Source organism: Pseudomonas sp. H1h (genome assembly GCF_000633255.1).
Taxonomy (GTDB): domain Bacteria; phylum Pseudomonadota; class Gammaproteobacteria; order Pseudomonadales; family Pseudomonadaceae; genus Aquipseudomonas.
This window is the reverse complement of the sequence record NZ_AYMJ01000003.1, coordinates 173,015-230,293: the sequence shown is the minus strand read 5'-3', so window position 1 is coordinate 230,293 and position 57,279 is coordinate 173,015. Positions and strand designations below refer to the sequence as shown.

Below are 57,279 nucleotides of genomic sequence, written 5' to 3'. Positions count from 1 at the left end.
AGCTGTTCCTTTTGTTTGTCGTCGAGCAACTTGCCGGCCATCTGGAAGAACTTCTGCTCTTCTTCCTTGAGATGGTGATGGACCTTGTCCGAGAGCTTCTTCGCGATTGCCAGCCACGCCGGGCTGGACATCTCGGTCTCGTCCAGTTCTTCCATCATTTCATCCATTTCATGGTGCTCGGCGATGGCATGGCGACTGAGGTCGACACCGTTGTCGAACTCCATCAGCGGGATGTAGAAGTGGCGCTCCTCGGCCGTTTCGTGGGCCTGCAGCTCAGCCTTGAGCTGCTGGTAGGCCTCAACCCGTTCGGGGGTGTCGCCGCTGGTTTGCACCAGAATCCTGGCGTAACTGCGCTGGCGGTCGTGGCTTTCGCGAAGGGCTTCGAAAATGTTCATGGAGGGTCCTCATCAACCGCGTTCGGAAATGACGCTGTAAAGGCTAGACCCCAGCGCATCAACGACGGTTCCAAAGGGTTGAGGAAGGACTTGGAACACGCCCTCCGGACAGGATAGGCTGCGAGTTCATCTCACAAGGAAGTTGCACATGACGTTGCGAATCGAGTTGTCGCAGAACCCCACCGAAGAACAACGCAAAGCCATTCTCGAGCCACTGATTGCCTATAACGACGCCAAGACCGGCGGCTCCACGTCGGAACCTTTCGCGCTGATGGTGCGGGATGAACACGACGCGATTCTCGGCGGTTTGTACGGCCGGGTGATTTTCCAGTGGATGTACATCGAGTTGCTTTCAGTGCCGGAACAGGGGCGCGGCCAGGGCATTGGCTCAAGACTGATGGCCATGGCCGAAGAACTGGCCAACGAGAAGCGTTGCCTGGGGATCTGGCTGGACACCTTTGATTTTCAGGCGCCGGAATTCTACAAGAAGCTGGGATTCAGCCAGTTTGGCGAGATCATCGATTACCCGCCGGGGCACAGCCGCCATTATTTCCAGAAGCGGTTGATCGGCTGATCCGCAGGACTCTTCGCGAGCAGGATCACACCTACAGGATGGTGGCAAACGCAAATCCAACGTAGGAGTGAGCCTGCTCGCGATGACGGCAGTTGCCTCAACGCCTGATCAGAGACAGGTCGCCAACGCCGCCAACCGCCGCTTGGCAACAAAGTCATCCTTCTGCACGTAGTAATTGAGCACGGTCCCGGAAGCATCGGTGGATACGTCAACAAACGATTCCGCCGAACGGGTATAAACCGTCGACCCGCCCTTCTTGCCCGGTTGCAGATACGCCCCGGCATCCACGCCGAACACCGCTTCGTCCTGCCAGCCGAATTGCACGCACTGGGCCACGACTTTCTCGGGTTTGTCCGAGGTCAGGACCTTGTAGGGGGCTTTGGTGCGAGAATCGTCCATTACCGATCCCGCGCAGCCGGCCAACACCGTCGCGGCCAGCGCTACCATCAGAATTCGCATTGCATTCGCTCATTCAGAAAAAAGCGGACTGTATCACCGCAACAGGCAAAATCGTTCTGCTTTACTGCATTAATAGCGCGACACGCACGGGCCGCTCCGGCACCCTAGGGTCATCAGCCTCACAAGGAACGCACATGGCGCCCACCGATCAGCGACATGAACAAGCCCTGAAACTGTTTCTCGACGCACGCCCCGAACTGCGCGAAACCCTCGATCATCTCAACCCGCTGCTGGCCCAGGCCAAAGGTGAAACGGCGGCGCAATACCGTGAAGAGCGCCTGCACGAGGCCTTCGAGGCCGAGGCTGAGAATCAAGGCCTGTTCGCCTGGGAATTGACCTTGCTGCTGACGGCGGCAACGCCCGAGGAGTATCAGGCCCAGCGCATGGAGGTGCATCGCGAAGTGGCGGAAATGGCGCACATGAGCTGGGCGGATTATTGCGACCTGTACGGGCTGGAACCCTAACAACCGCTCAAGGATATCGATGCTGCCCTCCACCTCCACTCACCGCGCCACTTCCGGGCATCTGCATCGGCAGAAATGGCGCGGGCGCATCGGTCTGGCACTGGTGGCCAGCCTGTCGGTACTGGCCGGGATGACCGACGCCATCGGCTTCATGGCCAGCGGCGATTTCGTCTCGTTCATGAGCGGCAACACCACACGGCTGGCAGTGGCGATCAGTGTCGGCGATCTGGGGCTGACATTGCGCCTGGTCATCCTTGTCGCCACGTTTGTGCTCGGCAATGCCCTGGGGATTGTGATCGGGCGGGTGGGCGGGCGGCGCACACTGCCGTTGTTGCTATGCATCGCCACCCTGCTCTGCGTGGCAGCCGCGTTGCCATCAGACACGCAACTGCCGGCGCTGCTGGCGGCGATCGTCGCGATGGGCATGCTCAACGCCGCGGTCGAGGAAGTGAACGGGTTGCCGGTCGGCCTGACCTACGTGACCGGGGCGCTATCGCGGTTTGGTCGAGGACTTGGGCGCTGGATGCTCGGCGAACGCCGGAACGGCTGGCGGGTGCAACTGGTGCCGTGGACCGGCATGTTCATCGGTGCGATCCTGGGCGCGGTGCTGGAGCATCATTTCGGGCTTCGGGCATTGTTCGCCAGCGGATTGCTGGCGGCGGTGCTTGGCGTGCTGTCGCTGAGCATTCCGCGGCGCTGGCAACTTGGCTACATGCCACGCTGAAATGCGCTCTTGCGGGAGCAGGCTTGCTCGCGAATGCGCCGTGTCATTCGAAACATCTTTGACTGAACCACCGCTTTCGCGAGCAAGCCCGCTCCCACAGGGGGCATGTGCATGACTTCATAAAGCTTTATCATGAGCGCAGTTTTGCTGATCGAGTCTGTCATGAAATTCGCCATTGCGCTGTTTTCCGCCGCCCATGCGCCCTCCTCTCGCCGCGCCCTGCTGTTCGCTCAGGCAGCACTGGCCGGTGGGCATGAGATTGTCCGGCTGTTTTTCTATCAGGACGGCGTCTACAACGCCTCCGACGCGGTGGTTACCCCGCAGGACGAACTGGACCTGCCCAAACAATGGCGTGCATTCATCACCCAGCAGCAACTGGACGGCGTGGTGTGCATCGCCGCCGCTTTGCGCCGTGGCGCATTGAACGGCGAAGAAGCCAAGCGCTACCAGCGTGAGGCGGTCTCGGTCAGCGCACCGTGGGAACTGTCCGGCCTCGGCCAGTTGCACGATGCGGTGCAGGACGCCGATCGACTGATCTGTTTCGGAGGCGCGTAACATGGCCAAATCCCTGTTGATCATCAGCCGCCAGTCGCCGTGGTCTGGCCCTGGCGCCCGCGAGGCGCTGGACATCGTGCTGGCCGGTGGCGCGTTCGACCTGCCGATCGGCCTGCTGTTTCTCGATGACGGCGTGCTGCAACTGGCCGCCGGGCAAAACGCCAAGGCCTTGCAGCAGAAAGACCTGAGCGCCAACCTGCAGGCGCTGCCGATGTTCGGCGTTGAAGAGTTGTTCTATTGCGCCGACAGCGCCAGCGTGCGTGGCCTGAGCGATCTGTCGCTGGACGAAGCGCAGCCACTTGGCGCCGAGCAAATCACCGCCCTTATTGACCGTTACGATCAGGTGATCACCCTCTGATGTCGACTTTGCATGTGTTGTCTCATTCCCCGTTCGGCGACGAGCGCCTGACCAGTTGCCTGCGCGTGATCGGCGCCAAGGATGCCTTGCTACTGTCCGGCGACGCGGTGTATGCCCTGCAACCCGGCACCGCGCCGTTCACTGCGCTGCAAAGCCGTCAGGTGAAACTCTGGGTGTTGGCCGAAGATGCGCAGGCGCGTGCCGTGCAGGTGCCGGACTGGGCCAAAGCCATCGATTACCCGGGCTTTGTCGAGCTGTCGATTCACCACGACAAGGTCAACAGCTGGCTATGAATTCTTTGACCGTCGGCGCCCGCGCCATCGAACTGGACAAGGACGGCTTTCTGGTCGACCTCAGCGACTGGTCCCGTGATGTCGCCGGCGCCCTCGCCGCCGCCGAAGGCATCGAACTGACCGCCGAACACTGGGAAGTCCTCGAACTGCTGCGCAACTTCTACGCGCAATTCCAGTTGTCGCCGGCCACGCGTCCACTGATCAAGTACACCGCACTGAAACTCGGCCCGGACAAAGGCAACAGCCTGCACCTGAACCGACTGTTCAAAGGCACCCCTGCCAAACTCGCCGCGAAACTGGCGGGCCTGCCCAAACCGACGAATTGCTTATGACCGACTTTCCAGCGCTGACCCTCGAAACGCCCGCCGAACACCCGTTCGCTCAATTCGTGCGGATCCTCGGCAAGGGCAAGCGCGGCGCCCGCGACCTGACCCGTGAGGAAGCCCGGGAAGCCATGGGCATGGTGCTCGACGACAAGGTCGAAGACACCCAGCTCGGGGCCTTCCTGATGTTGCTACGGCACAAGGAAGAAAGCGCCGAGGAGATGGCCGGTTTCACCGAAGCCTTGCGCGAGCGCTTGCAGGCGCCGGCGTTGAACGTCGATCTGGACTGGCCGACCTACGCCGGCAAGAAACGTCATCTGCCGTGGTATCTGCTGGCGGCCAAATGTCTGGCGCAAAACGGCGTGCGCATTTTCATGCATGGCGGCGGCGCACACACTGCCGGGCGCCTGTACACCGAACAACTGCTCGGCGAGCTGAACATCCCGCTGTGCCGCACCTGGCAGCAAGTCGGCAGTGCGCTGGACAATGGCGGCCTGGCGTTCATGCCGCTGATGGACTGGGCGCCGCCGTTGCAGAAGATGATCGACCTGCGCAACACCATGGGCCTGCGCTCGCCAATCCATTCGCTGGCACGGATTCTCAATCCGCTGCGCGCGCGGTGTGGCCTGCAAAGTATTTTCCACCCGGGCTATCAAGCGGTGCATCGCGATGCCAGCGGCCTGCTCGGTGACACAGCGATCGTGGTCAAGGGCGATGGCGGCGAAATCGAGATCAACCCGGATGCCGACAGCCACCTGTACGGCACCACTGGCGGCGAGAGCTGGGACGAGGAATGGCCGCAACTGTCGAGCCAGCGCCACGTCAAGCCAGGCACGCTGGACGTGGAACACCTCAAGGCCGTGTGGCGCGGCGAGGCGCTCGACAGCTATCCGCAAATGGCCCTGATCTCGACCATGGCCCTGGCCCTGCGCGGCCTTGGTCAAAGCCGCGAGCAAGCGTTCGAAACGGCCGAACAGTACTGGGCAGCACGCAACAAATCGATTTAACCGATCATTGACGCCCGATCTTTGCGCTTTTTGTTCGAACTCATCGGAATAGACTCGGCTCCAACGCTTATTGGGTTGTGGAGTCTTGATCATGGGTTTACTCGTCGATGGCCACTGGCAGGACAAGTGGTACGAAAGCAGCAAGGACGGCGCGTTCCAGCGCGAACAGGCACAACGCCGCCACTGGGTCACCGCTGACGGCCAGCCCGGGCCGAGCGGTGAAGGTGGTTTTGCCGCCGAAGCCGGTCGTTATCATCTCTATGTCTCCCTCGCCTGCCCCTGGGCGCACCGCACGCTGATTTTGCGCAAACTCAAAGGCCTGGAAAACCTGATCGACGTGTCCGTGGTCAGTTGGCTGATGCTGGAAAACGGCTGGACCTTCGACAAGGCCCACGGCTCGACCGGCGACAAGCTCGATCACTTCGATTTCATGCACCAGCGCTACACCGCCGACACACCGGACTACACCGGCCGCGTCACCGTTCCGGTGCTGTGGGACAAGAAACTCAAGCGCATCGTCAGCAATGAATCGGCGGAAATCATCCGCATGTTCAACAGCGCCTTCGATGACCTGACAGGCAACGAACTGGACTTCTATCCCGCGCCCTTGCGTGGCGAGATCGACGCGCTGAACGAGCGGATCTACCCGGCGGTAAACAACGGCGTGTATCGCGCAGGCTTCGCCACGTCACAGTCGGCCTATGAACAAGCCTTCGATGAGGTGTTTGCCGAGCTCGATCACCTGGAACGGGTGCTGGGCGCCAACCGTTATCTGACTGGCGAGTACCTGACCGAAGCCGACGTACGCTTGTTCACCACGATGATTCGCTTCGATGCGGTGTACCACGGGCACTTCAAGTGCAACCTGCGACGGATTGCCGATTATCCGAACCTGTCGAACTGGTTGCGTGAGCTGTATCAGATGCCGGGCATTGGCGAGACGGTGGATTTTCAGCACATCAAGCATCACTACTACGGCAGTCACAAGACCATTAACCCGACGGGGATTGTGCCGAAGGGGCCGGAGCAGGATTTCAGCGTGGCGCACGATCGGGCGCGGCTAAACGGGAAAGGAGTTTGGCGCAGGGGTTGATATTTGTGCGATTTTTGAGGGTCCCCTTCGCGAGCAAGCCCGCTCCAACACTGGATCTGTGTCATGCACAAATCCAGCGTGGGAGCGGGCTTGCTCGCGAATGAGGACTGCTCGGTTGTCAGACTTGCGCCTGAGCCCCTTCGAACCACGCCAGTTTCTCGCGCAGTTGCACCACTTCCCCTACGATCACCAATGTCGGCGCATGCACTTCATGCTCCGCCACCAGACGCGGCAGGTCGGCCAGCGTGCCAGTAAAGACCCGCTGATTGACCGTGGTGCCCTGCTGAATCAACGCCGCCGGGGTAGCCGCCGAGCGGCCGTGTTTGATCAACTGCTCGCAGATGATCGGCAAGCCCACCAGGCCCATGTAGAACACCAGCGTCTGTGCCGGCGCGACGAGGTCGGCCCACGGCAGATCGGTGGAACCGTCCTTCAGATGCCCGGTAACGAACCGCACCGACTGCGCGTAATCGCGATGGGTCAGCGGAATTCCGGCATACGCCGCGCATCCGCTGGCCGCCGTAATACCCGGCACCACCTGGAACGGAATCCCGTGGGCCGCCAGCTCTTCAATCTCTTCCCCGCCACGGCCGAAGATGAACGGATCACCGCCTTTCAACCGCACCACACGCTTGCCGGCCTTGGCCAGGTCGACCAATTGCTGGTTGATCTGATCCTGCGGCACCGCGTGATCGGCGCGACGCTTGCCGACGTAAATGCGTTCGGCATCGCGACGGCACAGCTCAAGAATCGCCGGCGCGACCAAGCGGTCGTACAGCACCACGTCGGCTTGCTGCATCAGGCGCAAGGCGCGGAAGGTCAGCAGGTCCGGATCACCCGGCCCGGCGCCCACCAGATACACCTCACCGGTGGTGATATCGGCTTCACCATCGATCTTGGCTTGCAGCAGTCGTTCGGCCTCGGCGCCCTGCCCGGCCAGTTGGCGGTCGGCAATCGGGCCTTGAAACACGTCTTCCCAGAAACCGCGACGTTGCTGCACATCCGGAAACAGGTTTTTCACCTGATGGCGGAAACGCGCAGCCAGTCCGGCCAAGTGGCCGTAGGTCGAAGGAATCCAGGTTTCGATCTTGGCGCGAATCAGCCGGGCCAGCACCGGCGCATCGCCGCCGCTGGACACCGCAATGATCAATGGCGAACGGTCGACGATCGCCGGGAAGATCACGCTGCACAACTGCGGCGCGTCGACCACGTTGACCGGCACGCAGCGCCGATGAGCATCGCTGGAAACTTGCGCATTCAGCGCTTCATCGTCGGTGGCGGCGATGATCAGCCCGCAACCGTCCAGGTCCGCTTCCACGTACCCGCGCAACAGGCACTCGCCACCGCTGGCAGTGACCAGTTCACGCAGTTGGCTTTCGATCTCAGGTGCGACCACCCGCAGCAGCGCACCGGCATCGGCCAGCAGGCGGGATTTGCGCAAGGCAATTTCCCCCCCACCGACGACCAACACACGACTGCCGCGCAGGTTGTGAAACAGCGGCAGATATTTCATTTAGCCGATGACCTCAAGGCCACCCATGTACGGTTTCAGCACGTCCGGCACACGGATCGAACCATCGGCCTGCTGGTAGTTCTCCAGCACGGCAACCAGGGTACGACCGACCGCCAGACCGGAACCGTTCAGGGTGTGCACCAGCTCAGGCTTGCCGGTTTCCGGGTTGCGGAAACGCGCCTGCATGCGGCGGGCCTGGAAGTCGCCGCAGTTGGAGCACGACGAGATTTCACGGTATTTGTCCTGGCTCGGGATCCACACTTCCAGGTCGTAGGTCTTCACGGCGCTGAAGCCCATGTCGCCGGTGCACAGTGCCAGAGTGCGGTAAGGCAGGCCCAGCAGTTGCAGGACTTTCTCGGCGTTAGCGGTCAGGCCTTCCAGCGCTTCCATCGACGTCGACGGCTCAACGATCTGGACCATCTCGACTTTGTCGAACTGGTGCTGACGGATCATGCCGCGAGTGTCGCGACCCGATGCGCCAGCTTCGCTGCGAAAGCACGGGGTGTGAGCGACGAACTTGATCGGCAGCAGTTTCGAGTCGACGATTTCACCGGCCACGATGTTGGTCAGCGACACTTCGGCAGTCGGGATCAGGTACAGATCCGCTTCGCCTTCGCGAGCGATCTTGAACAGGTCTTCTTCGAATTTCGGCAGCTGACCGGTGCCTTGCAGCGCCGGGGCCTGAACCAGATAAGGCGTGTAGGCCTCTTCGTAGCCGTGCTCGTTGACGTGCAGGTTGATCATGAACTGCGCCAGCGCGCGGTGCAGACGGGCGATCGGGCCGCGCAGCAGGGCGAAACGGGCGCCGGACAGTTTGGCGGCGGTTTCAAAATCCAGCCAGCCGAACTTCTCGCCCAGGGCGACGTGGTCTTTGACCTCGAAGTCGAACGCGGTCGGCGTGCCCCAGCGGCGCACTTCGACGTTGTCGTCTTCGTCTTTACCGACCGGAACGGATTCGTGCGGCAGGTTCGGGATGCCGAGCAGGATCGAGTCCAGTTCGGTCTGGATCGCATCCAGCTCGACTTTACCGGCGCTCAGTTCGCCCGCCATGCGCTCGACATCCGCCATCAGCGGCGCGATGTCTTCGCCGCGCTGCTTGGCCTGACCGATGGATTTGGAACGCGCGTTACGCTCAGCCTGCAGTGCTTCGGTGCGGGTCTGGACGGTCTTGCGCTGTTCTTCCAGCGCTTCGATGCGCGCGGTATCCAGGGCAAAGCCACGGGAAGCCAGGCGGTCCGCTACGTCCTGAAGGTTGCTACGTAACAGTTTGGAATCGAGCATGTCGGTTTCTCGTTATCAAAGTTTGGTCAAAGACAGGCCAGCCCACGTTGCGAGCAGCCCGCCGAATACGCTGAGTGCCGCATAGCCCAGGGCCAGCGGCACTTGCCCGCTTTCCAGCAGGCGCACCGTATCCAGTGAAAAGGATGAAAAAGTCGTCAGCCCCCCGAGGAAGCCGACCATCAACCCGGCACGCACCTCGATCGGTACTTCCGGGCGTATCAAAAACAGGCCGTACAACACGCCAATCAACAGACAGCCCACGATATTAACGGCCAGCGTCGCGGTATAGAAGTGCCGCGGCCAATTGGCGTTGACCCAATTGGCCGTTGCGAAACGCAACAAGGTGCCAGCGACTCCGCCGGCGGAGACCGCAACGATCAATGGAAGCACTATTTTCTCCGCTGTCTTGGGCTTAAACGGTCGAGTTGGGCGAGGTGGTTGAGCTTCTCGCCGATCTTCAATTCCAGGCCTCGGGGCACCGGTTGATAGAACGGGATCGGGTCGAGTTCTTCCGGGAAATAATCTTCGCCGGCGGCGTAAGCATCGGGTTCGTCGTGGGCGTAGCGATATTCATCGCCGTAACCCAATTGCTTCATCAGCTTGGTCGGCGCGTTGCGCAGGTGCAGCGGCACTTCCAGCGAGCCGTGTTCGGCGGCGGCGCGCAGGGCGGTTTTGAAACCCATGTACACCGCGTTGCTTTTTGGCGCGCAGGCCAGATAGGTAATGGCCTGCGCCACTGCCAACTCACCTTCCGGGCTGCCGAGGCGCTCCTGCACTTCCCACGCCGCCAGGCACAGGCTCAACGCGCGCGGGTCGGCATTGCCGATGTCTTCGCTGGCCATGCGCACCACACGTCGTGCCAGGTACAGCGGATCGCATCCGCCATCGATCATCCGCGCGAACCAGTACAGAGCGCCGTCGGGATTGGAGCCGCGTACCGATTTGTGCAGCGCGGAAATCTGGTCGTAGAACGCTTCACCGCCCTTGTCGAAACGCCGACGGGTGTCGCCGAGCAGGCTTTGCAGCAGCTCAGTGCCGATCTCGCTGTTGTCTTCGGCCAGGTCCGAGGCGTTTTCCAGCAAATTGAGCAGACGCCGACCATCGCCATCGGCGGCCGACAGCAACATCTGGAAGCCTTCATCGTTCAACGTCAGATTGCGCTTGCCCAAGCCACGCTCTTCGGTGAGCGCGCGGTGCACCAGCTTGCGCAGCGCCGTTTCGTCGAGGCTTTTCAGCACGTAAACGCGCGCCCGCGACAACAGGGCGTTATTGAGTTCGAACGAAGGGTTTTCGGTGGTGGCGCCGATGAAGATCAACGTACCGTCCTCAACGTACGGCAGGAACGCATCCTGCTGCGACTTGTTGAAGCGGTGCACTTCATCGACGAACAGGATCGTGCGCTTGCCGTACTGGCCGGCCTGCTGCTTGGCGATTTCAACCGCCTGACGGATCTCCTTGACCCCGGCAAGCACCGCCGAGACCGTTTCGAAGTGCGCATCCGAGACTTCCGCGAGCAACCGCGCCAGTGTGGTCTTGCCCACGCCCGGCGGGCCCCAGAAGATCATCGAATGCAGGGCACCCTGCTCCAGCGCCTCACGCAGAGGTTTACCGCGAGCGAGCACGTGCTCCTGACCGACATACTCATCCAGATTGGTCGCACGCAAACGCGCGGCCAGTGGCTGGGCAATCGGTGCACTGCGAAACAGATCCATCACGTAGCGTTGAAACCTCTATTTGATCTCAAGATCGATCATTTACCCCTGTGGGAGCGGGCTTGCTCGCGAAAGCGGTGTGCCATCCTACCTCGATGGCGGCTGATCCACCGCCTTCGGGAGCAAGCCCCCTCCCACAAAGGTTATGGGTTTATTCCTGGATCACGTCGGCACCTTTGGGGATGTCGAACTTGAACTTCGACGCCGGAACCGCTTCGTTGGCCTTGACCCCGGTGAACAGGATGTTGGTGCGCTGGCCGACGCTGTCGATCAGTTGCATGTCATTGACCAGGCCATTGCGGAACGACAGACGCAGGTTGTCGAACAGGGTGTCCTTGGTTTTCGGCTTGAGAGTGAAGTCGATCACGCCGCCCGCTTCTTTCGCGGTGATGTCGAAGCTCTGGCTGATCTTCGATACGTCACCGGACAGCAGCAGTGCCGGAGTCTGAGTCAGGCGCTCGTCGAGCTTCTTGATGGTCGCCTGTTCCAGATCAGGGTCCCACAGGGTGACCTTTTTGCCGTCGGAGACCATGGTCTGCTCGTTCGGCGCATTGGTGTGCCAGTAGAACAGACCTGGACGCTGCAGGGTCATCTCACCGGTGGTTTCCTGCAACTGGGTACCGCTGCCGTCGAGGGTCAGTTGGGAAAAGTTCGCGGTCAGGGTTTTCGATGTTTCCAGCAGTTGGGTCAGACGCGCCACGTCCTTGTCATCGGCGTAGGCCGTGAGCGTGGTCAGCGCCAGTACTGGCAACAGCATGCGGATAAGACGCATGGGAGTCCTCGTGAATACTCGTTGGGAGAGCGGCGGCACATCATTGTCCCGCCTCTTGCTTTTGCAATCAGTCGCGTACCGGGCCCGGGGCCAGAACTTCACGCGAACCGTTGGTGTTCATGGAGGTGACGACCCCGGCCATTTCCATGGCTTCGATCATCCGTGCGGCACGGTTGTAGCCGATCTTCAGCTTGCGCTGTACCGCGGAAATAGAAGCACGGCGGCTTTCCAGGACGAACTGCACGGCTTCGTCATACAGCGCGTCGGCTTCCGGATCATCGCCGTCGCCACCACCGCTGCTGCCTTCAAAACCGCTGCCCGCCTCTTCGACACCGTTGAGGATGTCGTCATTGTATTCAGGCGCACCACGCAGCTTCCATGCTTCCACCACACGGTGGACTTCATCGTCGGAGACGAATGCGCCGTGAACCCGGATCGGCAGGCTGGTGCCCGGCGGCATGTAGAGCATGTCGCCGTGGCCCAGCAGTTGCTCGGCGCCGCCCTGGTCGATAATGGTCCGCGAGTCGATCTTGCTCGATACCTGGAACGCCATACGGGTCGGAATGTTGGCCTTGATCAGACCGGTGATCACGTCCACCGAAGGTCGCTGGGTCGCGAGAATCAAATGGATACCGGCGGCACGCGCCTTCTGCGCGATACGGGCGATCAGCTCTTCGACTTTCTTGCCGACGATCATCATCATGTCGGCGAATTCGTCCACGACCACGACAATGGTCGGCAGCTTCTGCAGCAACGGCGCTTCGTCGTGAATGCTTTCGCGCTTGTACAGCGGATCGCTCAACGGCTCGCCGGCGTCCTGGGCTTCCTTGACCTTGGCGTTGAAGCCGGACAGGTTGCGCACGCCCATCTTCGCCATCAGCTTGTAACGGCGCTCCATCTCGGCAACGCTCCAGCGCAGGGCGTTGGCGGCGTCCTTCATGTCGGTGACTACCGGGCACAGCAGGTGCGGAATGCCTTCGTAGATCGACAGTTCGAGCATCTTCGGGTCGATCATGATCAGCTTGGCGTCTTCCGGGCCGGACTTGAACAGGATCGACAGGATCATCGCGTTCACACCCACCGACTTACCGGAGCCGGTAGTACCGGCCACCAGCAGGTGCGGCATCTTCGCCAGGTCGGTGATGACCGGCTTGCCGCCAATGTCGTGGCCCAGAGCGAGGGTGACGGGCGACTTGAAGTTGTCGTACTCGGGGGTCGACAGCACTTCGGAGAAACGCACGATCTGCCGGTCTTCGTTGGGAATCTCGATACCGACCGTGGTCTTGCCCGGAATCACCTCGACCACCCGCACACTGGTCACCGCCAGCGAACGCGCCAGGTCTTTCGCCAGGTTGGCGATGCGGCTGACTTTGACGCCGGCGGCAGGCTGGATTTCGTAACGGGTAATCACCGGCCCCGGGTGGATCGAGTCCACTGTAACCTCGACGCCGAATTCCTTGAGCTTGATCTCCAGCAAGTGGCCGACCGCTGCCAGGGATTCAGGCGAATAATTGAGTTGTTTCTTTTCCGCAGGATCGAGAATCGAGATCGGTGGCAAGGTGCCTTCCACGGCGCTGTCGACAAACAACGGCACCTGTTTCTCTTTCTGCACGCGCTTGCTCGGCTCGGGCGCCTTGACCGGTGCCGGAGCGATGACCGGCGGCACCTGCTTCTCGCGATCGGACATGTGTTTGCTCAGGGCCTGCTCGCGTTCGATCAGGCGCTCCTTGACCTTGGCCTGTTCACGCTTGTCGGTGACGGTCGGCGCGACCACATCATGGACGCGGTCATCGACTTCACGCAGTTGCGCGACCAGTTGCTTGCGCTCGGTACGGGCCGACCACCAGCGGTTGATCGCGCCCTGGAACAGTTCGAACAGGTCGAGGGTGATCTTGCCGGTGACGTCCATCACTTTGAACCAGGACAGGTCGGTGAACACCGTCAGGCCAAACAGGAACAGCGCGATGAACAACAGCGTGCTGCCCTGGATATTCAGGGCGTTGCGCGCCAGATCACCGAGACTCTCACCCAGCGCCCCGCCCGCACCCGCCGGCAGACCGGTGGCGGCGTGGAAATGGATGTGCGCCAGCGCAGCACCGGACAGCACCAGGAACACCAGACCGATCAGGCGCCAGGAAAACAGCCAGCCGCTCCACTGCCACGGTTCGTGGCGTTGACGGAAGATCTGATACGCCTTGATCGCCAGCAGCAGCGGAAAGATGTACGCGAAGTAACCCAGCACCATGAACAGGATGTCGGCGCTGTATGAGCCGGCCGGGCCGCCGAAGTTCTGCACGTCGTCGATCTTGCTGTTATGGCTCCAGCCCGGATCGTCCTTGCCGTAGGTCAGCAAGGCCATCATCAGGAACAGGCACAAGGCACCGATGGCGATCAGTGCACCTTCCTTGAGCCGGTAGTGCAATTGCTGACGCCAGAGCGGAACGACTGTTTTTGGTGCTGCGGTGGATTTCTTCAAAACGCTTCTTTTCCTGCGCCCGGGGCGCGTCCATCTATTGAATGACGATAAAAAACTGCCCAATCCAGGCAGGTAAAAAAGTGAACCGGCGCATCTGAGACTACTTTTAACACTGTGCCGCAGCTTTTATAAACACGGCTATAAACACGGCATACGGCGAATATTTTGTAACAGCCCGGCATTGTACGGGTTTGTGCGGCTGATGCCATGCTTCAAACCCCATAGCAGAGCATAGCCAACCCCACAAATCCTGCGGCTCAATTTGAGCATGCATTGTCTTTTGTGACAAAGGCTTATGAGGTGTATTTGATGAACGCAGCGAAGCATTCACGCCTGATCATTCTTGGCTCCGGCCCCGCCGGTTACAGTGCCGCCGTGTACGCCGCCCGTGCCAACCTCAAACCGGTGGTCATTACCGGGCTGCAGGCCGGTGGTCAACTGACCACCACCGTCGAAGTCGACAACTGGCCCGGTGACGTCGAAGGCCTCACCGGCCCGGTACTGATGGAGCGCATGCAAAAACACGCAGAACGCTTTGCCACAGAGATCGTTTACGACCACATCCACACCGCCAAGTTGCAGCAGCGTCCGTTCGAGCTCATCGGTGACAGCGGCACCTACACCTGCGACGCGCTGATCATCGCCACCGGCGCTTCGGCGCAATACCTGGGCCTGCCCTCGGAAGATGCCTTCGCCGGCAAGGGGGTATCAGCCTGCGCGACCTGCGATGGTTTTTTCTACCGCAACCAGGTCGTCGCCGTGGTGGGTGGCGGCAACACCGCCGTCGAAGAGGCGCTGTACCTGTCGAACATCGCCAGGGAGGTGCATTTGATCCACCGGCGCGACAAATTGCGCTCGGAGAAAATCCTCCAGGACAAACTGTTCGAAAAAGCCGCCAATGGCAACGTTCGCCTGCACTGGAACCAGAATCTGGACGAAGTGCTGGGCGACGCCAGTGGCGTGACCGGGGCACGTTTGCGCGGCAGCCACACAGGGCAAACCAGTGAACTGGCACTGGCTGGCGTATTCATCGCCATCGGCCACAAACCCAACACCGATCTGTTTCAGGGCCAGTTGCCGATGCGCGACGGCTATCTGCTGATCAAAGGCGGCAGTGACGGTGACGCGACGTCCACTGAAATCCCCGGCGTCTTCGCTGCCGGCGATGTAGCCGACCACGTCTACCGCCAGGCCGTGACCTCGGCCGGGGCCGGTTGCATGGCGGCACTGGACGCGGAGAAGTATCTGGACGACATTCCTGTCATTTAACGGCACACTTTATCGCGGGCCCTGCGCCCGCACCGCCCTCCCCTTCTGCAAGCCTGGACGCCATGCTGACTTGGTTACAACGCAACTCCCTGACCTTCCCGCCCCTGGAAAAGGCCATGCGCGATCCCAATGGATTGCTGGCTGCGGGTGGCGATCTGTCCGCCGACCGCTTGGTGCAGGCTTACCGGCACGGCTGTTTTCCGTGGTTTTCCGAAGGCCAGCCGATTCTCTGGTGGTCGCCGGATCCGCGTACCGTGCTGTTTCCCGACGAACTGCACGTCTCGCGCAGCCTCGGCAAACTGCTGCGCAAGGAACGCTATCAGGTGACCTTCGATCAGGATTTCGACGCCGTGATTCGCGCCTGCGCCGCGCCCCGGGATTACGCTGACGGCACCTGGATCACCGAAGCCATGCAGGACGCCTACCTGGAACTGCACCGCCGCGGTTTCGCCCACTCCGTCGAGGTCTGGGATCAAGGCCAACTGGTCGGCGGCCTGTATGGCCTGGCGATGGGGCAGCTGTTTTTCGGCGAATCCATGTTCAGCCGCGCCGACAATGCGTCCAAATATGGCTTTGCCACTCTGGTGCAGCACCTGAAAGACGCCGGATTCGTCCTGATTGACTGCCAGATGCCGACCGATCATCTGCACAGCCTCGGCGCCCGGGCGATCCCTCGCCACGAATTCGCCGACTATCTGGCCCGCCATCTGGATCAACCCAGTCGTGCCACCTGGGTTTGCTGAGCGACTTTTGCGCGCGTGGCTTACACTTAATTCACCAGCTTATCCCGAGGGTTGATCATGACCGAGTTGGCGCGCTTGAAGTTCTATGCCACTCAGCCTCATTCCTGCAGTTATCTGCCCGAGGAGCAGGCGACGACGCTGTTTCTCGACCCGAGTCAGCCCATGGATGTGCACGTCTACGCAGATCTCTCGGAAATGGGCTTTCGTCGCAGCGGCGATCACCTGTATCGGCCCCATTGCCAGAATTGCAATGCGTGCGTGCCTGCGCGCATTCCGGTGGCGCAGTTCAACCCAAACCGTCAGCAGAAACGTATTTTCAAACGCAATGCCGATCTGCAGGTGCGCCCGATAAAACCGCATTTCAGTGAAGAATATTTCGACCTGTACCAGCGCTACATCGAGCAGCGGCATGCCGACGGCGACATGTACCCGCCCAGTCGTGACCAGTTCTCGACCTTTCTGGTACGTGACCTGCCCTTCTCGCGCTTCTATGAGTTTCGTCTCGACGGACGGTTGCTCGCCGTTGCGGTAACCGATTTGCTGCCCAACGGCCTGTCGGCGGTCTACACCTTTTACGAACCTGACGAGGAGCGCCGCAGCCTGGGACGTTTCGCGATCCTGTGGCAAATCGCCGAAAGCCAGCGGCTGGGGCTGGAAGCGGTGTATCTCGGTTATTGGATCAAGAACTGCAAAAAGATGAACTACAAGACCCAGTATCGCCCTATCGAATTGCTGATTAATCAGCGCTGGGTGATCCTGAACTAATCGCAGGCCCTAAACCCCTTGGCTTAAACCCCCTTTTTCGGGCACAATGCACGCCGCTTTTGCCTGGCGCAGTTGCACCGGGCCATTCATTGGACACCGAGGGCTTTACTGCATGTCGAAAGAAGACAGCTTCGAAATGGAAGGCACTGTCGTCGACACCCTGCCCAACACCATGTTTCGTGTGGAGTTGGAAAATGGGCACGTCGTAACCGCGCATATTTCCGGCAAGATGCGCAAGAACTACATTCGTATTCTTACCGGTGACAAAGTGCGCGTCGAGCTGACGCCCTATGACTTGAGCAAAGGGCGCATCACTTACCGCGCTCGCTAATCAAGTCAATACAAGACGCCCGGCTATGCCGGGCGTTTTTGTTTGTCTGCGATTTGGGTTTTGGTTTTGGTTTTGGGTGTATATCCGTTGCTGCGGGTGTTGCGGCTGGCGGTTTCGCTTTTACAGCGAGTCCCTTTTTCAAACGCCAAAAAGGAACCAAAAGGCTTTGCCCCGGCGTACGGCACTTCGCTGAGGCTCAGTGTTCCCTCCCTACGGTGTCCATCAGGGGGCATCGCCTACGGTTTGCTTCGCTGCACCTCCTCTCGATGTATGCGGCTTCGCCGCACGGCGCTGCGCGCCTCCCCCCTGATGAACGCCTACGCTCGGCCTGCCGAAGGGGCAAAAGATCAAGAGCCAAAGCCAAAGCCAAAACAAGATCAAAAGCCCCTCACCCTAGCCCTCTCCCAGAGGGAGAGGGGACTGATCGCGGTGTTTGGGCGAGCTACGCCGACGTGCGATACCGCGTTGAACTCAGATATTGAAAAGCCTACAAATCGGCCCCCTCTCCCTCGGGTGAGGGCTGGGGTGAGGGGCAAATCCACCACAACCCCAAAGCCAGGCACGCTGTGCTTTTCACCACTCAACACGATGAGCGTTAGCTCGAGTAAAGCTTTTGATCTCAAGGCCCGTCGGCAGGCTGAGTGGAGGGATTTATCCGGGGGTGGGCGCGCAGCGCCGTTTGGCGCAGCCAAATGCATCGAGAGGAGGTGCAGCGAAGCAAACCGTAGGCGATGCCCCCGGATGAAACCCGGAGCGAAGGAACCCCGAGCCCCAGCGAGCGGGCCGAACGTCAGGGCATAGACCTTTTGGTTACTTTTGGGGCGTTTGCCAAAAGTGACCCGCCGTAAGGGCGGAACCCTAAGCGGCCATCACCGCAGCAATGGATATACACCCAAATAAAAAAGGCGCCCGAAGGCGCCTTTAGAGCTTACAACCGACCGTCAGGCCATCTCAGCCGTAGTCTCGAAGTCAAACGTCAGCTCACCATCCTTGATGTCGATGTGAACCACACCGCCATGCTCGGCCAGCTCGCCAAACAGAATCTCCTCCGCCAACGGACGCTTGATCTTGTCCTGGATCAAGCGCGCCATCGGACGTGCGCCCATGGCCGAATCGTAACCACCGGCCGCCAGCCAACTGCGCGCCGCGTCGGTAACCTCCAGCAACACACGCTTGTCTTCCAGTTGCGCCTGCAGTTCGGTGAGGAACTTGTCCACCACACTTTTGATGACCTCATGGCTGAGGCGACCAAACTGGATGATGGTGTCCAGGCGGTTACGGAATTCAGGCGTAAAGCTCTTCTTGATCACTTCCATCGCATCAGACGAGTGGTCCTGATGGGTGAAACCGATCGAAGCACGCGCTGCGGTCTCGGCACCGGCGTTGGTGGTCATGATGATGATCACGTTGCGGAAGTCCGCCTTGCGCCCGTTGTTGTCGGTGAGCGTACCGTGGTCCATCACCTGCAGCAGCAGGTTGAAGACTTCCGGATGCGCCTTTTCGATTTCATCGAGCAGCAATACGCAGTGCGGCTGCTTGGTGATCGCTTCGGTCAACAGACCGCCCTGATCGAACCCGACATAGCCCGGAGGTGCACCGATCAGACGCGATACGGTGTGGCGCTCCATGTACTCGGACATGTCGAAGCGCACCAGTTCGATCCCCAATGCCTTGGCCAGCTGCCGCGCAGCCTCGGTTTTACCGACACCGGTAGGCCCTGCGAACAGGAACGAACCGACCGGTTTGTCAGGCGACTTCAGGCCGGCACGGGACAGCTTGATCGCGGTCGACAGCGAATCGATCGCTGCGTCCTGACCAAACACCGTCAGCTTCAGGTCGCGCTCCAGGTTACGCAGAAGCTCCTTGTCGGAACTGGTGACGTGTTTCGGCGGAATCCGCGCGATTTTCGCCACGATGTCTTCAACCTGCGGCACGTCAATGCGCTTCACGCGCTTCTCGACCGGCTGCAGACGCTGATAGGCGCCCGCCTCGTCGATCACATCGATGGCCTTGTCCGGCATATGCCGGTCATTGATGTAGCGCGATGCCAGTTCAGCAGCGGCGCGCAACGACTCATCGCTGTATTCGATGTTGTGATGCTGTTCGAAACGCCCTTTCAGGCCGCGCAGGATACCGATGGTGTCTTCCACCGATGGCTCGACGACATCGACCTTCTGGAAGCGCCGCGCCAGAGCACGGTCCTTCTCGAAGATGCCGCGAAATTCCTGGAACGTGGTCGAGCCGATGCAGCGAATGTCGCCAGACGACAGCAATGGCTTGAGCAGGTTCGAGGCATCCATGACGCCACCGGACGCAGCACCCGCACCAATGATGGTGTGGATTTCGTCGATGAACAGGATCGCCTGCGGACGTTTTTTCAGTTCATTGAGCAACGCCTTGAAGCGCTTCTCGAAATCACCGCGATACTTGGTGCCCGCGAGCAGAGCACCGAGATCGAGCGAGTAGACGACGCTGTTGGCCAGCAGATCCGGCACCTGGTTGTCGACAATACGCTTGGCCAGACCTTCGGCAATCGCGGTTTTACCCACGCCAGCCTCACCCACCAGCAGCGGATTGTTCTTGCGCCGACGCGCAAGAATCTGCGCGACACGCTCGACTTCCATTTCGCGGCCGACCAACGGGTCGATGCGACCCTGGCGCGCGAGTTCGTTCAGGTTGCTGGCATAAGCATCCAGAGGATTGCCTGAGGAAGAAGACTCACCGCCCTCGTCGTCCTGCATATCTTGTTCACCTTCAGAGTGATCGCCGTGCCCAGGCACCTTTGAAATGCCGTGGGCGATGTAATTGACGACATCAATGCGCGCAACGCTCTGCTGTTTCAGCAGAAACACGGCCTGACTCTCTTGCTCACTGAAGATTGCAACCAGCACGTTGGCGCCAGTCACTTCGCGTTTGCCCGAGCTCTGTACGTGAAAAACAGCACGTTGCAGTACACGCTGGAAGCCCAGGGTTGGCTGGGTTTCGCGATCTTCGTCATGGACGGGGATCAATGGCGTGGTGGAGTCGATGAACTCCTGCAGGTCGTGCTTGAGTTTGTCGAGGTTTGCGCCGCAGGCACGCAATACGGTGGCGGCAGCCTCATTGTCCAATAGGGCCAGCAGCAGGTGTTCGACGGTCATGAATTCATGACGCTTCGAACGAGCCTCCTTGAAGGCAAGATTGAGGGTGACTTCGAGCTCGCGGTTTAACATAGCTTCACCTCATACCCAAGTGGTCGGCGATTAACCGTCCTTCTCGATTTCACAGAGTAGCGGATGCTGGCTTTCCCTGGCGTACTGGTTGACCTGCATGGCCTTTGTCTCGGCGATGTCGCGGGTAAACACTCCACATACTGCCCGTCCTTCTGTGTGGACGGCCAGCATGACCTTGGTCGCCAGCTCGCGATTCAGGTTAAAAAACACCTCGAGCACTTCGACGACGAAATCCATCGGTGTGTAGTCATCGTTGAACAAAACCACCTTGTACATCGGCGGCGCCTGTAACGCAGGCTTTGCTTCCTGAACAGCAACGCCTGCCGAATCGTCGTCGTGCTCCTGTGGAAGATCCTTTTGGAGAAGCGGGCGATCCTGATTGAATGTTAGTCGAATCTGGCTGATTGCATGCATGGAAAGAAAGGTTCGTCAGTTGTGCAAATACAGTGGTGGGGGCGGTTGTGCACCTTTTCAACTCCGACTGCCCGGTCACCTTGACTATCGGGAAAACGGTGTTACAACCAATAGAGCCCACAGTGGGTAAAAAAGATCCGCGGAGTCAATTCATTTAACCGAATTCGATTGCGGATGTCCTGGATGATACTCCAGCGATGGAGTCTGTTGCAGAGGGATTTGAGCATGGCTGTCGGCAAGGTCAAGTGGTTCAACAATGCCAAGGGATTCGGCTTCATCAACACCGATGCCCGCGAAGGACGCGACGAGGATGGCAAAGACATTGATTTCTTTGCGCACTACTCCGCCATTGAGATGGACGGGTATAAAACCCTCAAGGCCGGACAGGCCGTGAGCTTCGACATCGTTCAAGGCCCCAAAGGCCTGCACGCCGTCAAGATCCAAGCTGCGACAACTGCCAGCGAGCCGGCCGTGCCTGCGTACCATACCGAAAAGGTGTCGAGCTGACGCTACCCGTCACTCATCCATGAAAAAACCGCCCGAAGGCGGTTTTTTTGTACCCGCACCGCTTACATGTGCGAAATCAGCGCATCTCCGAAGCCCGAAGACGAAACCAGCTTGGCCCCATCCATCAGACGTTCGAAGTCATAAGTCACGGTCTTGGCACCGATGGCGCCGTTGGTGCCCTTGATGATCAGGTCCGCCGCTTCGGTCCAGCCCATGTGGCGCAGCATCATCTCGGCCGAGAGAATCAGCGAACCCGGGTTGACCTGATCCTTGCCGGCGTACTTCGGCGCAGTGCCGTGAGTCGCTTCGAACATCGCCACGGTGTCGGACAGGTTGGCGCCCGGCGCGATACCGATACCGCCCACTTCCGCCGCCAGAGCGTCAGAGAGGTAGTCGCCGTTGAGGTTGAGGGTCGCGATCACATCGTATTCGGCCGGGCGCAGCAGGATCTGCTGGAGCATGGCGTCGGCGATGGCATCTTTCACGATGACGTTCTTGCCGGTTTTCGGGTTCTTGAACTGCATCCACGGACCGCCGTCGAGCAAGGTCGCGCCAAACTCCTCGGCCGCCACTTCATAGGCCCATTCCTTGAAGGCACCTTCGGTGAACTTCATGATGTTGCCTTTGTGCACGATGGTCAGCGAGTCGCGATCGTTGTCGACCACATATTGCAGGGCCTTGCGCGCCAGACGCTTGGTACCTTCGAGCGAAACCGGCTTGACGCCGATGCCGCAGTTTTGGTCGAAACGGATCTTGGTGACGCCCATTTCTTCTTTAAGGAATTTGATGACCTTGGTGGCCTCCGGCGAACCGGCCTTCCACTCGATGCCGGCGTAGATGTCTTCGGAGTTCTCGCGAAAGATGGTCATGTCGACGTCGCCAGGCTTTTTCACCGGGCTTGGCACGCCTTCGAACCAGCGCACCGGGCGCAGGCAGACGTACAGGTCGAGTTGCTGACGCAGGGCCACGTTCAGCGAACGGATGCCGCCACCGACCGGCGTGGTCAGCGGGCCTTTGATGGAAACCACGTAATCCTTGACCGCGTCCAGGGTTTCCTGGGGCAGCCAGGTGTCCTGATCGTAAACCTGTGTGGCTTTTTCGCCGGCATAGACTTCCATCCAGGAAATCTTGCGCTTGCCGCCGTAGGCCTTCTGAACAGCAGCATCGACAACCTTGATCATCACCGGGCTGATGTCGACACCAATGCCGTCACCTTCGATGAAGGGGATGATCGGGTTATCAGGAACATTGAGAGAATGGTCTGCATTGACGGTGATTTTGTCGCCGACGGCTGGAACCTGAATCTTCTTGTAACCCATGCTGAACTCCATTGTTTGGATTGAACATCTGGCTTGGTTCGAGCGTAACCCAGTTAAATCAACACGCAAACCCTCTGTTCACGGCGCGGGCACATCTGGTTTCGTACAAGCCTGAAAGCAAGGGGAAAAGCGCCAAACTCAAGCATTCACAGCGACTCTACGCGCCACCCTGCCCTGCGACCTTTAGACCAATGGACGAGAATCGTTGCATATGAACCATCGGCAGATTGCCAGCTACCTATGTATAATGCCGCCCGCTGACCAAAGGGTCACGACGGCTGGCCTCTCTAGCACGAGACTTTCCGCCTGATTGGTCGGGTTGTTACCGCAGTCCGACTGCTTGACGCTCTACTGATGCACCCAACATCACCGCGAAGAATCTCGACATTCGGTTCATGGATGACTTTGAACGAACGCGCTTACCCGGCGCCCCTCGAGTTTCTGCGCACGCTTTAGCAAAGAAGAGAGAGTTAATCCGAATATGCCCACCCGCTCGAAGATCATCTATACCTTCACCGACGAAGCTCCAGCCCTCGCCACCTATTCCCTGCTGCCGATCATCGAGGCTTACACCGCCTCGGCCGATATCGCCGTGGAAACCCGCGATATCTCTCTTGCAGCACGCATCCTGGCCAGCTTCCCCGAGCAACTGGGCGACAAAGCCGTAGCCGACCACCTCGCCGAACTGGGCGCTCTGGCCGTTACGCCTGAAGCCAACATCATCAAGCTGCCGAACATCAGTGCTTCGGTTCCTCAGCTGCAAGCGGCGATCAAAGAGCTGCAAGCCCAGGGTTACAACCTGCCGGACTACCCGGAAACCGTGACCAGCGACGCCGACAAAGACGCCAAGGCGCGTTACGACAAGGTCAAGGGCAGCGCCGTGAACCCGGTTCTGCGTGAAGGCAACTCCGACCGCCGCGCTCCGCTGTCGGTCAAGAACTACGCGCGCAAGCACCCGCACAAAATGGGCGCCTGGGCCAAGGACTCCAAGTCCCACGTCGCTCACATGAGCACCGGCGATTTCTACGGCAGCGAAAAAGCTGCCCTGATCGACGCCGCTGACGCTGTGAAGATCGAGCTGATCGCCAAAGACGGTACCGCTACCGTCCTGAAAGAAAAAACCACTGTTCAGGCCGGCGAGATCCTCGACTGCGCCGTGATGAGCAAAAACGCCCTGCGTGCGTTCATCGCCGCTGAAATCGACAGCGCCAAGGCACAAGGCGTGCTGCTGTCGGTTCACCTGAAAGCGACCATGATGAAGGTCTCCGACCCGATCATGTTCGGCCAGATCGTTGCCGAGTTCTATAAAGACGCCCTGACCAAGCACGCTGACGTGCTGGCCCAGATCGGCTTCAACCTCAACAACGGCATCGGCGATCTGTACGCGCGCATCAAGGCCCTGCCAGCCGAGCAACAAGCTCAGATCGAAGCCGACATGGCAGCGGTCTACGCCGCTCGCCCATCGCTGGCGATGGTCAACTCCGACAAGGGCATCACCAACCTGCACGTGCCAAGCGACGTTATCGTCGACGCCTCGATGCCGGCGATGATCCGTGACTCCGGCAAAATGTGGGGCACCGACGGCCAACTGCACGACACCAAGGCTGTGATCCCGGATCGTTGCTACGCGACCATCTACCAGGCCGTGATCGAAGATTGCAAAGCCAATGGCGCTTTCGACCCGACCACCATGGGTAGCGTGCCAAACGTTGGTCTGATGGCGAAGAAAGCCGAAGAGTACGGCTCGCACGACAAGACCTTCCAGATCAAGGCTGACGGCGTGGTTCGCGTGACCGACAGCAAAGGCACCCTGCTGATGGAACAGGCTGTTGAAGCCGGCGACATCTTCCGCATGTGCCAGACCAAAGACGCCCCGATCCAGGACTGGGTCAAACTGGCCGTCAACCGCGCTCGCGCAAGCAGCACCCCGGCAATCTTCTGGCTGGACCCGATGCGCGCCCACGACGGCGTAGTGATCGAGAAAGTTCAGGCTTACCTGAAGGATCACGACACCACCGGCCTGGACATCCAGATCATGGCCCCGGTCGACGCAATGAAGTACACCCTGCAGCGCACCCGCGAAGGCAAGGACACCATTTCGGTCACCGGTAACGTTCTGCGTGACTACCTGACCGACCTGTTCCCGATCATGGAACTGGGCACCAGCGCCAAGATGCTGTCGATCGTGCCGCTGATGAACGGCGGTGGTCTGTTCGAAACCGGCGCCGGCGGCTCGGCTCCGAAGCACGTGCAGCAACTGGTTGAAGAGAACTTCCTGCGCTGGGACTCGCTGGGCGAATTCCTCGCACTGGCAGCGTCCCTCGAGCATCTGGGTGTGAACTACAACAACCCGAAAGCGCTGGTGCTGTCCAAGACCCTGGATCAGGCTACCGGCCAGTTCCTCGACAACAACAAGTCGCCATCGCGCAAAGTCGGCAACATCGACAACCGCGGCAGCCACTTCTACCTGGCGCTGTACTGGGCTCAGGCCCTGGCCGCCCAGACCGAAGACGCTGCACTGCAAGCGCAGTTCGCGACCCTGGCCAAAACCTTGACCGAGAACGAGGCGATCATCGTTGCCGAACTCAACGCCGTTCAGGGCAAGCCAGTGGACATCGGTGGTTACTACCACGCCGATGCCGAGCTGATCAGCAAGGCCATGCGCCCAAGCGCAACCTTCAACGCGGCAATTGCTGCGCTGGTATAAGGTTGTAGCGCTGTAAACAAACCCCGGCCCCGTGCCGGGGTTTGTGTTTCTGCCTGCAATACCCCCCCTGTGGGAGCGAGCCTGCTCGCGAATGCGGTTTATCATTCAACATCTTCATTGACTGACCCACCGCTTTCGCGAGCAGGCTCGCTCCCACAAGGGATCGGGTTTTAACCAAGAGATTGAGGAAGTTTTATGGAATGGCTCCCCCACATCACCGTCGCCACCATCGTCGAAGACAACGGCCGCTTCCTGATGGTCGAAGAGCACAAGGCCGGACGTAATGTGCTTAACCAGCCCGCCGGCCATCTCGACCCCGACGAAACCCTGATCGAAGCCGCCGTGCGCGAAACCCTCGAAGAAACCGGCTGGGACGTCGAACCCACCGGCGTGATCGGCATTTACCTGTATACCGCTCCGAGCAACGGCGTGACTTACCAGCGCGTGTGCTTCAGCGCCAAAGCCGTGCAACACCACCCCGACTATCAACTCGATGACGGCATCGTCGGCGCCAAGTGGCTGACCCGCGACGAATTAATCGCCCAGCGCGATAACTGGCGCAGCGAGCTGATCATCCGCTGCATCGACGATTATCTGGCCGGTCATCACTTCAGTCTCGAACTGATCCGCCCTTCTCTTTAGCCTTGAGGCCGTGAGCCTGATAGAATCGCGTCCTTTTTCAAGACACTCATTGAATCCCTATGCGTGATCCAGCCCCTTCTGACACATCCAAGAAGCGCGTCATTGTCGGCATGTCCGGCGGCGTGGACTCTTCCGTTTCCGCTCTCCTGCTGATCGAGCAGGGTTACGAGGTGGAAGGCCTGTTCATGAAGAACTGGGAAGAAGACGACGGAACGGAATACTGCACCGCCATGGACGACCTGGCGGATGCTCAGGCTGTGTGCGACAAAATCGGTATCAAGCTGCACACCGCCAACTTCGCCGCCGAGTACTGGGACAACGTGTTCGAGCACTTCCTGGCCGAATACAAGGCCGGGCGCACGCCGAACCCTGACATCCTCTGCAACCGCGAGATCAAGTTCAAGGCGTTCCTCGATTACGCCATGATGCTCGGCGCCGACCTGATCGCCACCGGCCACTACGTGCGTCGCCGCGACATCGAGGGCCGCACCGAACTGCTCAAGGGCCTCGATCCGAACAAGGACCAGAGCTATTTCCTGCACGCCGTCGGCGGCGAACAGATCGCCAAGACCCTGTTCCCGGTCGGCGAACTGGAAAAACCGGAAGTACGCGCAATTGCCGAGAAATACGAGCTGGCGACCGCCAAGAAGAAGGATTCCACCGGAATCTGCTTCATCGGCGAACGTCGTTTCAGCGACTTCCTCAAGCAATACCTGCCGGCACAACCGGGCGAAATCAAAACCACCGAAGGCGAAGTCATCGGCCGTCACCACGGCTTGATGTACCACACCATCGGCCAGCGTCAGGGTCTGGGCATCGGCGGCCTGAAAGATGCCGGCGACGAACCGTGGTACGTGCTGCGCAAGGATCTGGATACCAACGAACTGATCGTCGGCCAGGGCAACAATCATCCATGGCTGTTCTCCAGCGCCCTGCTCGCTTCGGAAATCTATTGGGTCAACCCGATCGACCTGAGCCAGCCGCTGCGCCTGACTGCCAAGGTTCGCTATCGCCAGAGCGACCAGGCCTGCACCCTGGAAAAAACCGCCAGCGGCTACCGCGCCGTGTTCGACGAACCGCAACGCGCGGTCACTCCGGGCCAATCGGTGGTGTTCTACGACGGTGAAATCTGCCTTGGCGGCGGCGTGATCGAAGTCGCCGAGCCGTGGAGCGGCCAGGCATGAGCCCGACTCAGGAGCAACTGACGGCGCTGGGCGGCGTGTTTCTCGCCGCCGTGCTGGTCGACCGGATCGCCAAGACCGGCCAGACCAGCGAGGCGGGCCTGAGCTGCATGCTCGGCAGCCTGCTGGTGCGCGACCCGAAGGACACACTGGACGTGTACGGCGGCGACGACATCAATCTGCGCGAAGGTTACCGGGCCTTGATCGGCGCGCTCGAACGCGACCCGAGCACCCTGCAGCGCGAGCCATTGCGCTACGCCCTGTCGATGCTTGGCCTCGAGCGGCAACTGGCCAAACGTAACGACATGCTCGACACCATCGGCAAGCGCCTGCCGCAGATCCAGTCGCAGGTCGAACACTTCGGCCCGGCCCACGAAAACGTGGTCGCTGCCTGTGGCGCGCTGTATCAGGACACCCTGAGCACCCTGCGCCAACGCATTCAGGTGCATGGCGACATGCGCAACCTGCAGCAACCGAGCAACGCTTCGAAGATCCGTGCACTGCTGCTGGCCGGCATCCGCTCGGCACGCCTGTGGCGACAGCTCGGCGGCCACCGCTGGCAGTTGGTGATCAGCCGGCGCAAGCTGCTCAAAGAGCTGTATCCGTTGATGCGCAGCGAGTAAATCGTCGCGCAATAAAATTTTGTAGTCTGTAGCGCGTAATACGCCGGTCAGTTGGCAACGGACCGGCGGATTTTTTCATGTATGATACGCGCCCCATTTCGTTGCCCGACTGTCCGAGAACACCCCATGCAGCTCTCTTCGCTCACTGCGGTTTCCCCTGTTGACGGCCGCTACGCCGGCAAAACCCAGGCCCTGCGCCCGATTTTCAGCGAGTACGGCCTGATCCGTGCCCGCGTTCTGGTTGAAGTGCGCTGGCTCCAGCGCCTGGCCGCCCACGCCGGTATCCCGGAAGTGCCAGCCTTCTCCGCCGAGGCCAACGCCGTTCTGAATGAACTGGCTGACAACTTCTCGCTGGAGCACGCCGAGCGCGTCAAAGAGATCGAACGCACCACCAACCACGACGTCAAGGCGATCGAATACCTGCTCAAGGAGCAGGCGGCCAAGCTGCCGGAGCTGGCCAAGGTCAGCGAGTTCATCCACTTTGCCTGCACCAGCGAAGACATCAACAACCTGTCCCACGCCCTGATGCTGCGCGAAGGCCGTGACGACGTAATGCTGCCGCTGATGCGCCAGACCGCCAACGCCATCCGCGAACTGGCGATCCGCTTCGCTGACGTGCCGATGCTGTCGCGCACCCACGGTCAACCGGCCTCGCCGACCACCCTGGGTAAAGAGCTGGCGAACGTGGTTTACCGTCTCGAGCGTCAGATCGCTCAGGTCGCTGCCGTTCCGCTGCTGGGCAAAATCAACGGCGCTGTCGGCAACTACAACGCGCACCTGTCGGCCTACCCGCAGATCGACTGGGAAGCCAACGCCCGCGCCTTCATCGAAGACGAGCTGGGCCTGGGCTTCAACCCGTACACCACGCAGATCGAACCGCACGACTACATCGCCGAGCTGTTCGACGCGATCGCGCGCTTCAACACCATCCTGATCGACTTCGACCGTGACATCTGGGGCTACATTTCCCTGGGTTACTTCAAGCAGCGCACCATCGCCGGCGAAATCGGTTCGTCGACCATGCCGCACAAGGTCAACCCGATCGACTTCGAAAACTCCGAAGGCAACCTGGGCATCGCCAACGCACTGTTCCAGCACCTGGCGAGCAAACTGCCGATCTCCCGCTGGCAGCGCGACCTGACTGACTCCACCGTACTGCGTAACCTCGGTGTCGGCTTTGCCCACAGCGTGATCGCCTACGAAGCCAGCCTCAAAGGCATCAGCAAACTGGAACTCAACGAGCAGAAGATTGCCGCCGACCTCGACGCTTGCTGGGAAGTTCTGGCTGAGCCGATCCAGACCGTAATGCGCCGCTACAACATTGAAAACCCGTACGAGAAACTGAAAGAACTGACGCGCGGCAAAGGCATCAGCCCGCAAGCGCTGCAGACTTTCATCGACGGCCTGGACATGCCAGCCGAAGCGAAAGCCGAGCTGAAACAGCTGACTCCGGCCAACTACATCGGCAACGCTGTAGCACAAGCCAAACGCATCTGATCGACCGCTTGACCCGTTTGAGACGCCCGGCCGCGCCGGGCGTTTTTATTCCCGTCTGAAAAGTGCTTTTTTTCAATAGGTTACATATGAATCCCGATATTCCTCTTCAACTTCTGGGTGGCATCACGGCGCGCGAGTTCCTGCGCGACTACTGGCAGAAAAAGCCATTGCTGATCCGCCAGGCGATTCCTGACTTCGAAAGCCCGATCGACGCCGACGAACTGGCCGGCCTCGCCCTGGAAGAAGAAGTCGAATCGCGCCTGGTGATCGAACACGGCGAGCGCCCATGGGAACTGCGTCGCGGCCCGTTCGCTGAAGACGAGTTCAGCAAACTGCCGGAAACAGAGTGGACCCTGCTGGTGCAAGCGGTTGACCAGTTCGTCCCGGAAGTCAGCGAGCTGCTGGAAAACTTCCGTTTCCTGCCGAGCTGGCGCGTTGACGACGTGATGATCAGCTTCGCCGCCCCGGGTGGCAGCGTCGGTCCGCACTTTGACAACTACGACGTGTTCCTGCTGCAAGGCCACGGCAAGCGCAACTGGAAAATCGGCCAGATGTGCGACTCCGAGAGCCCGCTGCTGCAACACGCCGACCTGCGCATCCTCGCCGAATTCCACGAGACTGAAGAGTGGGTTCTGGAACCGGGTGACATGCTTTACCTGCCGCCGCGCCTGGCCCACTGCGGTGTAGCCGTGGACAACTGCATGACCTACTCGGTCGGCTTCCGTGCACCGAGCGCTTCCGAAGTGCTGACACACTTCACCGATTTCCTCAGCCAGTTCCTGACTGACGAAGAGCGCTACACCGATGCCGACGCCAAGCCAGCCATCGATCCGCATCAGATTCAGCACGATGCACTGGATCGCCTGAAAAGCCTGCTCGCCGAGCACATGAGCGATGAGCGCCTGCTGCTGACCTGGTTCGGCCAGTACATGACCGAGCCGCGCTACCCGGAACTGGTGGTCGGTCCGGAAGACGTCGAAGAAGATGACTTCCTCGCTGCCCTGCAAGACGGTGCCGTGCTGATCCGCAACCCGAGCGCGCGCCTGGCCTGGTCGGAAGTCGATGACGACCTGCTGCTGTTCGCCAGCGGCCAGAGCCGTTACCTGCCGGGCAAGCTGCGCGAGCTGCTGAAGATGATCTGCGCCGCCGACGCGCTGCACGCCGACAACCTCGGCGAGTGGCTGAACGACGAAGACGGCCGCGGTCTGCTGTGCGAGCTGGTCAAACAGGGCAGCCTGGGATTCGCCGATGAATAAGATTCGCGTACGTGTCGCAGACTGGCAGAAGGACATCGCCGAGATCCGGCGCATTCGTGAAACGGTGTTCATTGCCGAACAATCGGTGCCACCTGAGTTGGAATGGGACGCGGATGACGCGACCGCCGTGCATTTTCTGGCGTTCGAAGGCGACTTTCCGATCGGCACTGCGCGCCTGTTGCCTGATGGGCACATCGGTCGCGTTTCAGTGCTCAAAGACTGGCGCGGGATGAAGGTCGGCGATGCGCTGATGCAAGCAGTGATCGCCGAAGCTGAAGCCCGCGGGCTGAAGCAGCAGATGCTCAGCGCGCAGGTGCAAGCCACGGCGTTCTATGAGCGTCTGGGCTTCAGCCTGGTCAGTGAGGAATTCCTCGAAGCCGGGATTCCGCATGTCGATATGGTTCGGCATTCGGCATAAGTCCGCGTCGCGGCATTCGCGAGCAAGCCCGCTCCCACAGGGGATCTCCAGCGAACACAGATTTTGTGCCCCGCAGAGATCCAATGTGGGAGCGGGCTTGCTCGCGAAGAGGCCCTTCAGAACACCACAAAACGCCCCGCCATTTTCAGATGCCGGGGCGTTTTGCTGTCTACGATTCAACTTGCCCCACCCCGGGCCGACAAACTGGCAATATCAAGCCTTTCGAAAGCGGAGATAACGGACATGTCCCTACGCACCCTGCTCACCACCCTGCTGCTCGCCTGCAGTTTTTCGGTGATGGCAGCCACCGAAATCGTGCCCCTCAAATACCGCACCAGCGCCGACATGCTGCCGATGGCGCAAGACTTCATCGGCAAGGACGGCCAGGTCAGCGCCTATGGCAACCAGCTGATCATCAAGGCCGAGCCAGACAAGATTCAGGAACTCAAAGCCCTGGTCACTCAGCTCGACACCGCGCCCAAGCGCCTGCTGATCACCGTCGACACCAACGAGAACAACCAGCAGAACACCGGCGACCAACAGACCAGGATCATCAACTACAGCACCGCCAGCCGTGATGGCGGCATCCAGCAGGTACAGGCCAGCGAAGGCGCACCGGCACTGATCCAGGTCGGCCAGAGCGTGCCGATCACCAGCAGCCAGACCAACTCCTACGGCGATTACAGCAGCCAGACCCAATACCGCAACGTCACCCAGGGCTTCTACGTCACCGCCAGCGTCACCGGCGACATCGTTCACCTGGCAATCAGTACCAACCGTGACCGCATGAGCCAGGAACGTCCCGATGTAGTGAACGTGCAAAGTACCGACACAACCGTCAGCGGCCGGCTGGGAGAGTGGATCACCCTCGCCGGCATAAACCGCGAAACCCAGGCCGACAAACAGAGCCAGACCCGCAGCTACTCTACTCAAGGCCGGGATGACATGACTTTACGGGTGAAAGTCGACACCCTGGACTAAAGCACCGAAAACTGACTGATTAGTCGTATTAGACGAAAGATGTAGTGCTTGAAAAAAAGCACTACAAAACGTTTGACGAGGCAAAAAAGCGAAGGCATGATGGCCTCGCTCCCGCTAATCAGAGGCCCTGGCAAGGGCCTTCGAAGCGATGTTTCGCACCTACCCCGCGAACCGCTTCGTGTCTGTACCGCCCACAAGGTGTGTTTGACGAGGTTGCCGACTGGAACGAAGTTGTCCCGAGGGACGGAAGCGTAATTAGGTAACCCGGCTTCACGCTGTAGTTCGTATAAAGGCCCACGACGCCCGAATGCGCTCCGCAGTGCGCCACTACCTGCTCACTTCCCCTCGAGCCCATCGTTCATCCCGTCGCCTACCCCGCCGAATCCGACTTGACCACCTAAGCTTCTGGTCAGCGAGCGCAGGAATTTTCCACCGCAGAACAACTTTTCATAAAGACGCGACGAGGTTTATCTCCATGGCACTGACACGCGAACAGCAAATTGCAGCCCTTGAAAAAGACTGGGCTGAAAACCCGCGCTGGAAAGGCGTGACTCGCACTTACTCCGCTGCTGACGTCGTCCGTCTGCGTGGCTCGGTTCAACCTGAGCACACCTTTGCGAAAATGGGCGCCGAGAAGCTGTGGAACCTGGTGACCCAGGGTGCCAAGCCGTCCTTCCGCCCAGAGAAAGATTTCGTCAACTGCATGGGCGCCCTGACCGGCGGCCAGGCTGTTCAGCAGGTTAAAGCCGGTATCCAGGCAATCTACCTGTCGGGCTGGCAGGTGGCTGCGGACAACAACTCCGCAGAATCGATGTACCCGGACCAGTCGCTGTACCCGGTGGATTCGGTTCCAACCGTGGTCAAACGCATCAACAACTCGTTCCGTCGCGCTGACCAGATCCAGTGGAAAGCCGGCAAGAACCCGGGTGACGACGGCTACATCGACTACTTCGCGCCAATCGTGGCTGACGCTGAAGCCGGTTTCGGCGGCGTGCTGAACGCGTACGAGCTGATGAAGAGCATGATCGAAGCAGGCGCCGCCGGCGTTCACTTCGAAGACCAACTGGCTTCCGTGAAAAAATGCGGCCACATGGGCGGCAAAGTACTGGTTCCAACTCAGGAAGCCGTGCAGAAGCTGACCGCTGCACGTCTGGCGGCTGACGTTGCCGGCACGCCAACCATCATCCTGGCCCGTACCGACGCCAACGCTGCTGACCTGCTGACGTCCGACTGCGATCCGTACGACCAGCCGTTCGTAACTGGCGAGCGTACTCAGGAAGGCTTCTACAAGGTACGTGCCGGTCTGGATCAGGCAATCGCCCGTGGCCTGGCTTACGCGCCGTACGCCGACCTGATCTGGTGCGAAACCGCCAAGCCGGATCTGGAAGAAGCCCGTCGCTTCGCCGAGGCGATCAAGAAGGAATACCCGGACCAACTGCTGTCGTACAACTGCTCGCCTTCCTTCAACTGGAAGAAAAACCTGGACGACGCGACCATCGCCAAGTTCCAGCGCGAACTGTCCGCCATGGGTTACAAGCACCAGTTCATCACCCTGGCCGGCATTCACAACATGTGGCACAGCATGTTCAACCTGGCGCACGACTACGCCCGCAACGACATGACTGCCTACGTGAAGCTGCAGGAGCAGGAGTTCGCTGACGCCGCCAAGGGTTACACCTTCGTGGCTCACCAGCAGGAAGTGGGCACTGGCTACTTCGACGACATGACCACCGTGATCCAGGGTGGCTCGTCCTCGGTCACCGCACTGACCGGTTCGACCGAAGAAGAACAGTTCCACTGATTCGGCTTCGCTGAGCAAACGGCCTTTGCGGATCGGATAGAAAGCTAACCGCAGAGCTGCACGACTGACGCCCCGACTGGTTCGGGGCGTTTTTTTGCCTTTGAAAACCTCACCGGCACCGCAAATCCCTTGTGGGAGCGAGCCTGCTCGCGAAGGCGCTGTGTGAGCTTGCACATGCAGTGACTGATCCACCGCTTTCGCGAGCAGGCTCGCTCCCACAGGAAAAGCGTCAGCCGCGACAAAAAACATTGATCCAGAGCGGTACCCGCGTCACAAAAAACCGGTAAAACGCTCGCCACCGCTACTTGCAGTAACGGGCATATAAGACAACTTTCCGATTACTGCACCGCTAAACAGTTACAAAACCACTCCAAACGATATTAATTATCATTTAGCAGTAACTATGTTCGTTACATTTCCCACAAAACATAATTCGCGTAAACCCGGCTAATGCCCGCAACGCATGGGCTGCAGGGCATTGGAGGTGCGCTATGTCCTTATTCCAATAAATAATTTCGCTATAGGAATTTTACTTGCTGGGTGTTTAGCCATAAAATCAGCCCGATTGATTGCTGCGACATATCGTCACTGCCTTATTTCTTTATCAAGCTCAGAGACCTTTGCTCTCTGTTAAGGATTACCAGCATGCCCGAAGCGACAGGACTCATGGCCCACAACTGGGGCTTTGCCATTTTCCTTCTGGGTGTAGTCGGCCTGTGTGCCTTCATGCTCGGCGTCTCCAGCCTCCTCGGGTCAAAAGCCTGGGGCCGCAGCAAAAACGAACCGTTCGAGTCCGGCATGCTACCTACCGGTGGCGCCCGCTTGCGGCTCTCAGCCAAATTCTATCTGGTCGCGATGCTGTTCGTGATCTTCGATATCGAAGCCCTCTTTCTCTTTGCATGGTCTGTGTCCGTCCGCGAAAGCGGCTGGACCGGATTCGTCGAAGCTCTCGTTTTCATAGCAATTCTGTTGGCAGGTCTTGTCTACCTGTTCCGAGTGGGCGCCCTTGACTGGGCTCCGGAAGCTCGTCGCAAGCGGCAGGCGAAGCTGAAACAATGAGGCTTTGGCAATGCAATACAATCTCACCAGAATCGACCCCGATGCTCCTAACGAGCAATATCCGATTGGCGAACGGGAGACCGTTTCCGATCCGTTAGAAGATCAAGTCCACAAAAACATTTTCATGGGCAAGCTCGAAGACGTGCTGAGTGGCGCGGTCAACTGGGGGCGTAAAAACTCCCTGTGGCCGTACAACTTCGGCCTTTCGTGCTGCTATGTGGAAATGACCACCGCCTTCACGGCGCCCCACGACATCGCGCGCTTTGGCGCCGAAGTTATCCGGGCATCACCGCGTCAGGCCGACTTCATGGTTATCGCCGGCACCTGCTTCATCAAGATGGCGCCGATCATTCAGCGTCTCTACGAGCAAATGCTCGAGCCGAAGTGGGTGATTTCCATGGGCTCGTGCGCCAACTCCGGTGGCATGTACGACATCTACTCCGTGGTTCAAGGGGTGGACAAGTTCCTGCCCGTGGACGTCTACGTACCTGGCTGCCCGCCCCGTCCAGAAGCATTTCTGCAAGGCTTGATGCTGTTGCAGGAATCGATTGGCCAGGAGCGTCGCCCACTGTCCTGGGTCGTTGGTGATCAAGGCGTTTATCGCGCCGACATGCCTTCGCAGAAAGAACAGCGCCGCGAACAGCGAATCGCAGTCACCAACCTGCGCAGCCCTGACGAAGTCTGATCCAGTCTGTTCTTACAAAGAAACGAGAAGCTGGCTTCATTCTTTACGTTGACCGAAAGCGAAAAAATAACCATGACTACAGGCAGCGCTCTGTACATCCCGCCTTATAAGGCAGACGACCAGGATGTGGTCGTCGAATTGAACAACCGTTTTGGCGCCGAAGCGTTCACCGCTCAGTCGACTCGCACCGGCATGCCGGTGCTGTGGGTGGCTCGCGCCAAACTCGTCGAAGTCCTGACCTTCCTGCGCAACCTGCCCAAGCCGTACGTCATGCTCTATGACCTGCACGGCGTGGACGAGCGTCTGCGCACCAAGCGTCAAGGGCTGCCGTCGGGCGCCGACTTCACCGTGTTCTATCACCTCATGTCGCTTGAGCGTAATAGTGACGTGATGATCAAAGTCGCCTTGTCCGAAAGCGACCTGAGCTTGCCGACCGTCACCAGCATCTGGCCGAACGCCAACTGGTACGAGCGTGAAGTCTGGGACATGTACGGCATCGACTTCAAAGGCCACCCGCACCTGTCGCGCATCATGATGCCGCCGACCTGGGAAGGTCACCCGTTGCGCAAGGACTTCCCGGCGCGCGCCACCGAATTCGATCCGTACAGCCTCAACCTCGCCAAGCAGCAGCTTGAGGAAGAAGCCGCGCGCTTCCGTCCTGAAGACTGGGGCATGAAGCGTTCCGGTGCCAACGAGGACTACATGTTCCTCAACCTCGGCCCGAACCACCCTTCCGCGCACGGTGCTTTCCGCATCATTCTGCAACTGGACGGTGAAGAGATCGTCGACTGCGTGCCGGACATCGGTTACCACCACCGTGGTGCCGAGAAGATGGCCGAGCGTCAGTCCTGGCACAGTTTCATCCCTTACACCGACCGTATCGACTACCTCGGCGGCGTGATGAACAACCTGCCGTACGTGCTCTCGGTCGAGAAGCTGGCCGGCATCAAGGTGCCCGAGAAGGTCGACGTCATCCGCATCATGATGGCCGAGTTCTTCCGGATCACCAGCCACCTGCTGTTCCTGGGGACTTACATCCAGGACGTCGGCGCCATGACTCCGGTGTTCTTCACCTTCACCGACCGCCAGAAGGCGTACACGGTGATTGAAGCCATTACCGGTTTCCGTCTGCACCCGGCCTGGTACCGCATCGGCGGTGTTGCCCACGACCTGCCGCGCGGCTGGGACAAACTGGTGAAAGACTTCGTTGAATGGCTGCCAAAGCGCCTCGACGAATACACCAAGGCTGCCCTGCAGAACAGCATCCTCAAGGGCCGTACCATCGGCGTCGCTGCCTACAACACCAAAGAGGCCCTGGAGTGGGGCGTCACCGGTGCCGGCCTGCGTTCGACCGGTTGCGACTTCGACCTGCGTAAAGCGCGTCCGTACTCCGGCTACGAGAACTTCGAGTTCGAAGTTCCGCTGGCTGCCAACGGCGATGCCTACGACCGCTGCATGGTCCGCGTCGAAGAGATGCGCCAGAGCATCAAGATCATCGACCAGTGCCTGCGCAACATGCCGGAAGGCCCGTACAAGGCGGATCACCCGCTGACCACGCCGCCGCCGAAAGAGCGCACGCTGCAGCACATCGAAACCTTGATCACGCACTTCCTGCAAGTTTCGTGGGGCCCGGTCATGCCGGCCAACGAATCCTTCCAGATGATCGAAGCGACCAAGGGCATCAACAGTTATTACCTGACGAGCGACGGCGGCACCATGAGCTACCGTACCCGGATCCGTACTCCGAGCTTCCCGCATCTGCAACAGATCCCTTCGGTGATCAAAGGCAGCATGGTCGCGGACTTGATTGCGTACCTGGGTAGTATCGACTTCGTTATGGCCGACGTGGACCGCTAAGCATGAACAGCACGCTTATCCAGACAGACCGTTTCACCCTGAGTGAAACCGAGCGCTCGGCCATCGAGCACGAGTTGCATCACTACGAAGACCCGCGCGCGGCGTCGATCGAAGCCCTGAAGATCGTTCAGAAAGAACGCGGCTGGGTGCCGGATGGCGCCCTGTACGCGATCGGCGAGATCCTCGGCATCCCGGCCAGCGACGTTGAAGGTGTGGCGACGTTCTACAGCCAGATCTTCCGTCAGCCGGTTGGCCGCCACATCATTCGCGTCTGCGACAGCATGGTCTGCTACATCGGTGGCCACGAGTCGGTGGTCAGCGAAATCCAGAACAATCTGGGCATCGGCCTGGGTCAGACCACCGCCGACGGTCGTTTCACCCTGCTGCCTGTCTGCTGCCTCGGCAACTGCGACAAGGCACCGGCGCTGATGATCGACGACGACACCTTTGGCGACGTGCAGCCTGCTGGCGTGGCCAAACTGCTCGAGGGCTACGTATGACCCTGACATCTTTCGGTCCTGCCAACCGCATCCAGCGTTCGGCCGAGACTCACCCGCTGACCTGGCGTCTGCGTGACGACGGCGAAGCCGTGTGGCTCGACGAATACCAGGCCAAGAACGGTTACGCCGCTGCGCGCAAAGCCTTCGCCGACATGGATCAGGACGCCATCGTCCAGACCGTGAAAGACGCTGGCCTCAAAGGTCGCGGCGGTGCAGGCTTCCCCACGGGCGTGAAGTGGGGCCTGATGCCCAAGGACGAATCCATCAACATCCGCTACCTGCTGTGCAACGCGGATGAAATGGAGCCGAACACCTGGAAAGACCGCATGCTGATGGAGCAACTGCCCCATCTGCTGATCGAAGGCATGCTGATCAGTGCCCGCGCACTGAAAACCTACCGTGGCTACATCTTCCTGCGTGGCGAGTACACCACCGCCGCCAAGCACCTCAACCGTGCCGTGGAAGAAGCCAAGGCAGCCGGCCTGCTGGGCAAGAACATCCTGGGCAGCGGCTTCGATTTCGAGCTGTTCGTCCACACCGGCGCCGGGCGTTACATCTGCGGTGAAGAAACCGCACTGATCAACTCCCTTGAAGGCCGCCGCGCCAACCCGCGCTCCAAGCCGCCCTTCCCTGCCGCCGTGGGCGTGTGGGGCAAGCCGACGTGCGTGAACAACGTAGAAACCCTGTGCAACGTGCCGGCAATCATTGCCGACGGTGTTGACTGGTACAAATCGTTGGCTCGCGAAGGCAGCGAAGACATGGGCACCAAGCTCATGGGCTTCTCCGGCAAGGTCAAGAACCCTGGCCTGTGGGAACTGCCATTCGGCGTCACCGGTCGCGAGCTGTTCGAAGACTACGCCGGCGGCATGCGCGACGGCTTCAAGCTCAAGGCCTGGCAGCCAGGTGGGGCCGGTACCGGTTTCCTGTTGCCGGAGCACCTCGACGCACAGATGTACGCCGGCGGCATCGCCAAAGTGGGCACCCGGATGGGTACCGGCCTGGCCATGGCGGTGGACGACAGCGTCAACATGGTCTCCCTGCTGCGCAACATGGAGCAGTTCTTCGCTCGCGAGTCGTGCGGTTTCTGCACCCCGTGCCGTGATGGTTTGCCATGGAGCGTCAAGCTCCTGATGGCGATCGAACAAGGCCGCGGCCAGCCAGGCGACATCGAGACCCTGCTGGGTCTGGTCAACTTCCTCGGCCCAGGCAAGACCTTCTGTGCTCACGCACCGGGTGCCGTAGAGCCGTTGGGCAGTGCCATCAAATACTTCCGTCCAGAGTTCGAAGCCGGTATCGCGCCTGCAAGCGCCGCCGTCCCGCCTCTGGCAAGGCCGATCGTAGTCGGCGCGTAAACGCTTAAAAAGGCGAAGGGTCCGTGCCCTTCGCCTTTCGTCCGATGACGCCTTTCGGGGCTGACTGGATTCGGACGAATAACAAGATTCCATTAGCCACGCCCGCTGACACCGGGCCAACGAAGACCTTTGAACCATGGCCACTATCCACGTAGACGGCAAAGCGCTCGAAGTCGACGGGGCAGACAACCTGTTACAGGCATGTCTGTCGCTGGGCCTCGACATCCCTTATTTCTGCTGGCACCCCGCGCTTGGTAGCGTCGGGGCCTGCCGCCAGTGCGCGGTCAAGCAGTACACCGACGAGAACGACACCCGTGGTCGCATCGTCATGTCCTGCATGACGCCTGCCACCGACAACACCTGGATCTCCATCGACGATGATGAGTCCAAGGCGTTCCGCGCCAGTGTTGTTGAATGGCTGATGACCAACCACCCGCACGACTGCCCAGTGTGCGAAGAAGGCGGTCACTGCCACCTGCAAGACATGACCGTGATGACCGGCCACAACGAGCGCCGTTATCGCTTCACCAAACGCACCCACCAGAACCAGCAACTGGGCCCGTTCATTTCCCACGAAATGAACCGCTGCATCGCCTGCTACCGCTGCGTGCGTTTCTACAAGGATTACGCCGGCGGCACCGACCTCGGTGTATTCGGCGCCCACGACAACGTGTACTTCGGTCGCGTTGAAGACGGCACCCTCGAAAGCGAGTTCTCCGGCAACCTCACCGAGGTCTGCCCGACCGGCGTGTTCACCGACAAGACTCACTCCGAGCGCTACAACCGCAAATGGGACATGCAGTTCTCGCCGAGCATCTGCCATGGCTGCTCCAGCGGTTGCAACATTTCTCCGGGCGAGCGTTACGGCGAACTGCGTCGCATCGAAAACCGTTTCAACGGTTCGGTGAACCAGTACTTCCTGTGCGACCGTGGCCGTTTCGGTTATGGCTACGTCAACCGCACCGACCGTCCACGTCAGCCGCTGCTGGCCGACGGCACCAAGCTGGGCCTCGACGCTGCGCTGGATAAAGCCGCTGATCTGCTGCGCGGCCGCAACATCGTCGGTATCGGTTCGCCGCGTGCCAGCCTCGAAAGCAACTACGCGTTGCGTGAACTGGTCGGCGCCGAGCACTTCTACTCCGGTATCGAAGCATCCGAACTGGAGCGTATCCGCCTGGTTCTGCAAGTGTTGAAAGACAGCCCGCTGCCTGTGCCGAACATGCGCGACATCGAAGACCACGACGCTGTGTTCGTCCTCGGTGAAGACCTGACTCAGACCGCTGCCCGTATGGCCCTGGCCCTGCGCCAGTCGGTCAAAGGCAAAGCCGAAGACATGGCCGAAGCCATGCGCGTTCAGCCTTGGCTCGACGCGGCAGTGAAGAACATCGGTCAGCACGCGCTGAACCCGCTGTTCATCGCCAGCCTGGCGGAAACCAAGCTCGACGACATCGCCGAAGAGTGCGTACACGCAGCTCCCGACGACCTGGCGCGCATCGGTTTCGCCGTGGCCCACGCCCTGGACGCCAGCGCGCCTGCCGTTGAAGGTCTGGACGCTGAAGCGCTGGAACTGGCCAAGCGCATCGCCGACGCCCTGCTCGCGGCCAAGCGCCCGCTGATCATCGCCGGTACTTCGCTGGGTTCCAAAGCCCTGATCGAAGCCGCAGCGAACATCGCCAAGGCGCTGAAGCTGCGCGAGAAAAACGGTTCGATCAGCCTGATCGTGCCGGAAGCCAACAGCCTCGGCCTGGCCATGCTCGGTGGCGAATCGGTCGACGCGGCGCTGCAAGCGGTCATCGACGGCAAAGCAGACGCCATCGTCGTGCTGGAAAACGATCTGTACACCCGCACCTCGAAAGCCAAGGTCGATGCGGCATTGAACGCGGCGAAAGTCGTGATCGTTGCCGACCACCAGAAGACTGCCACCACCGATCGCGCGCAACTGGTTCTGCCAGCGGCAAGCTTTGCTGAAGGCGACGGTACGCTGGTCAGCCAGGAAGGTCGCGCCCAGCGCTTCTTCCAGGTTTTCGATCCGCAGTACATGGATGCGAGCATCCTGGTTCACGAAGGCTGGCGCTGGCTGCACGCCCTGCGCGCGACCCTGCTGAAACAGCCGATCGACTGGACGCAACTCGACCACGTAACCGCTGCCGTTGCCTCGAGCACTGAGCAACTGGCGCGTATCGTTGATGCCGCTCCGTCTGCCGCGTTCCGCATCAAGGGTCTGAAACTGGCGCGTGAGCCGCTGCGCTACTCCGGTCGCACCGCAATGCGCGCCGACATCAGCGTTCACGAACCACGCACTCCGCAGGACAAAGACACCGCGTTCGCCTTCTCCATGGAAGGTTACTCGGGTTCGGTTGAGCCGCGTCAGCAGGTTCCTTTCGCCTGGTCGCCAGGCTGGAACTCGCCGCAAGCCTGGAACAAGTTCCAGGACGAAGTCGGTGGTCACCTGCGCGCTGGCGATCCGGGCACTCGCCTGATCGAAAGCACTGGCGACTCGCTGAACTGGTTCGCTGCCGCTCCGCGTGCGTTCAACCCGGCGCCGGGCACCTGGCAGGCCGTGCCGTTCTACCACCTGTTCGGCAGCGACGAAAACTCGTCGAAAGCCGCGCCGGTTCAAGAGCGCATCCCGGCTGCTTATGTTGCTCTGGCGAAATCCGAAGCAGATCGCCTGGGCGTCAACGACGGTGCCCTGCTGAGCCTGAACGTGGCCGGTCAGACCCTGCGTCTGCCGCTGCGCATCAATGAAGAACTGGGCGCTGGTCTGGTGGCCTTGCCTGCGGGCATCGCCGGCATTCCACCGGCATTCGCCGGCGTGTCCGTCGACGGTCTGCAGGAGGCAGCGCAATGACCTGGTTCACCCCTGAAGTGATCGATGTGATCCTGACGGTCATCAAAGCCATCGTGATTCTGCTGGCCGTTGTGGTCGCAGGCGCGTTGCTCAGCTTTGTCGAACGTCGCCTGCTGGGCTGGTGGCAGGACCGTTACGGCCCGAACCGCGTTGGTCCGTTCGGCATGTTCCAGATCGCCGCCGACATGCTCAAGATGTTCTTCAAGGAAGACTGGACCCCGCCGTTTGCCGATAAAGTGATCTTCACTTTGGCGCCGGTGGTGGCCATGTCCGCCCTGCTGATCGCCTTCGCGATCATCCCGATCACCCCGACCTGGGGCGTGGCGGATCTGAACATCGGTCTGCTGTTCTTCTTCGCCATGGCCGGTCTGTCGGTCTACGCGGTGCTGTTCGCCGGCTGGTCGAGCAACAACAAGTTTGCCCTGCTCGGCAGCTTGCGTGCCTCGGCGCAGACCGTGTCCTACGAAGTGTTCATGGGCCTGGCCCTGATGGGCATCGTGGTGCAGGTCGGCTCGTTCAACATGCGCGACATCGTCGAGTACCAGGCGCAGAACCTGTGGTTCATCATTCCGCAGTTCTTCGGCTTCTGTACCTTCTTCATCGCTGGCGTGGCTGTAACTCACCGTCACCCGTTCGACCAGCCGGAAGCGGAACAGGAACTGGCCGACGGTTACCACATTGAATACGCCGGTATGAAATGGGGCATGTTCTTCGTCGGTGAATACATCGGCATCATCCTGATCTCGGCGCTGCTGGTCACCCTGTTCTTCGGTGGCTGGCACGGTCCGTTCGGCATCCTGCCGCAACTGTCCTTCGTCTGGTTCGCACTGAAGACCGCGTTCTTCATCATGCTGTTCATCCTGCTGCGCGCTTCCATCCCGCGTCCGCGTTATGACCAGGTGATGGATTTCAGCTGGAAATTCTGCCTGCCACTGACCCTGATCAATTTGCTGATAACCGCTGCGGTTGTGTTGTGGAACACACCTGCGGTTGCGGTTCAGTGAGGATTTGACCCATGTTCAAATATATTGGCGACATCGTTAAGGGTACCGGTACCCAGTTGCGCAGCCTGGTCATGGTCTTCGGCCATGGCTTTCGCAAGCGCGACACCCTGCAATACCCGGAAGAAGCGGTCTATCTGCCGCCACGCTACCGTGGCCGTATTGTCCTGACCCGCGACCCCGATGGCGAAGAGCGTTGCGTAGCCTGCAACCTTTGCGCCGTGGCTTGCCCGGTCGGTTGCATCTCGCTGCAAAAAGCTGAAACCGAAGACGGTCGCTGGTACCCGGACTTCTTCCGTATCAACTTCTCGCGCTGCATTTTCTGCGGTCTCTGCGAGGAAGCCTGTCCGACCACCGCAATCCAGCTGACCCCGGATTTCGAGATGGCCGAGTTCAAACGTCAGGACCTGGTGTACGAGAAAGAAGATCTGCTGATCTCCGGCCCCGGCAAAAACCCTGATTACAACTTCTATCGTGTTGCAGGTATGGCAATCGCTGGCAAGCCGAAAGGCTCTGCGCAGAACGAAGCCGAACCGATCAACGTGAAGAGCTTGCTGCCTTAAGGAAGAACGATGGAATTCGCTTTCTATTTCGCATCGGGTATCGCGGTTGTGTCCACGCTACGTGTGGTCACCAACACCAACCCTGTGCATGCCCTGCTCTACCTGATCATCTCGTTGATCGCCGTGGCCATGACCTTCTTCGCACTCGGCGCACCGTTCGCCGGCGTGCTGGAAGTGATCGCCTACGCTGGCGCCATCATGGTGCTGTTCGTGTTCGTGGTGATGATGCTGAACCTGGGCCCAGCCTCGGTTCAGCAGGAACGCAGCTGGCTCAAGCCCGGTATCTGGGCGGGGCCGGTGATTCTTGCCGCCCTGCTGCTGGCCGAACTGCTGTATGTACTGTTCGCTCATCAGAGCGGTCAGGCCATCGGCCACACCACCGTGGACGCGAAAGCCGTGGGCATCAGCCTGTTCGGCCCGTACCTGCTGGTGGTCGAACTCGCCTCGATGCTGCTGCTCGCCGCAGCCGTCACGGCGTTCCATTTGGGCCGTAACGAGGCGAAGGAGTAAGACATGCCTGCTATCCCTCTCGAGCATGGATTGGCCGTTGCCGGCATCCTGTTCTGCCTTGGTCTGGTCGGCCTGATGGTCCGCCGCAACATTTTGTTCGTGTTGATGAGCCTGGAAGTGATGATGAACGCCTCTGCACTGGCCTTCATCGTGGCGGGCGCCCGCTGGGCGCAACCGGATGGACAGATCATGTTCATTCTGGTGATCAGCCTTGCAGCCGCCGAGGCCAGTATTGGTCTGGCGATCCTGCTGCAACTGTATCGCCGCTTCCACACGCTCGATATCGACGCTGCCAGTGAGATGCGCGGATGAACCTAATCTTTCTGACTTTTGTATTCCCTCTGATCGGTTTCCTGCTGCTGTCGTTCTCCCGTGGACGCTGGTCGGAAAACCTCTCGGCGCTGATCGGCGTGGGTTCCATTGGCTTGTCGGCGATTGTTGCCGCCTACGTCATCTGGCAATTCAACGTCGCGCCACCCGAAGGCGGTCACTACACCCTGGTGCTCTGGAAGTGGATGGCGGTGGAAGGCTTCAAGCCCGACTTCGCCCTCTACGTCGACGGCCTGTCGGTCACCATGCTCGGCGTGGTGGTGGGCGTAGGTTTCCTGATCCACCTGTTCGCGTCCTGGTACATGCGCGGCGAAGCGGGTTACTCGCGCTTCTTCTCGTACACCAACCTGTTTATCGCCAGCATGCTGTTCCTGGTGCTCGGCGATAACCTGTTGTTCCTGTACTTCGGCTGGGAAGGCGTGGGCCTGTGCTCGTACCTGTTGATCGGTTTCTACTACAGCAACCGCAACAACGGTAACGCCGCACTCAAGGCCTTCATCGTGACCCGGATCGGCGACGTGTTCATGGCCATCGGCCTGTTCATCCTGTTCCAGCAAGTGGGCACGTTGAACATCCAGGAACTGCTGGTGCTGGCACCGCAGAAATTCCAGGTCGGTGACTTCTGGATCACTCTGGCAACCCTGATGCTGCTGGGTGGCGCAGTCGGTAAATCGGCGCAACTGCCACTGCAAACCTGGCTTGCGGATGCGATGGCCGGTCCGACCCCGGTTTCGGCACTGATCCACGCCGCGACCATGGTGACCGCCGGTGTCTACCTGATCGCCCGTACCCACGGTCTGTTCACCCTGGCACCGGAAATCCTGCACCTGGTCGGCATCGTCGGTGGTGTGACTCTGGTTCTCGCAGGCTTCGCGGCACTGGTACAAACCGACATCAAACGTATCCTCGCGTACTCGACCATGAGCCAGATCGGCTACATGTTCCTGGCGCTGGGCGTTGGCGCATGGGATGGCGCGATTTTCCACCTGATGACCCACGCCTTCTTCAAGGCCCTGCTGTTCCTTGCTTCCGGTGCGGTGATCGTTGCCTGCCACCATGAGCAGAACATCTTCAAGATGGGCGGCCTGTGGAAAAAACTGCCACTGGCCTACGCCAGCTTCATCGTCGGTGGTGCTGCGCTGTCCGCTCTGCCACTGGTCACCGCGGGCTTCTACTCCAAGGACGAAATCCTTTGGGAAGCGTTCGCCAGCGGCAACCACGGTCTGCTCTACGCAGGTCTGGTCGGTGCGTTCATGACGTCGCTGTACACCTTCCGCCTGATCTTCATCACGTTCCACGGTGAAGCCAAGACTGAAGCCCACGCCGGTCACGGCATCGCTCACTGGCTGCCACTGTCGGTGCTGATCGTGCTGTCGACCTTCGTCGGCGCCATGATCGTTCCACCGCTGCACGGCGTACTGCCGCAAAGCGTTGGGCATGCCGGTGGCGAAGCCAAGCACAGTCTGGAAATCGCTTCGGGCGCCATCGCCCTGGCCGGTATCCTGCTGGCGGCCCTGCTGTTCCTCGGCAAGCGTCGCTTCGTGACGGCAATCGCCAACAGCGGCATCGGCCGTTTCCTCTCGGCCTGGTGGTTCGCTGCCTGGGGCTTCGACTGGATCTACGACAAACTGTTCGTCAAGCCGTACCTTGCGATCAGCCACATGCTGCGCAAAGACCCGCTCGACCAGACCATCGGTCTGATCCCGCGTATGGCCAAGGGTGGTCACACCGCCCTGAGCCGCACCGAGACCGGTCAACTGCGTTGGTACGCTGCTTCGATGGCTGCTGGTGCCGTGCTGGTAATCGGCGCCATCGTGCTGGTAGCGGTCTGATATGAACCTTGCGAATTTGCGAAAGGAAACGAGCCCGTCATGATTCTGCCTTGGCTAATCCTGATCCCCTTCATCGGCGGCCTGCTGTGCTGGATGGGTGAGCGCTTCGGCGCTACCCTCCCCCGCTGGATTGCGCTGTTGACCATGACCCTGGAACTCGCCCTCGGCCTCTGGCTGTGGGCCCACGGTGACTATTCATTTGCTCCGGCGCCTGGCGCCGATCCGACCTGGGCGCTTGAGTTCAAGCATGTCTGGATCCAGCGCTTCGGCATCAACGTGCACCTGGCCCTCGACGGCCTGTCGCTGTTGATGATCCTGCTGACCGGTCTGCTGGGTATCCTCTCGGTACTCTGCTCGTGGAAAGAGATTCAACGTCACGTTGGCTTCTTCCACCTGAACCTGATGTGGATCCTGGGCGGCGTTGTCGGCGTGTTCCTCGCCCTCGACCTGTTCATGTTCTTCTTCTTCTGGGAAATGATGCTGGTGCCGATGTACTTCCTCATCGCGCTCTGGGGTCACAGTTCTTCGGACGGCAAGAAAACCCGGATCTACGCAGCAACCAAGTTCTTCATCTTCACTCAGGCTTCCGGCCTGATCATGCTGGTGGCGATCCTGGGTCTGGTGCTGGTCAACTTCAACAACACCGGCGTGATTACCTTCAACTACGCCGACCTGTTGAAAACCAAGATGTCGATGACCACCGAGTACATTCTGATGCTCGGCTTCTTCATCGCCTTCGCGGTCAAGCTGCCAGTGGTGCCGTTCCACTCGTGGCTGCCTGACGCTCACGCCCAGGCACCGACCGCAGGTTCCGTCGACCTCGCCGGTATCTTGCTGAAAACCGCGGCCTACGGTCTGCTGCGTTTCGCCCTGCCGCTGTTCCCGAACGCCTCGGCCGAGTTTGCGCCGATCGCCATGACCCTCGGTCTGATCGGGATTTTCTACGGTGCATTCCTGGCGTTCGCCCAAACCGACATCAAGCGTCTGATCGCCTTCTCGTCCGTTTCCCATATGGGTTTCGTACTGATCGGCATCTACTCCGGCAGCCAACTGGCGCTGCAAGGCGCTGTGATCCAGATGCTGGCGCACGGTCTGTCGGCAGCGGCACTGTTTATCCTCAGCGGTCAGCTGTACGAGCGTCTGCACACTCGTGACATGCGTGAGATGGGCGGTCTGTGGTCGCGTATCGCTTACCTGCCGGCAATCAGCCTGTTCTTCGCCGCCGCATCCTTGGGCTTGCCGGGGACCGGTAACTTCGTCGGCGAATTCCTGATCCTGATCGGCACGTTCGCCAGTGCGCCATGGATCACTGCGATTGCCACGTCCGGTCTGGTGTTCGGTTCGGTCTACTCGCTGATCATGATCCACCGCGCCTACTTCGGCCCGGCCAAATCGGATTCGATCCTGCACGGTATGGACGGTCGCGAACTGATCATGGTGCTGGGCCTTGCGGCGTTGCTGGTTTACCTCGGCGTCTACCCGCAGCCGTTCCTCGACACTTCCGCCGCCACGATGCATGGCGTGCAGCAGTGGCTCGGCACCGCCTTCACTCAACTCGCTTCGGCCCGGTAAGAGCGCTATGGAATTCACGATTCAACACTTTATTGCGCTTGCGCCACTGTTGATCACCAGCCTCACCATTATCGTGGTGATGCTGGCAATCGCCTGGCGCCGCAACCACTCGCAGACCTTCCTGATCTCGGTCGCCGGTCTGAACCTGGCCTTGCTGTCGATCCTGCCGGCACTGAAAGTCGCGCCTCTGGCCGTGACCCCGTTGCTGCAAATCGACACCTTCGCCTGCCTGTACATGGCGCTGATCCTGGTTGCCACCCTCGCCTGCGTCACCCTCGCCCACGCCTATCTGGGCGATGGCGGTTCGGGTTACCCGGGCAACCGTGAAGAACTCTACCTGCTGATCCTGATGGCCGCCGCCGGCGGTCTGGTTCTGGTCAGCGCGCAGCACCTGGCCGGTTTGTTCATCGGTCTGGAACTGCTCTCGGTACCGGTCTACGGTCTGGTGGCTTACGCCTTCTTCAACAAGCGTTCGCTGGAAGCCGGCATCAAGTACATGGTGCTGTCGGCCGCCGGTTCCGCGTTCCTGTTGTTCGGTATGGCGCTGCTGTACGCCGACTCGGGTTCGCTGAGCTTCGTCGGTATCGGTCAGGCACTGGCTGCAACCGGCCTGCCTAGCTCGTTGGCGCAACTGGGCCTGGGCATGATGCTGATCGGTCTGGCGTTCAAGCTGTCGCTGGTACCGTTCCACCTGTGGACGCCTGACGTCTACGAAGGTGCTCCGGCACCGGTCGCAGCCTTCCTTGCGACCGCTTCGAAGGTTGCGGTGTTTGCGGTCATGGTGCGTCTGTTCCAGATCTCCCCTGCTGCCAGCAGTGGCGTGCTGAGCGACGTACTGACCGTCATCGCCATTGCCTCGATCCTGTTCGGTAACCTGCTGGCCCTGACTCAGAGCAACCTCAAGCGTCTGCTCGGTTACTCGTCCATCGCGCACTTCGGCTACCTGCTGATCGCACTGGTGGCGAGCAAGGGTCTGGCGGTGGAAGCCATCGGCGTCTACCTGGTCACCTACGTGATCACCAGCCTCGGCGCGTTCGGCGTGATCACGCTGATGTCCTCGCCGTACAACGGCCGTGACGCCGACGCACTGTACGAGTACCGCGGCCTGTTCTGGCGCCGTCCGTACCTGACCGCCGTACTCACCGTGATGATGCTGTCCCTGGCCGGTATCCCGCTGACCGCTGGCTTCATCGGCAAGTTCTACATCATCGCGACCGGTGTCGAATCGCACCAATGGTGGCTGGTTGGTTCGCTGGTACTGGGCAGCGCCATCGGCGTCTTCTACTACTTGCGCGTGATGGTCACCCTGTACCTGATCGAGCCAAACCTGCGTCGCCATGACGCCCAGCTGCACTGGGAACAGAAGGCAGGCGGCGTAATGCTGCTGGCCATCGCCCTGGTCGCATTCTTCCTGGGTGTGTACCCGCAGCCATTGCTGACACTGGTTCAGCAGGCGGGTCTGGCAGGCTGATTGCTCCGTTAGAACTGGCAACAAAAGAAACGGCACCTTCGGGTGCCGTTTTTGTTTTTACAGGATTCGATATCTCGAGCGCTTGCGCTGTCCTCATCGCGGGCAAGCCCGGCTCCCACAGGTTTGTGCGTCGTTCACAAAATCCGGGGACACCCAAAAACCAATGTGGGAGCGAGCCTGCTCGCGAAGGCGTCGGCACTTCCACCATATTCAGTGCCTGACACTCCGCTATCGCGAGCAGGCTCACTCCTACAGGCTGTGTGTCATTCACAAATTCTGTGCCACCCCGGATTACTGCAGGAGCGTGGCTTGCCCGCGATGGCGTCGGCACATCCACCCTCTTCATAGCTTCACACCCCGCCACTTTCGCCATTCGGCGCTGGACACTGCTGCGCGATTGTTCCGACACGCCAGTTGCGAAGCCTCTTCACAGATCAGTCGAACGTTCCTACAGCTCCCGTCAATTCGTCCTACAGGTGTTTTTACGACCGGCGTCTATCGTTGAAAAAGGGACGAAAAGCAAGGCCAGGAGGCCTTGACCGATTCGATTATCGAGACAACACTATACGTAGGTAGCGTACAGAACATGGATGCTCTATTTATCGAATTGCCTGTGTTTCAGAAGCACCGAGACGACTATCTGGATGACGAACTGTTTCGCAGCTTTCAACTGGAGTTGCTGAAAAATCCGCAAGCGGGCGATCTCATTGAGGACACAGGCGGGCTTCGTAAAATTCGCTTTAGCGACCAACGAAGAGGCAAAGGTAAGCGCAGCGGATTACGAGTGATTTATTACTGGTGGTCAGGCTTCGATCAGTTCTGGCTCTTTACCGTCTACACCAAAAACGAGCAGGACGATTTGACACCTGCCCAGAAAAAACTTTTCAGAAAAACACTGGATAGAGAACTCAACGCGAGAACCCACTATGAAACGTGACATTTTTTCCGAATTGATGGATGGACTGGAAGCACTGGCCGATGAACGCCAAGGCAAAATCACCTTGCGTACCCACAAGGTTCAGCTGCCAAAACTGATGCCGATCACTGCGGAGGAAGTCGTAGCCATCCGTCAGCAACTTAATCTTTCCCGGTCAGTATTCGCGATGTATCTACGCACCAACACGCGAACACTCGAAAACTGGGAGCAAGGACGAGCAACGCCCAATGCTCAGGCCACAACCCTGATCCGTCTGGTCGAACGTTTCCCCCAAACGATCGAACAGCTCGCAGCCCTGACCTGACCGTTTTCACTCCACTCACATGACGAAATTGTAATTCCCCCATCACCTTGGCGTTATCCGCAGCTTGTAACGATGTCCCCCGGCGACCATGCCGACGAGCCCCATGCCCGTCGAACAATAAAACCCACGCCGACGCACGTTCCCGTTCTGCCGAACCCAAGGAGTGTTTGATGGTTAACCCTACAAAAATATCGATGGCCGCTTTAGCGGTGGTGGTCGGCTCCGGGCCGTCCATGGTGCTTGCAGAAGACAAGCCCGAGGGCTTTGTCGAAGGCAGCAGCCTGACAGTGCTCAACCGCAACTTCTACTTCAATCGTGATCACCGCAACGGCCAGTCCAGCCCTACCGGCAACGGTTATTCCGAAGCCTGGGCCCATGCGGTGATCAGCAAGTTCGAATCCGGTTTCACCCAAGGCACCGTTGGGGTCGGGGTCGATGCGTTTGCCATGATCGGGCTGAAACTTGATACCGGTGACGGACGCAACGGTGGCCGCAGTTCGTTTGATGTGTTGCCGGTCAACAGCGACGGTCAGGCGCGGGATGAATACACCAAGGTCGGTGGCGCCGCGAAAGTGCGGGCGTTCGATACGGTGGTCAAGGTCGGTGATGTGTTCCCGGCCAACCCGATGGTGGCGGCCGGTGACTCGCGCCTGCTGCCGGAAAGTTTTCGCGGGGTAACAGCGAGCAACACCAGCATCGAAGGCCTGTCGATTCAGGGTGGACGCCTGCACGCGATGAGCCAACCGGTTTCCAGCGACATGCGCGAGAACTTCGCAACCTTCTACGCAGGCCCGGTCAATTCGCCGTGGATCGCTTACGGCGGTGGCGATTATGCGCTGAACAAGAACCTCAGCTTCAGCCTCTATTCCAGTCGCCTCAAGGACGCCTGGAATCAGTATTACGCCGGCACCGCATGGACCTATCCACTGTCCGATGACGTGTCATTGTTCGGTGGCCTGAACTATTACAAGGCTGTCGACGAAGGCAAGCAGTTGCTCGGGCGGTTCGACAACAACATCTGGAGCGGCCGTGTCGGCGTGAAATTCGGCGCCCACTCCGTCGCCCTCTCCCACCAGCGCAACAACGGTAACGACGACTTCGATTACCTGCGCCAGTCGGACTCGATCTTCCTCGACAACTCGATCCAGTACAGCGACTTCAACTCGCCGAAAGAACGCTCGTGGATGGCGCGTTATGACCTCGACATGACCGCGTACGGCGTACCCGGTTTGTCCTTCATGACTCGCTACGCACGCGGCACTGACGCGGACTATTCCAACGCCAACGCCGTGTACATGCGCCGCGATGCCGAGGGTAATCCGCTGACCGACCAGAAGCGCTGGGAGCGGGATGTCGAAGTCAAATACGTGGTGCAAAGCGGTTCGATGAAAGACCTGTCGCTGCGCCTGCGTCAAGCCACCACCCGCGCCACGGCGTTCGAATCCGACCTGGATGAAGTACGCGTGATCGTCGAATACCCGCTGGCGATTCTCTGAGTTTAACGAGCAATACCATTCACCTTTTAGAAGCTCCTTGCTCCTTTGGTCAGAGGTGAATTTTTGGCGTCCTTCGGGACGCTTTTTTTGTGCCCGATCGATATCACACCGCAGATACCTGTGGGAGCGGGCTTGCTCGCGAAGAGGCCGTGTCAGTCGACATCAATATTGAATGGACACACCGCTTTCGCGAGCAAGCCCGCTCCCACCGAGTTATGCGGCAGGATTGACGTTATCCAGTGCCTTGTTCACCGCCAGTTCGCCGAGCATGACGACTTGGGCGATGCCGAGAAGCGTCTTGCAATGAGTGCCTTCCAGCAACGCAGCAAAGTCGCCGAGCATCACCGTGGCCGAGGCCAGGGAAAGGGTGGAAGTTGTACGCAGGTTGGAACCTTGGGTAGAGAGCGGATGTCCGACGGACAACCTGAAAACTTATGTGGGAAAGCTCAGCATTTCCCACACAAGTTTTAAACATTCCGAATTGAAATACGCAACGTGTGCATCCTCAGCCACCGCTGTTGCGGCACACACCCGCCACGCTGTACTTGAGCGTATTGAGCTGTCCTTTCGAATCCTCGTAGGTCATGGCCGTCGGCACCACCGCGCAACCTGGCTGCGGCTTCACCACACTGACGATTTTCACCACGTCCAGCTTCATGCCGTATTCGTAGTCCTTCACCACTGGCGCCGCTTTGCCTTGCTCGGCGGCGTATTGCTCCATGGCTTTGGCGTTGGCGCTGAAGGCGCGCTCGAAGGTGCGGTCACCGCCGCCTTCGGCCATGACCAGAGAAGACATCGCCATGACACCGGCGAACGCGATCAACTTGAGCATTTTCATATCCATTTCCTTCCCACCCAGGCTTAAAAAAAAGCCCAGCATCGATGCGCGATGACGGGCTTGATCAAGTGCTGTCGCTTACAGGCTCTTGCTGTTGTCGACGGCTTTTTCATTGACCACCACCGGGTTGCCGGCGGCTTTTTCCTTGGCCACGAACAGCTCCATGGAGCGGTCGTTGTTGGTCATCATCCGGTCGAAAGTGCGGTCGCCGCCGCCTTCAGCCATGACCAGGGAAGACATCGCCAACGCCACTACAAAAGCACCTATCTGTACGATTTTCATCTTTGATTCCTCGTTTAAGTAACTGACGGGATCAAGGTAACAATCCGAACCTTTCGTGACGGTGGCGGGGAAATTACATATCCGTAATGTGCCTGGCACAGGTTCCAGACCAGACAAAAAACGGTGGGAGCGGGCTTGCTCGCGAAGGCGGTGTGGCATTCAACATTGATGTCGACTGACACGGCCTCTTCGCGAGCAAGCCCGCTCCCACAGGGGGGAATCACCTACTGAGTGAGAACCGGATCCTCATCCCGGCGGTGGGCAAGTTGGTAGAGCGCGGGCAGGATCAGCAACGTAAGGATCGTGGAGGACAGGATTCCGCCGATCACTACGGTGGCCAGCGGTCGCTGCACTTCGGCCCCCGTACCCGTCGCCAGCGCCATCGGAATAAAGCCCAGCGACGCCACCAGCGCGGTCATCAACACCGGGCGCAATCGCGTCAGCGCGCCGACATTAATCGCATCCGCCAGCGACCGCCCTTCCTCACGCAGATTACGAATGAACGCAATCATCACCAGGCCGTTGAGCACCGCCACCCCGGACAAGGCAATAAACCCGACACCCGCCGATATCGACAACGGAATATCGCGCAGCCACAGCGCCATCACGCCGCCGGTCAAGGCAAACGGGATCCCTGTAAACACCAGCAAACCGTCCTTGAGGTTGTTGAACATCATGAACAACAAGCCGAACACCAGCAGCAACGCCACCGGCACCACAATCTGCAGGCGCTTGGCCGCCGATTGCAGTTGCTCGAACTGCCCGCCCCAACTGGTCCAGTAACCGGCCGGGACTTGCACGTCGCGTTCGATCACCTCAGCGGCCTCGCTGACGAACGAGCCGATATCGCGCCCACGAACGTTGGCGCTGACGATCACCAGACGCTTGCCGTTTTCACGGCTGACCTGATTCGGCCCGAGCACCAGGTCGAGGCTGGCGACGTCCTTCAGTGCGATAAACCCGATCTGGTTCGCCGCGCCGCTCAGCGCCGGTACCGGAATCAACAGCGCCGACAAACCGTCGATGTCCTTGCGCATGGCATCGGACAAACGCACCACCATGTCGAAACGTCGATCACCCTCGTACAAGGTGCCGGCCTGACGCCCGCCCACCGCCACGGCGATGGTGTCCTGCACATCGCCAACGTTGAGGCCATAACGCGCGGCCTTGTCGCGGTCGATGTTGATGGTCAGCACCGGTAGCCCGCTGGTCTGCTCGACCTTCACTTCAGAGGCGCCGGTGACCTTCTGCATCGCCGCCGCGATCTTCGCGGCCGTGGCGTTGAGCACGTCCATGTCATCACCGAACACCTTCACCGCGACATCGCTGCGCACGCCGGAAATCAGTTCGTTGAAGCGCAGCTGGATCGGCTGCGACAGTTCATAGTTGCTGCCCGGCAGCGTCGCCGCGGCGGCTTGCAGTTCGGCCATCAGGGTTTCGCGGGACTTGCCCGGGTCCGGCCATTGATCCTTGGGCTTGAGCATCACGTAGCTGTCGGAGATGTTTGGCGGCATCGGATCGGAAGCGATTTCCGCGGTGCCGGTTCGGGCAAAGACGCGTTCGACCTCCGGCACTTTGGCCAGAATCAACTTTTCCAGACGCTGCTGCATGTCCACCGACTGCGTCAGGCTGGTGCCCGGAACGCGCAAGGCTTGCAGGGCGAAATCACCCTCGCTGAGGCTCGGTACAAACTCGCTGCCCATGCGACTGGTCAACACGCCGCTGAACACGATCACGCCCAACGCCGCGCCCACGGCCACCGTGCGATGCGCCATGACCCAGCCCAACGCCGGTGCGTACACACGACGTGCGCCACGCATCACCGCGCCCTCTTCTTCCTTGACCTTGCCGGTCACGAACAACGCAATCGCCGCCGGCACGAAGGTCACCGACAACAACATCGCACCGAGCAATGCGATGACCACGGTGAACGCCATCGGATGGAACATTTTCCCTTCGACACCGCTCAGGGCGAAGATCGGCAGGTACACCACCATGATGATCAACTGGCCGAAAATCAGCGGACGCCGCGCCTCTTTCGCCGCCGCAAAGACTTCCTTGAAACGCTCGGCACGGGTCAGCAATCGCCCGTGATGCTGCTGCGCATGGGCCAGGCGGCGCAGGGTGTTTTCGACAATCACCACGGCGCCATCGACGATGATGCCGAAGTCCAGCGCACCCAGGCTCATCAGGTTGGCACTGACCTTGTTGCTGAACATGCCGGTGAAGGTGAACAACATCGACAGCGGAATCACCATCGCGGTAATCAGCGCCGCGCGGATGTTGCCGAGGAACAGGAACAGAATCGCGATCACCAGAATCGCGCCTTCGACGAGGTTCTTTTTCACCGTGGCGATGGCTTTATCGACCAGGTGCGTGCGGTCGTACACCGGTACAGCGATCACGCCTTGCGGCAGGGATTTGTTGATCTGTTCAAGCTTGCTCGCGACCGCTTGCGACACCGTGCGGCTGTTCTCGCCGATCAGCATGAACACCGTGCCGAGCACCACTTCGCGACCATTTTCCGTGGCCGCGCCGCTGCGCAGTTCACGGCCGATTTCCACGGTGGCGACGTTCTTCACCCGGATCGGCGTGCCGTCGACATTGGCCATGACGATGTTGGCGATGTCCTCGGTGCTCGCGACTTGACCCGGGGCGCGAATCAACAACTGCTCGCCACTACGCTCGATATAACCTGCGCCGACGTTGGCGTTGTTGCGCTCAAGCGCAGTGATCAGATCGGTGAGCGTGAGTTTGTACGCGGCCAGGCGTTTCGGATCAGGCGCAATCTGGTATTCCTTGCCAAAGCCACCGATGGTGTTGATCTCGGCCACGCCAGGCACGTTGCGCAGTTGCGGCTTGATGATCCAGTCCTGAATCACCCGCAGATCGGTCGGCGTGTAGGCGCTGCCGTCATCCTTGAGAGCACCTTCCCTGGCTTCCACCGTCCACAGGAAGATCTCGCCGAGGCCGGTGGAAATCGGCCCCATCATCGCTTCCACGCCTTCGGGCAATTGCTCCTTGGCGATCTGCAGACGCTCGTTGACCAGTTGGCGGGCGAAGAACAGGTCGGTGCCGTCTTTGAAGATCACCGTCACTTGCGACAGCCCGGAGCGCGACAGCGAACGAGTCTGCTCCAGCGCCGGCAAACCGGCCATCGCGGTTTCAATCGCAAAGGTAATGCGCTGCTCGGTTTCCAGCGGTGAGAATCCGGCGGCGCCGGTATTGATCTGCACCTGGACGTTGGTGATGTCGGGCACGGCGTCGATCGGCAGCTTTTGATAACTGGCGATGCCGAGGCCGGCCATGAGCAGAACGGCGAGCAGCACGATGATGCGCTGCTCGATGGCAAACTGGATCAGGCGTTCGAACATGAGGACCTTCCAGAATTAATGACTGTGCTCGGCTGAGGCTTTGCCCAGCTCCGACTTGAGGACGAAGCTGCCAGCACTGGCGACTTGCGCGCCGGCGTCCAGCCCTTGAGTGACTTCCACTAAACCGGCGGCGCGACTGCCCAGCTCCACCGCTTGCACCTTGAAGCCATCGTCGGTGCGCACGAATACCGTGGGTTTGTCCTCGACGGTCTGGATCGCGGTTTCCGGCACGGCGACTTTTGCCAGACGGCTGTCGGTGGCGACCAGCGCGCTGACGAACAGCCCCGGGCGCCACGAGCCTTGCGGGTTTTCCAGGGTGACGCGAACAGTCGCGGTGCGGGTTTGTTCACCAAGCAAGCTGCCCACATAGGCCACGGTGCCGGTGACCTCGGCTTTCAATTCCGCAGCGCTGACGGTGACCGGTTTGCCCACCTGCACCTTGTTCAGATCCTTGGGCGAAACACCGAAGGTGACCCACACCCGCGACAGATCCGAAAGGGTGAACGCTGCTGTGGTCTCATCGACCACCTCCCCTGGCGTCAGGTGTTTTTCCACCACCACGCCGTCGAACGGTGCGCGCAGTTCGTAACGATTGCCGCCAGTGGCGACCACGCTGCCGCTGAGCACGCTGATTTTCTGCCGGGCGTTGTTCATGGCGATTTCCGCCTCTTCCAGCGCCTGCTTCGCCTGCAGGAAATCCTGTTCGGCGGAGATCTTGTCCTGCCACAGCCTTTTCTCGCGTTCGTAGGTAGTCCGCGCCAAAACCAGACGCCGTTGCGCGGCAGCCTGTTCGCTGCGTT

General features: G+C 60.0%; 54 protein-coding genes and 1 pseudogene (2 of these 55 only partly in view). 39 read left to right on the top strand and 16 right to left on the bottom strand.

Annotated elements, in window-relative coordinates; all coding sequences use genetic code 11:
* Positions 1 to 395, bottom strand: partial view of a hemerythrin domain-containing protein gene (locus U862_RS0102970; protein ID WP_025109025.1) — the 5' portion only. 43 nt of this gene lie to the left of the window's left edge; 395 of the gene's 438 nt are visible here — the first part of the coding sequence; it begins with the start codon at positions 393 to 395; its stop codon lies beyond the left edge, outside the window.
* A gap of 148 nt (positions 396 to 543) precedes the next feature.
* On the opposite strand from U862_RS0102970, the gene U862_RS0102965 reads away from it, so the two are divergent.
* Complete coding sequence (locus U862_RS0102965) at positions 544 to 969, top strand: GNAT family N-acetyltransferase (RefSeq protein WP_025109024.1); 426 nt, start codon at positions 544 to 546, stop codon at positions 967 to 969.
* Positions 970 to 1,077: 108 nt separating this feature from the next.
* Here the strand turns inward: U862_RS0102965 and U862_RS0102960 are convergent, their stop codons facing one another.
* Positions 1,078 to 1,428, bottom strand: a complete 351-nt coding sequence (locus U862_RS0102960) for a hypothetical protein (protein WP_025109023.1) — start codon at positions 1,426 to 1,428, stop codon at positions 1,078 to 1,080.
* A gap of 134 nt (positions 1,429 to 1,562) precedes the next feature.
* Between U862_RS0102960 and U862_RS0102955 the strand changes: the two genes are divergently transcribed.
* From U862_RS0102955 to U862_RS0102915, 8 genes are all read left to right on the top strand, one after another.
* Positions 1,563 to 1,892 carry a DUF6388 family protein gene (locus U862_RS0102955; protein ID WP_025109022.1) on the top strand — a complete coding sequence of 110 codons (330 nt, stop codon included), beginning with the start codon at positions 1,563 to 1,565 and terminating at the stop codon, positions 1,890 to 1,892.
* Positions 1,893 to 1,911: 19 nt separating this feature from the next.
* Positions 1,912 to 2,616, top strand: coding sequence for a YoaK family protein (locus U862_RS0102950; protein ID WP_025109021.1), 705 nt, complete (start codon positions 1,912 to 1,914; stop codon positions 2,614 to 2,616).
* Positions 2,617 to 2,778: 162 nt separating this feature from the next.
* Complete coding sequence (tusD, locus tag U862_RS0102940) at positions 2,779 to 3,171, top strand: sulfurtransferase complex subunit TusD (protein WP_025109019.1); 393 nt, start codon at positions 2,779 to 2,781, stop codon at positions 3,169 to 3,171.
* 1 nt (position 3,172) lies between these two features.
* Positions 3,173 to 3,529, top strand: coding sequence for a sulfurtransferase complex subunit TusC (tusC, locus tag U862_RS0102935; RefSeq protein ID WP_025109018.1), 357 nt, complete (start codon positions 3,173 to 3,175; stop codon positions 3,527 to 3,529).
* Positions 3,529 to 3,822, top strand: a complete 294-nt coding sequence (tusB, locus tag U862_RS0102930) for a sulfurtransferase complex subunit TusB (protein ID WP_025109017.1) — start codon at positions 3,529 to 3,531, stop codon at positions 3,820 to 3,822. The genes tusC and tusB overlap by 1 nt, the downstream gene beginning before the upstream one ends.
* Positions 3,819 to 4,154, top strand: coding sequence for a TusE/DsrC/DsvC family sulfur relay protein (locus tag U862_RS0102925; protein WP_025109016.1), 336 nt, complete (start codon positions 3,819 to 3,821; stop codon positions 4,152 to 4,154). The genes tusB and U862_RS0102925 overlap by 4 nt, the downstream gene beginning before the upstream one ends.
* Positions 4,151 to 5,152 carry a glycosyl transferase family protein gene (locus U862_RS0102920; RefSeq protein ID WP_025109015.1) on the top strand — a complete coding sequence of 334 codons (1,002 nt, stop codon included), beginning with the start codon at positions 4,151 to 4,153 and terminating at the stop codon, positions 5,150 to 5,152. The genes U862_RS0102925 and U862_RS0102920 overlap by 4 nt, the downstream gene beginning before the upstream one ends.
* Positions 5,153 to 5,243: 91 nt before the next feature.
* Complete coding sequence (locus U862_RS0102915; RefSeq protein WP_025109014.1) at positions 5,244 to 6,245, top strand: glutathione S-transferase family protein; 1,002 nt, start codon at positions 5,244 to 5,246, stop codon at positions 6,243 to 6,245.
* A gap of 118 nt (positions 6,246 to 6,363) precedes the next feature.
* Here U862_RS0102915 and cysG read toward each other — a convergent pair whose 3' ends face one another.
* The 6 genes from cysG to U862_RS0102885 form a co-directional block, all read right to left on the bottom strand.
* A complete protein-coding gene (cysG, locus tag U862_RS0102910; protein ID WP_025109013.1) occupies positions 6,364 to 7,758 on the bottom strand; it encodes a siroheme synthase CysG in 1,395 nt (464 codons plus the stop codon).
* Positions 7,759 to 9,039 carry a serine--tRNA ligase gene (serS, locus tag U862_RS0102905; RefSeq protein WP_007908080.1) on the bottom strand — a complete coding sequence of 427 codons (1,281 nt, stop codon included), beginning with the start codon at positions 9,037 to 9,039 and terminating at the stop codon, positions 7,759 to 7,761.
* A gap of 15 nt (positions 9,040 to 9,054) precedes the next feature.
* Positions 9,055 to 9,429, bottom strand: coding sequence for a fluoride efflux transporter CrcB (gene crcB, locus U862_RS0102900; protein ID WP_025109012.1), 375 nt, complete (start codon positions 9,427 to 9,429; stop codon positions 9,055 to 9,057).
* On the bottom strand, positions 9,429 to 10,751 hold the full coding sequence (locus U862_RS0102895) for a replication-associated recombination protein A (RefSeq protein WP_025109011.1): 1,323 nt from the start codon (positions 10,749 to 10,751) through the stop codon (positions 9,429 to 9,431). Before U862_RS0102895 ends, crcB begins: the two co-directional genes overlap by 1 nt.
* 151 nt (positions 10,752 to 10,902) lie before the next feature.
* Positions 10,903 to 11,523: an outer membrane lipoprotein chaperone LolA gene (gene lolA / locus U862_RS0102890; protein WP_025109010.1), complete on the bottom strand. Its 621-nt coding sequence runs from the start codon at positions 11,521 to 11,523 to the stop codon at positions 10,903 to 10,905.
* A 67-nt stretch (positions 11,524 to 11,590) separates the two neighbouring features.
* The gene (locus U862_RS0102885) at positions 11,591 to 13,999 is read right to left on the bottom strand and encodes a DNA translocase FtsK (protein WP_025109009.1); all 2,409 of its coding nucleotides are present in this window, start codon (positions 13,997 to 13,999) and stop codon (positions 11,591 to 11,593) included.
* A gap of 309 nt (positions 14,000 to 14,308) precedes the next feature.
* Here U862_RS0102885 and trxB point away from each other — a divergent pair, with 309 nt between their 5' ends.
* The 4 genes from trxB to infA all read left to right on the top strand — a co-directional run bounded on the left by trxB (position 14,309) and on the right by infA (position 17,107).
* A complete protein-coding gene (gene trxB / locus U862_RS0102880) occupies positions 14,309 to 15,268 on the top strand; it encodes a thioredoxin-disulfide reductase (protein WP_025109008.1) in 960 nt (319 codons plus the stop codon).
* A 62-nt stretch (positions 15,269 to 15,330) separates the two neighbouring features.
* Positions 15,331 to 16,011 (top strand): leucyl/phenylalanyl-tRNA--protein transferase, encoded by a 681-nt coding sequence (gene aat / locus U862_RS0102875; protein WP_025109007.1) that lies wholly within the window; start codon positions 15,331 to 15,333, stop codon positions 16,009 to 16,011.
* A 57-nt stretch (positions 16,012 to 16,068) separates the two neighbouring features.
* Positions 16,069 to 16,776 carry an arginyltransferase gene (locus U862_RS0102870; protein WP_025109006.1) on the top strand — a complete coding sequence of 236 codons (708 nt, stop codon included), beginning with the start codon at positions 16,069 to 16,071 and terminating at the stop codon, positions 16,774 to 16,776.
* Between the two features lie 112 nt (positions 16,777 to 16,888).
* A complete protein-coding gene (gene infA, locus U862_RS0102865) occupies positions 16,889 to 17,107 on the top strand; it encodes a translation initiation factor IF-1 (RefSeq protein WP_002553999.1) in 219 nt (72 codons plus the stop codon).
* Between the two features lie 941 nt (positions 17,108 to 18,048).
* On the opposite strand, the gene clpA is transcribed toward infA, so the two are convergent.
* Positions 18,049 to 20,319 carry an ATP-dependent Clp protease ATP-binding subunit ClpA gene (gene clpA / locus U862_RS0102860; RefSeq protein ID WP_025109005.1) on the bottom strand — a complete coding sequence of 757 codons (2,271 nt, stop codon included), beginning with the start codon at positions 20,317 to 20,319 and terminating at the stop codon, positions 18,049 to 18,051.
* A gap of 30 nt (positions 20,320 to 20,349) precedes the next feature.
* Positions 20,350 to 20,733 carry an ATP-dependent Clp protease adapter ClpS gene (gene clpS, locus U862_RS0102855; protein ID WP_011334948.1) on the bottom strand — a complete coding sequence of 128 codons (384 nt, stop codon included), beginning with the start codon at positions 20,731 to 20,733 and terminating at the stop codon, positions 20,350 to 20,352.
* A gap of 225 nt (positions 20,734 to 20,958) precedes the next feature.
* On the opposite strand from clpS, the gene U862_RS0102850 reads away from it, so the two are divergent.
* Entirely contained in the window at positions 20,959 to 21,240 is a 282-nt protein-coding gene (locus U862_RS0102850) for a cold shock domain-containing protein (RefSeq protein ID WP_025109004.1), read from the top strand.
* Between the two features lie 62 nt (positions 21,241 to 21,302).
* Here the strand turns inward: U862_RS0102850 and icd are convergent, their stop codons facing one another.
* On the bottom strand, positions 21,303 to 22,559 hold the full coding sequence (gene icd, locus U862_RS0102845) for an NADP-dependent isocitrate dehydrogenase (RefSeq protein WP_025109003.1): 1,257 nt from the start codon (positions 22,557 to 22,559) through the stop codon (positions 21,303 to 21,305).
* A 481-nt stretch (positions 22,560 to 23,040) separates the two neighbouring features.
* On the opposite strand from icd, the gene U862_RS0102840 reads away from it, so the two are divergent.
* The 25 genes from U862_RS0102840 to U862_RS0102720 all read left to right on the top strand — a co-directional run bounded on the left by U862_RS0102840 (position 23,041) and on the right by U862_RS0102720 (position 51,985).
* A complete protein-coding gene (locus tag U862_RS0102840; RefSeq protein ID WP_025109002.1) occupies positions 23,041 to 25,266 on the top strand; it encodes an NADP-dependent isocitrate dehydrogenase in 2,226 nt (741 codons plus the stop codon).
* Positions 25,267 to 25,461: 195 nt separating this feature from the next.
* Positions 25,462 to 25,908, top strand: coding sequence for an NUDIX hydrolase (locus U862_RS0102835; protein WP_025109001.1), 447 nt, complete (start codon positions 25,462 to 25,464; stop codon positions 25,906 to 25,908).
* 59 nt (positions 25,909 to 25,967) lie between these two features.
* Complete coding sequence (gene mnmA, locus U862_RS0102830) at positions 25,968 to 27,092, top strand: tRNA 2-thiouridine(34) synthase MnmA (protein WP_025109000.1); 1,125 nt, start codon at positions 25,968 to 25,970, stop codon at positions 27,090 to 27,092.
* Positions 27,089 to 27,712 (top strand): high frequency lysogenization protein HflD, encoded by a 624-nt coding sequence (hflD, locus tag U862_RS0102825; RefSeq protein ID WP_025108999.1) that lies wholly within the window; start codon positions 27,089 to 27,091, stop codon positions 27,710 to 27,712. Before mnmA ends, hflD begins: the two co-directional genes overlap by 4 nt.
* A gap of 126 nt (positions 27,713 to 27,838) precedes the next feature.
* On the top strand, positions 27,839 to 29,209 hold the full coding sequence (gene purB, locus U862_RS0102820) for an adenylosuccinate lyase (protein ID WP_025108998.1): 1,371 nt from the start codon (positions 27,839 to 27,841) through the stop codon (positions 29,207 to 29,209).
* 86 nt (positions 29,210 to 29,295) lie between these two features.
* Positions 29,296 to 30,465 carry a cupin domain-containing protein gene (locus U862_RS0102815; protein WP_025108997.1) on the top strand — a complete coding sequence of 390 codons (1,170 nt, stop codon included), beginning with the start codon at positions 29,296 to 29,298 and terminating at the stop codon, positions 30,463 to 30,465.
* Positions 30,458 to 30,883, top strand: a complete 426-nt coding sequence (locus U862_RS0102810) for a GNAT family N-acetyltransferase (protein ID WP_025108996.1) — start codon at positions 30,458 to 30,460, stop codon at positions 30,881 to 30,883. Before U862_RS0102815 ends, U862_RS0102810 begins: the two co-directional genes overlap by 8 nt.
* Positions 30,884 to 31,126: 243 nt before the next feature.
* Complete coding sequence (locus tag U862_RS0102805) at positions 31,127 to 31,864, top strand: secretin N-terminal domain-containing protein (protein ID WP_025108995.1); 738 nt, start codon at positions 31,127 to 31,129, stop codon at positions 31,862 to 31,864.
* Positions 31,865 to 32,339: 475 nt separating this feature from the next.
* The gene (gene aceA / locus U862_RS0102800; RefSeq protein ID WP_016775277.1) at positions 32,340 to 33,665 is read left to right on the top strand and encodes an isocitrate lyase; all 1,326 of its coding nucleotides are present in this window, start codon (positions 32,340 to 32,342) and stop codon (positions 33,663 to 33,665) included.
* Between the two features lie 645 nt (positions 33,666 to 34,310).
* Complete coding sequence (locus tag U862_RS0102795) at positions 34,311 to 34,724, top strand: NADH-quinone oxidoreductase subunit A (RefSeq protein ID WP_003223812.1); 414 nt, start codon at positions 34,311 to 34,313, stop codon at positions 34,722 to 34,724.
* 10 nt (positions 34,725 to 34,734) lie between these two features.
* Positions 34,735 to 35,409 (top strand): NADH-quinone oxidoreductase subunit B family protein, encoded by a 675-nt coding sequence (locus U862_RS0102790; protein WP_003223809.1) that lies wholly within the window; start codon positions 34,735 to 34,737, stop codon positions 35,407 to 35,409.
* Between the two features lie 72 nt (positions 35,410 to 35,481).
* A complete protein-coding gene (gene nuoC / locus U862_RS0102785) occupies positions 35,482 to 37,266 on the top strand; it encodes an NADH-quinone oxidoreductase subunit C/D (RefSeq protein WP_025108994.1) in 1,785 nt (594 codons plus the stop codon).
* Positions 37,267 to 37,268: 2 nt separating this feature from the next.
* Entirely contained in the window at positions 37,269 to 37,766 is a 498-nt protein-coding gene (gene nuoE / locus U862_RS0102780) for an NADH-quinone oxidoreductase subunit NuoE (RefSeq protein ID WP_003223804.1), read from the top strand.
* Positions 37,763 to 39,118: an NADH-quinone oxidoreductase subunit NuoF gene (gene nuoF, locus U862_RS0102775; protein WP_025108993.1), complete on the top strand. Its 1,356-nt coding sequence runs from the start codon at positions 37,763 to 37,765 to the stop codon at positions 39,116 to 39,118. Before nuoE ends, nuoF begins: the two co-directional genes overlap by 4 nt.
* 136 nt (positions 39,119 to 39,254) lie before the next feature.
* Positions 39,255 to 41,969, top strand: a complete 2,715-nt coding sequence (nuoG, locus tag U862_RS0102770; protein WP_025108992.1) for an NADH-quinone oxidoreductase subunit NuoG — start codon at positions 39,255 to 39,257, stop codon at positions 41,967 to 41,969.
* Positions 41,966 to 42,973 carry an NADH-quinone oxidoreductase subunit NuoH gene (gene nuoH / locus U862_RS0102765; RefSeq protein WP_007964859.1) on the top strand — a complete coding sequence of 336 codons (1,008 nt, stop codon included), beginning with the start codon at positions 41,966 to 41,968 and terminating at the stop codon, positions 42,971 to 42,973. Before nuoG ends, nuoH begins: the two co-directional genes overlap by 4 nt.
* An 11-nt stretch (positions 42,974 to 42,984) precedes the next feature.
* Positions 42,985 to 43,533, top strand: coding sequence for an NADH-quinone oxidoreductase subunit NuoI (nuoI, locus tag U862_RS0102760; RefSeq protein ID WP_007920177.1), 549 nt, complete (start codon positions 42,985 to 42,987; stop codon positions 43,531 to 43,533).
* Between the two features lie 9 nt (positions 43,534 to 43,542).
* Positions 43,543 to 44,043: an NADH-quinone oxidoreductase subunit J gene (gene nuoJ / locus U862_RS0102755; protein WP_025108991.1), complete on the top strand. Its 501-nt coding sequence runs from the start codon at positions 43,543 to 43,545 to the stop codon at positions 44,041 to 44,043.
* Positions 44,044 to 44,046: 3 nt separating this feature from the next.
* A complete protein-coding gene (nuoK, locus tag U862_RS0102750) occupies positions 44,047 to 44,355 on the top strand; it encodes an NADH-quinone oxidoreductase subunit NuoK (protein ID WP_003180046.1) in 309 nt (102 codons plus the stop codon).
* Positions 44,352 to 46,205 (top strand): NADH-quinone oxidoreductase subunit L, encoded by a 1,854-nt coding sequence (gene nuoL, locus U862_RS0102745; protein WP_025108990.1) that lies wholly within the window; start codon positions 44,352 to 44,354, stop codon positions 46,203 to 46,205. The genes nuoK and nuoL overlap by 4 nt, the downstream gene beginning before the upstream one ends.
* Positions 46,206 to 46,244: 39 nt before the next feature.
* On the top strand, positions 46,245 to 47,777 hold the full coding sequence (nuoM, locus tag U862_RS0102740; RefSeq protein ID WP_025108989.1) for an NADH-quinone oxidoreductase subunit M: 1,533 nt from the start codon (positions 46,245 to 46,247) through the stop codon (positions 47,775 to 47,777).
* Positions 47,778 to 47,784: 7 nt separating this feature from the next.
* Positions 47,785 to 49,248 carry an NADH-quinone oxidoreductase subunit NuoN gene (gene nuoN, locus U862_RS0102735; RefSeq protein ID WP_007920173.1) on the top strand — a complete coding sequence of 488 codons (1,464 nt, stop codon included), beginning with the start codon at positions 47,785 to 47,787 and terminating at the stop codon, positions 49,246 to 49,248.
* Positions 49,249 to 49,834: 586 nt separating this feature from the next.
* Positions 49,835 to 50,185, top strand: a complete 351-nt coding sequence (locus U862_RS0102730) for a toxin (protein WP_025108988.1) — start codon at positions 49,835 to 49,837, stop codon at positions 50,183 to 50,185.
* On the top strand, positions 50,175 to 50,489 hold the full coding sequence (locus tag U862_RS0102725; protein WP_007964870.1) for a DNA-binding transcriptional regulator: 315 nt from the start codon (positions 50,175 to 50,177) through the stop codon (positions 50,487 to 50,489). The genes U862_RS0102730 and U862_RS0102725 overlap by 11 nt, the downstream gene beginning before the upstream one ends.
* Before the next feature lie 170 nt (positions 50,490 to 50,659).
* Positions 50,660 to 51,985, top strand: a complete 1,326-nt coding sequence (locus tag U862_RS0102720) for an OprD family porin (RefSeq protein WP_025108987.1) — start codon at positions 50,660 to 50,662, stop codon at positions 51,983 to 51,985.
* Between the two features lie 213 nt (positions 51,986 to 52,198).
* Here the strand turns inward: U862_RS0102720 and U862_RS0102715 are convergent.
* The 5 genes and pseudogenes from U862_RS0102715 to U862_RS0102695 all read right to left on the bottom strand — a co-directional run.
* A pseudogene (locus U862_RS0102715) lies at positions 52,199 to 52,348 on the bottom strand (DUF6124 family protein); the annotation flags it as partial.
* 142 nt (positions 52,349 to 52,490) lie between these two features.
* Positions 52,491 to 52,823 carry a DUF2790 domain-containing protein gene (locus U862_RS0102710; protein ID WP_025108986.1) on the bottom strand — a complete coding sequence of 111 codons (333 nt, stop codon included), beginning with the start codon at positions 52,821 to 52,823 and terminating at the stop codon, positions 52,491 to 52,493.
* A gap of 78 nt (positions 52,824 to 52,901) precedes the next feature.
* A complete protein-coding gene (locus U862_RS0102705) occupies positions 52,902 to 53,105 on the bottom strand; it encodes a co-regulatory protein PtrA N-terminal domain-containing protein (RefSeq protein WP_025108985.1) in 204 nt (67 codons plus the stop codon).
* 224 nt (positions 53,106 to 53,329) lie between these two features.
* Entirely contained in the window at positions 53,330 to 56,479 is a 3,150-nt protein-coding gene (locus tag U862_RS0102700; RefSeq protein WP_025108984.1) for a CusA/CzcA family heavy metal efflux RND transporter, read from the bottom strand.
* A gap of 15 nt (positions 56,480 to 56,494) precedes the next feature.
* Positions 56,495 to 57,279, bottom strand: the 3' portion of a protein-coding gene (locus tag U862_RS0102695) for an efflux RND transporter periplasmic adaptor subunit (RefSeq protein WP_025108983.1). Its footprint extends 409 nt past the window's final position; the window shows 785 of its 1,194 coding nt (coding positions 410-1,194); the start codon falls outside the window, past its right edge; it ends in the stop codon at positions 56,495 to 56,497.

Coding starts and splice junctions, on each gene's coding strand:
- nuoG (WP_025108992.1), top strand. CDS start 39,255: ATGGCCACTATCCACGTAGACGGCAAAGCGCTCGAAGTCGACGGGGCA.
- nuoJ (WP_025108991.1), top strand. CDS start 43,543: ATGGAATTCGCTTTCTATTTCGCATCGGGTATCGCGGTTGTGTCCACG.
- U862_RS0102960 (WP_025109023.1), bottom strand. CDS start 1,428: ATGCGAATTCTGATGGTAGCGCTGGCCGCGACGGTGTTGGCCGGCTGC.
- U862_RS0102725 (WP_007964870.1), top strand. CDS start 50,175: ATGAAACGTGACATTTTTTCCGAATTGATGGATGGACTGGAAGCACTG.
- U862_RS0102815 (WP_025108997.1), top strand. CDS start 29,296: ATGAATCCCGATATTCCTCTTCAACTTCTGGGTGGCATCACGGCGCGC.
- clpA (WP_025109005.1), bottom strand. CDS start 20,319: ATGTTAAACCGCGAGCTCGAAGTCACCCTCAATCTTGCCTTCAAGGAG.
- nuoE (WP_003223804.1), top strand. CDS start 37,269: ATGAACAGCACGCTTATCCAGACAGACCGTTTCACCCTGAGTGAAACC.
- U862_RS0102920 (WP_025109015.1), top strand. CDS start 4,151: ATGACCGACTTTCCAGCGCTGACCCTCGAAACGCCCGCCGAACACCCG.
- cysG (WP_025109013.1), bottom strand. CDS start 7,758: ATGAAATATCTGCCGCTGTTTCACAACCTGCGCGGCAGTCGTGTGTTG.
- nuoI (WP_007920177.1), top strand. CDS start 42,985: ATGTTCAAATATATTGGCGACATCGTTAAGGGTACCGGTACCCAGTTG.
- nuoH (WP_007964859.1), top strand. CDS start 41,966: ATGACCTGGTTCACCCCTGAAGTGATCGATGTGATCCTGACGGTCATC.
- U862_RS0102705 (WP_025108985.1), bottom strand. CDS start 53,105: ATGAAAATCGTACAGATAGGTGCTTTTGTAGTGGCGTTGGCGATGTCT.
- U862_RS0102805 (WP_025108995.1), top strand. CDS start 31,127: ATGTCCCTACGCACCCTGCTCACCACCCTGCTGCTCGCCTGCAGTTTT.
- U862_RS0102895 (WP_025109011.1), bottom strand. CDS start 10,751: ATGGATCTGTTTCGCAGTGCACCGATTGCCCAGCCACTGGCCGCGCGT.
- U862_RS0102870 (WP_025109006.1), top strand. CDS start 16,069: ATGACCGAGTTGGCGCGCTTGAAGTTCTATGCCACTCAGCCTCATTCC.
- icd (WP_025109003.1), bottom strand. CDS start 22,559: ATGGGTTACAAGAAGATTCAGGTTCCAGCCGTCGGCGACAAAATCACC.
- U862_RS0102915 (WP_025109014.1), top strand. CDS start 5,244: ATGGGTTTACTCGTCGATGGCCACTGGCAGGACAAGTGGTACGAAAGC.
- U862_RS0102925 (WP_025109016.1), top strand. CDS start 3,819: ATGAATTCTTTGACCGTCGGCGCCCGCGCCATCGAACTGGACAAGGAC.
- U862_RS0102710 (WP_025108986.1), bottom strand. CDS start 52,823: ATGAAAATGCTCAAGTTGATCGCGTTCGCCGGTGTCATGGCGATGTCT.
- U862_RS0102955 (WP_025109022.1), top strand. CDS start 1,563: ATGGCGCCCACCGATCAGCGACATGAACAAGCCCTGAAACTGTTTCTC.
- tusB (WP_025109017.1), top strand. CDS start 3,529: ATGTCGACTTTGCATGTGTTGTCTCATTCCCCGTTCGGCGACGAGCGC.
- tusC (WP_025109018.1), top strand. CDS start 3,173: ATGGCCAAATCCCTGTTGATCATCAGCCGCCAGTCGCCGTGGTCTGGC.
- lolA (WP_025109010.1), bottom strand. CDS start 11,523: ATGCGTCTTATCCGCATGCTGTTGCCAGTACTGGCGCTGACCACGCTC.
- nuoF (WP_025108993.1), top strand. CDS start 37,763: ATGACCCTGACATCTTTCGGTCCTGCCAACCGCATCCAGCGTTCGGCC.
- hflD (WP_025108999.1), top strand. CDS start 27,089: ATGAGCCCGACTCAGGAGCAACTGACGGCGCTGGGCGGCGTGTTTCTC.
- U862_RS0102840 (WP_025109002.1), top strand. CDS start 23,041: ATGCCCACCCGCTCGAAGATCATCTATACCTTCACCGACGAAGCTCCA.
- nuoK (WP_003180046.1), top strand. CDS start 44,047: ATGCCTGCTATCCCTCTCGAGCATGGATTGGCCGTTGCCGGCATCCTG.
- nuoC (WP_025108994.1), top strand. CDS start 35,482: ATGACTACAGGCAGCGCTCTGTACATCCCGCCTTATAAGGCAGACGAC.
- U862_RS0102965 (WP_025109024.1), top strand. CDS start 544: ATGACGTTGCGAATCGAGTTGTCGCAGAACCCCACCGAAGAACAACGC.
- U862_RS0102850 (WP_025109004.1), top strand. CDS start 20,959: ATGGCTGTCGGCAAGGTCAAGTGGTTCAACAATGCCAAGGGATTCGGC.
- U862_RS0102950 (WP_025109021.1), top strand. CDS start 1,912: ATGCTGCCCTCCACCTCCACTCACCGCGCCACTTCCGGGCATCTGCAT.
- trxB (WP_025109008.1), top strand. CDS start 14,309: ATGAACGCAGCGAAGCATTCACGCCTGATCATTCTTGGCTCCGGCCCC.
- nuoM (WP_025108989.1), top strand. CDS start 46,245: ATGATTCTGCCTTGGCTAATCCTGATCCCCTTCATCGGCGGCCTGCTG.
- nuoN (WP_007920173.1), top strand. CDS start 47,785: ATGGAATTCACGATTCAACACTTTATTGCGCTTGCGCCACTGTTGATC.
- infA (WP_002553999.1), top strand. CDS start 16,889: ATGTCGAAAGAAGACAGCTTCGAAATGGAAGGCACTGTCGTCGACACC.
- U862_RS0102720 (WP_025108987.1), top strand. CDS start 50,660: ATGGTTAACCCTACAAAAATATCGATGGCCGCTTTAGCGGTGGTGGTC.
- U862_RS0102730 (WP_025108988.1), top strand. CDS start 49,835: ATGGATGCTCTATTTATCGAATTGCCTGTGTTTCAGAAGCACCGAGAC.
- tusD (WP_025109019.1), top strand. CDS start 2,779: ATGAAATTCGCCATTGCGCTGTTTTCCGCCGCCCATGCGCCCTCCTCT.
- serS (WP_007908080.1), bottom strand. CDS start 9,039: ATGCTCGATTCCAAACTGTTACGTAGCAACCTTCAGGACGTAGCGGAC.
- U862_RS0102795 (WP_003223812.1), top strand. CDS start 34,311: ATGCCCGAAGCGACAGGACTCATGGCCCACAACTGGGGCTTTGCCATT.
- nuoL (WP_025108990.1), top strand. CDS start 44,352: ATGAACCTAATCTTTCTGACTTTTGTATTCCCTCTGATCGGTTTCCTG.
- U862_RS0102810 (WP_025108996.1), top strand. CDS start 30,458: ATGAATAAGATTCGCGTACGTGTCGCAGACTGGCAGAAGGACATCGCC.
- U862_RS0102790 (WP_003223809.1), top strand. CDS start 34,735: ATGCAATACAATCTCACCAGAATCGACCCCGATGCTCCTAACGAGCAA.
- clpS (WP_011334948.1), bottom strand. CDS start 20,733: ATGCATGCAATCAGCCAGATTCGACTAACATTCAATCAGGATCGCCCG.
- U862_RS0102700 (WP_025108984.1), bottom strand. CDS start 56,479: ATGTTCGAACGCCTGATCCAGTTTGCCATCGAGCAGCGCATCATCGTG.
- U862_RS0102835 (WP_025109001.1), top strand. CDS start 25,462: ATGGAATGGCTCCCCCACATCACCGTCGCCACCATCGTCGAAGACAAC.
- aat (WP_025109007.1), top strand. CDS start 15,331: ATGCTGACTTGGTTACAACGCAACTCCCTGACCTTCCCGCCCCTGGAA.
- purB (WP_025108998.1), top strand. CDS start 27,839: ATGCAGCTCTCTTCGCTCACTGCGGTTTCCCCTGTTGACGGCCGCTAC.
- mnmA (WP_025109000.1), top strand. CDS start 25,968: ATGCGTGATCCAGCCCCTTCTGACACATCCAAGAAGCGCGTCATTGTC.
- aceA (WP_016775277.1), top strand. CDS start 32,340: ATGGCACTGACACGCGAACAGCAAATTGCAGCCCTTGAAAAAGACTGG.